The organism is Alkalicoccus urumqiensis, from assembly GCF_002993335.1.
In the GTDB taxonomy this organism is placed as follows: domain Bacteria; phylum Bacillota; class Bacilli; order Bacillales; family Salisediminibacteriaceae; genus Alkalicoccus; species Alkalicoccus urumqiensis.
This window is the reverse complement of sequence record NZ_PVNS01000004.1, coordinates 1-57,671: the sequence shown is the minus strand read 5'-3', so window position 1 is coordinate 57,671 and position 57,671 is coordinate 1. Positions and strand designations below refer to the sequence as shown.

Here is a 57,671-nt window from a genome sequence, read left to right as displayed (position 1 = left end):
TCAATAGATCTCTCTTTTCTTTTAAGACCAGGCGGTTTCTGCCTGGTTTATTTTATTTCAAAACTTATGCGTAGAACATGTTTAATCTACTCAGTGAAATCACGCATTTATCCTTAGAAAGTGGCTTTCCCTCCTGAAGAAAAAGTTTACCTGCCTCAGAAAATAACTCAATTTATTTTCCAAGGAAGCGGCGAATTTTACATAGTTTATTAAATCTCCGATGGCCGGATGAATCATCCCGAAAAAAAGCATCAGAAGCAGTAATAAGAAGAATTGTTTCCCGTTAAAATGGAATTTAAATTCTTTTATGGGTTATATATCTATGTTTTCGCAATGTTTAAAAGCATATGAAGAGACACCGGCTGCTGCCTGTATAGAAAATGTACAGGTCCTCTTTTTATAATTTATATCAATCAAGGTGCTTTAGGCTTATGAATCGTGAAAGGAGGCCTTCGGGAATGGGAACTGTGGAGGGTTCAGCCTCAGGGAAGAAACGGGAGGAATGGCTCGGAAATTTGTTGAGAGAAGGCAGCCGGCTTGAGAGGTCATTGAAAGAGGGAAGCATATACGACGCAGCGGTATTTCCGCTGTTTTACAGAATACAGCAGACGATGGCGGAGCGGTACCGGTATCCCTTTTCCCTGCTGTATCTTGAAGCATCGGATCAAGGAGCGCCTTTGACGTTTCTGGAACGGCTCCGGGAAGTGGATCTATTATTTTACTGCAGTGAAAAGGAACGTTATTTTGTTCTCTTTCCCTGCGCCGGCAGAAAAGAGGCTGCTGCGCTCATTAAACGGCTGGAGATTAAGGATCTTCTCAGATGGAAAGCCTGCTTTATGACGATATGTGACAGCAGTAAAAGCGCCGGGGAAGCGCTGGAAACCGCAGTACAGGAAGCGTGCCGGATGGATGGTATACAGGATGTGTATGAGGTGGTGCTTCCACCGGCGTCTGGTACCCGTGAAACGCTGTTTATCCACTATATTGAACCGGATCGTGCTGCGGCATCGATTATGGCACCGCTTTTAAAGCAGATGAGAACGGATCCGGTGAAAGTACACGTAAACACATATGAGAACGGCAGGGAGTTCGCAGCTTCGCTTGATCGGAACAGCGATGAACTGCAGGTTGTTTTTATTCATGACCGGGCCGCTTCGAGAGCGGAGATGGAGCTGATTCACAATCTTCGTCAGGAACCGAATGCAGACAAATACTATATTATGCTGATTTCCGGTGTCCCGTCCTCCGAAGAAATTGAATATGCCCATCGTCTCGGCGTTGATGATTACGTCATTACACCAGTGTCCTTCGCCCTTCTGGAAGCCAAGTTAAAGCGTCTCGTCCGGGAAAGGGGGCGGTGCAGGTGAGCAGCTGGAGCTATCTGTTGATTATTGGCTGGATGCTTTCATGTGTGGGTATTGTAACTGTCTCTCTGATGCGCAGGCTCCAGTCGGTTTACTGCTGTAAACAAGGAAAGCGGCGGCAGGAGTTGGAACAGAGACTCCAGTATTACCTGTTAGAAGGGGAAGCGCTGGGGGATAAACGGTTGACAGCCCGGGAGCTTGACTGGGCGGCCGACTATTGCATGGATATTATTAACAGTGTCTATACAGAAGCCGTCGTAGAACGAATTAAACGGTTTGCCCATCTATATCTGGCGCTGCACGTTAAGAACAGGCTCGCATCTGCTAAAACACCGCTCCGCCTGCGCGCCGTAACCTGGGCAGGTGAGCTTCGAATTAAGCAGGCCGCGCCGGATCTTGAACAGATGCTTCTTCATCCAAAACTCAGCAGGACTGAAGAACATCCATTTGTGAAGAGGGCGCTGCACCAGCTGAAAGAAAACCGGTGTCACGGCCTGTACTACCATACCTCGCCGCCGGTGGACATTCCGTTTCATCAGTCTGTTCTTCCGGGAGGTGCATAGTATGAACAGCATGCTGCAGATTCTTTTTACAGCGGCTGCCATCTTCATCGGAGTACATGCACTTTTTTTATCCCTGCGGCTGATTCACTTTGCACTTTCCCGGAAGTGGAAACGGGAGACACCGGAGAAAAGAGACGGTGCACATCCGTTCTCCATCATACTGGAAGGTGGGACGCGGACAGCAGAAGATCTGCGTAGTGTGTTTTCTCAGTTAAAAGGAGTAGGCGATATCTGGGTGCTGACGAATGCTGATGAAGAAGAGGCGCTCCGTCCGTTTTCGATGAAACTGGATATGGAAAAATCGGTGGAGCTTCCGGCAGGCCAGGTCGTGCGGCATTCCTGTATCATTCCAGGGCTGTATCAGCTCACAGGAGCGGGGAGCGGGTCACCGGATCTGTGGATAACAGCCAGCCGTTTATCGCGGGGAAACATTCTCTGTCTTATCCCGGAGGGGGCGGCTTTGGCAGGGGATGCCTTTGTACAGATTCCATGGAAGAAGCTGAACAAAGGCATGCTTCTGGCGGGAACTGTGCACTGGAGCAGTGTTACGCCATTTTCCCTCGGCGGATTATCGCGGTTTCGGCTCCTGCATCAGCGGACCTGGCAGGCTTATCGGGAATATCCAATCTTCATGATATCGAAAACAGCCTTTTCCCGGTTTGGTTCCTATGAAATGTGCCTTGCTTATTTTGAAAAACACCCGGGCCGATGCACCGCAGCAGGCGCACCCCGTTATATCCGCACCGCTGAAGCAGAAAAAAATGCTTCGTTTTCTTGGATGGAACGTGGTGGGCTGAGTATGGAACTTCTTTTTGTTCTGCTGGTGTTGACCGCCTGGTTCAGCGGGGGTGCGGAAGGAGCAGCAGGATGGCTTCTGGTATCGTTTCTTTTTTATTACTGTATGATAACTGGAGTTGTTCTGACAGCATGGGTTTTATTTATAGATACCGACATGCTGCCCGGAAACATTCTTCTCACCGGCCTGCTTTCTCTGCACGGTCTGTGGCTCGCACGCTTCTGGTGGCGGGTGAAGCAGAAAAAGCCAAAAGAAAAACCGCTTCGGAAGAAACCGGATATGATCGTTAAAGTGGATTAAAATAAGGTGTGAAAAGGGGCGAGACGAATGAAAGTCATCATTACACAGGATGATTCCAATGGAGCGGAGGGAAAGGGAACGACACTGTTCGAGGCGGAAATCGGGGATTTCCTGACGCATTATCCAGATCAGCCCGATAAAGTGCTTCTCCTTCTGATTTCTTCAGAAAACGGAATGGCAGTCAGAGGATTTAAATTAAATGACATGAAGCAGTCACTGGAAGAAGTGGATCAGGATACGCTGCTAAAAAGCGTCCGCGCCAAACTGGGAAATTCATCTATAGAAAAGAAGCTCGGGATGACGATGTTCCGGCAGGTATCGATTACGAAAAACGGCGATCTTGGAAGGCCTTTCCGCTGGAGAACGTCCAAAGTACAGCAGTTATTTTTATACCTGCTGCAAAAACGGTTCCAGCTTGTGGGAAAAAGAGAGCTGGTAGAGCTTCTCTGGCCGGAATATGAAGAGAAAAAAGCTTATTCACAGCTTTATACAGCGATCTATCATATTCGAAAGATGCTGAAGCCGTATGAACACCACTTTGAGATCCGAAGCGTCTCGGAAGGATACATGCTCGTCCTGCACCATGTGACACTCGATGTCGATGAATTTGAACAGATGGCTTCTTCGTCTATTCCAGTGAGCGAGGAAACGATCCGTGAATACGAGCGTGTTATGCGCATGTATAACGGCGATTACCTGGAGCAGTACGACTATGTCTGGGCAGAGAGAGAAAGAGCGAGGCTCCGTTCCTTATGGATAACGACAGCCTCCGTTATGCTCACATGGTACAAAGAGAACCGGCGGACAGAAGCCGCGCTCCGCATGGCCTCCCAGCTGACAGAAGCTGATCCGTTAAATGAGATGTGGTATCTGGAACTGATGAAGCTTTACAAATCCACCGGACAGTATCCTTACATCCGCTCCGCCTACCGGAAGCTTGAACAGACGCTTTCCGAAGAGCTGGAAACAGAGCCGGGAAAAGAAATTCGAGACTGGTTTGAACAGTTTTTAAAAGAACACCCTCCAGCGAAAAAGAAAGGTCCCAGGAAGGGCTGAGAATCTATAAAAATCTAAAATAAATAGTTTGAATATTCACAAATAAAAAGGTCTTTTGGCGCTTTAAAATGTAAATTTATCCCTTTTTTCGTATACTTTTACGAAAAGAAATCGGTTTATGAACCCGAAATCGGGAATCTGTAAATTGGTCTTCTGAAAATCCGTAGAGAAATTGTGGAGATTTCCTTTATATACTCAGAAATAACGGAATATATAAAAAAGAGGGGGGCTGTATATGCGTGTCCAGCAGTACACAAGACAGGATTTCCGTAACCAGTGGTGGAAAAATCAGGCTGGCTCACCAGCAGGACAGGAAAAGCTGCAGAAGATCCGTTGGGCATTCGAACTTACTTCGGAAACAGCCAGGCGTACAGGACGGGGGTTTTGTATGGTTATGGCCAAAGGAGAGGAAGAAGCACATCTGGAAAATGTGGCACTGCGGGAGGCAAGGCGGGGGGACATTGTGTCCGAAGCCGGGGGGATTGTTTATATGCTGCTTCCCGACAGCGGAGTCAAAGAAACCGAAGTGCTGCTCGGAAGAATGGAAAAAACGATACTCGCTACCTGCCATTCATTTACCGTGCTCACAAAAGCGCTCGTGTTTCCAGTTACCCGCTCTGCTTCGTTTGAAGAAGTACAGAGAGAAGGGCTGCGTGTCCTGCCGCAGCTCCCCTCGTGTCCTGGTATGAAGCCGATGATTTCAGAAGTATTTCAATCGGCGGAAAAAGCGTCAGGGAGATTGTCGGTTATTGAACCCGATCCACTGACTAGAGAAATGTTGAAAGGCTATTCGATGAAAGTCTGTCCCGAAGATATAGAGATGGACGTGCAGGTTTTTCCGGATACAAAATCGTTTCTCTTATCCCAGTCTCTGAAAGAACCAAAACCGCATGCTGTGCTGCTGCACGCCTCAGGAGAAGGGCCGGGGGCATTGGAAGTGATTCATTATCTCCGAAGTCTGCCGGGAGGATCGAGGTACTATATTATTTTGTCTGCTGCACCTCATTCCGAAGAAGAAGTCAGCCGGGCATATGCAGCGGGAGTGGATGATCATATGTTCCGTCCGCTGCATCTGGAGCTTCTGAGCGCCAAAGTCTTCCGCCGCTTTAGAAAAGAGGGAGGGGTAGGCGTATGACCTTCCTTCTGGCTGCGGCCGCACTGCTGTTAAGTACTTTAGGAGTTCTGCTTATCTACGGAGTAGTAAAACGGGCGCGGAGAGCAGAAGCGCAGGCCTATCGCGAGAATGCTTCACCATCACTCGCTGCCTTTTTTCTTTACGGAACGCATCCGGGAACACGAGCTGTTCCGGAAACGAAAGAGGAGGCAAGAGAAGCCTGCAGGATGCTGCGGGAACTCTCCTGGAGTGTTGACGATCCTGTCATGCTGCGCAGGATGGCTGTATTTGCAGAGCTTACGCTGACTCATTTCCTGGAGAAAGAAAAGCGGTCCCGTATCCGGCAGAGAAGAGAAAACGCAGAATCATTTGAGCATCTCATCCAGACCGAGCGCAGCAGGGGGAGCGGCGCCCCCGAGAGAAAGAAGTATAGAGCTGTTTACACTGCATAAAACAATGAAAAAACGTGGAGGAATATGAGTCGTAGGACCCCAATGATAAGGGTTGCTGAAATAATATTTGTGATATGTAATACTAAATAACTATTATAAGATAAACAAATGGGGAGTAAATCCCGTATTTTATCGTAATAAACCTCAATAAACAGGTCTTTTGGATAAAACGATGAGCAAATATTCAGAAATTGTGGTACTTTTTAACATTGACTTTCCAGGGAATGGTGCTATTCTACAATTAATAGGAAGAAAAAACTACTCGTGCAGCAGTGGCAGGCCAGCTTCATTTTTAATTAAAGAGGGGGATAAACCATGTGCGCGTATGCAGCGGTTCCCGACTGGCAGCGTGAGCCACGCACGGGGAACGAACAGATGTATGTAATGGTGCCGGTCCGGCAGGAAGACCTGCGGCTGGGATATGCCAGGATTGATGATTCGGCCGTAGTGGTGCCGGAGGAAATGAGGGAGCAGCTGATCGAACTGATTGCGGAGAATCAAACCCGCAGTGAGCCGAAGCGGAAACTGCAGATGACCCTGTTCCATCAAGTGTCGCTTGCCAAAGAAGCGGAGATCGGCAAGCCGTTTACGTGGAGAACGTCCAAAGTACAGCAGTTGTTCCTCTACCTCGTACAGCACCGGGGTAAAATTGTCGATAAAAGTACACTGATTGATATGCTCTGGCCGGAATATGACCCGCAGAAAGCGTATTCCCAGCTGTACACAGCCGTGTATCATATCCGGCGCACGCTCCGTCCGTACGAAGAGCACTTCAGTATCCGCAGCATTTCAGAAGGATATATGCTGGAGCTTTCCCACGTGGAGCTGGACGTCGAACAATTTGAGCAGACGGTGATGGAGTGCCGGAACCTGACAGTGGAAAATGTCGGGCGGCTGGAAGCGGTAATGGAGCTTTACAAAGGGGAATACTTAAGTACATTTGATTATATCTGGGCAGAGGAAGAGCGGCGCCGGCTGTTTTATCTCTGGTACCGGACGGCGGATCAGCTGATCAAATGGTATGAATCCAAACGGGAATGGGGCCAGGCTCTGAGGCTGGCACTTCAGCTCTGCGACAGCAGTCCTCTGGATGAAACAGCCTATCTGAAAGTGATGCAGTTATACGATAAAATCGGCCAGCGGGCTTTCGTCCGGGCTACGTATAAACGCTTGGTTCAGGTGCTTGATTTCGAGCTGCAGATGACGCCGGGAGAGGAAGTGGAAGTCTGGTACCGCACGTGGGAAATGATGAATCAGTAATGAACTGCACGTTGAAATGTCAGACGTCTGCTCTGCAAATATGATTATTCCTCCTGTTCAAAGCTGCAGGAGGAATTTTTATGAAAAGGGAGGTGCCGGCGGGGCACCTCCCTTTTCTATTTCTATCTATTATATTCAGGATACGGCTCTCGAGCCGGAACGGATTGTCACGTTGGTACACGTATGTTCAATCGTTTGTACAGCGCCACCAGCGTGGATGATAACTCCCGGATGAACAAGGTCGAGGCGGACGGTGCCTTGATCCGTACGGATAATCGTTTTTGCTCCGGCCGGGGAACCTGCTTCCATGATTGTCACATCCCCGGAAGCTGTATACGTCCCACCTGCAGCTCTCCCCTCAATCGTAATGCTGTCATCGGAATTAATGCTGCAGTTAAGCGCGCCACGTCCGTTAACAGTGACAGGGCCGGAGGCAGTGAGCGATGATCCTGCAGCCGATGCGATCGTCATAGCAGAAGGTGTATCAAGTTCCAACAGCTTGGTCCGAAGAACAGGCACCTGCTTTTCCAACTCCCTTAAATGATCCAGGGTGAGGCCGGGGGACGGATCAATGAGACAGTGCTTAAGAGAAGAATCAAAGGTCATCCAGGTCTGCTGCCCTTCGGCTTTTAGTTGAATGACCTGCCGCATTTTTTCGGTGCGGTTTTTTAATTCCGGGAACTGCGTTTCCATTAGCCGGCGGAGAAGCGGCGGGAGCTCACTCGAAGCATAGCGGTCGCGGAACGTCTGTGACTGAAAGATCTGGACAGCAGATTGAAAAAGAGGCTCGAAAAGCGAGTCAAACGATTCCAGTGCATCGAGCAGCGCTTTACGCCGGTTGGAGGATAAACCGGCATTCAGGTGGGAGGACGTAATGTTTCCACATACTTCCATGTCACCGCCGCTCTGCAGAAAACAGTAGGCAGCATGTTTTTTAACGGAGAGTGGTCCCCCGGCCTCGACAATCATTTTTTCTTCCACCGCTCCATGAATAATGACTTCCCCGTTAAAATGGACATTACCGTCACGAAACGTGAGAGCACCGCTATGTTCCCAGACTGGGAGTATTTCCAGAGAAACAGCCTCGTCTGCCTGTTTGAGAACAGGTCTTCCTTCCATATCTGCAGTGAAGATTCCCCCGGTGGAATCTATGCGGACTCCTTGTCCTGTTTTAACATTCAGCGGCCTGCCCCTCATCGCCGGAATGGAGTCTCCGAAAACAGTGACTCCATCCGTACCGCAGGTTTCGGGTGTAAGTCGTGCAATTTCTTCTCCCTGCTTTACAAAAGGAAGACGCTCGCGGTCCCGGTAAGACGCGCGCCCGCTCCACGTAAATACCGGTTTACTCTCCTCCCGTTCCGAAAAATTCGGCGTGAAGGCGGCATCCCGGCCATGAACAGCGGCCGTCCCCTCTGCAACAGTGATCATCTCCTGCAGAAGCGTCGAGCAGGCTCTGGCCAATCCTGCCTGCAGAATGCCGTGCGTAATTTTATTCTCTCTTAAAAGAGCTTCTGCTTCTTCCGCTGTTTTCTCATTTCGAGTGATTTTTTCCAGTGTATAATCGAGCACAAGAGATGCAGACGGCTCCATATCTTTCAGCCGGATGGACATATCACCCCCGGGCGTTACCGTAAGTGATGCCGAAAGACCATCTGCAGCAGTTTTGAGCGACCACGTCGTTTCGATAGACGGCACTGCTGCATAAGCTTCCAGTGTATCGCCTTCGTGTAGATAGATTGTCCCCTTCGCAGGGGCGCCGTTTTTTAAAACAGTCAGACCGGATGGAACCACGACCGACGGTGGGTTTTCACTGCAGGGTGTAAAGGCAATAACGCCGTTGGCAGTCCAGACAGTACCCCGTTCGGGTGACGAATTTTCTTTCGGAGCAGCAAACAGACGGGACAAAAGACGAAATTTTCTCATGGTGATATCCCCCTATCTGTATTTAGATAAAAGTCCTATAACTATCATATTACATATTTGATTAAATTGAAAGACAATTCAGAAAAAATAACAAAATAGTCGAGGAGAAGGAAAGAGAAAAACCGGAACCAATTCCGGTTCCGGCATGGGTGGTTCAGGACAGCACGCGGAGAAGCTTCTGCTCTTCTTTTTGGTCCCGGTGCTTATAGCTGCGCATTTTGTCTGCCTGCTTATCGATCCGCTCTTCCAGTGGCCCGTTCCGGCTGACATCCATCTGCTGGTATTCCTGTTTCATCAATGATTCATTTTTGATGAGCTGCCGCAGAAACACCTGCTGGGACTTCGTCAATTTCTCCCAGTGCCCGTGCTTTTCCGCCGCGCGGATATACCCTCCTAAGTCCTCGGTGTTATCCGCAATGGTGCGCACGAGATCATACTGAAGAACCTCCAGTTCGCCGGCTGTATATTCTGCCTGCTCCATTTCTTGTTTCGTTATCGGCTCCTGCGACTGTTCCAGCTGCTGGAGCGTTTCCTGAAACCGGTCGTAGGCCCGGCGGTAGCGGAGCTGCAGCTGAAGCATTTTGGAGAGCTGCTTTCTGCCTGCCTGCAGGTCCGGATGCGGATTATCTTCTGTAAGATCAAGTGGCTTTTTGAAAAAATCGATCTGAACCGCTGCTCTCATGCGTCCATCGGTCTGAATTTTTTCCGACAGTGCATAAAAGTGGAACAATATTTCATGCGCACGCGGTACATCAGCAGCGAGTGTCTGAGGATCACCGATGACGGCGCGCCCCTGAGGCTGTCGGAATTTAATGTATTCCACTAAATAATACGGAGTACCCTGCACCTGGACAGGATACGGATATACTTTGACTTTTTCGATCATTCTGCGTGCGCCGCGGGCACGCCATTTCAGTTTCATCGAGGGCATGAGTGACGTCCTTTCCTGTTCGGTTGTATGCTTTCAGTTTATCATACATACTCAGGAAAACGTATCTGCGGCAGGAACAGGACTATTATCTTTTTTACGAAAAATTATAGAAAAAACCTACACAAAAAGACTATATCTATTATACTAAGTATAATGAATTTGAGATAGGTTGGTGGGAAAAATGAAATGGTTTCAACGAAATAGGCAGGAGAGCACAGCCGTGATGGAAAACGAAACGTCTGTAAAGCTTGATCTGGACGGTCATCCAGATGTAAAAAAGCAGATGACGATGACGAAATTTGATGAAGCAGCACTTCGTGAGCTTGTAAAGCTGCAGCCCCTTATAGAAGAAAACATCGTTCATCTCATTGATTTCTTTTATGCGAATCTGGAAGAGAAGCCTCATTTAATGGAGATCATCGAAACGAACAGTTCAGTGGAGCGGCTGAAAAAAACGCTGCGGCGCCACATTGTCGAAATGTTTGATGGCACAATTGACAGTACGTTTCTGCAGAAGCGGATCCGGATTGCAGAAATTCACGTAAAAATCGGCCTGGAGCCCAAGTGGTATCTATGCTCGTATCAGGCGCTTCAGCAGGAGATATTCCGTATTGTCTACGACGCCATACCGGAAAAAGAAGAACTCTTCCGTGCGGTGGATGCGGTGTCTAAAATGCTGAGCCTGGAGCAGCAGCTTGTTCTGGAAGCATTCGATGCGGAAGTGGAGAATATCCGGAATAGAGAAGCGGCGATGCGGGAGGAACTGCACACGTACATATCCGGGAAATCCGAAGAACTTGGAGCGGTAGCCGAGGAAACGAACGCCTCTATTCAGGAAATGTCAGCTCAGGCTCAGGAAATCACAGCAAAAGCGCAGGAAGGAACAGAAATTTCAACGGCGTCGAAAGATTCTGCAATGGATGGCGGGAAAAAAGTAGAGCGCCTCTCGGACATGCTTGATGAAACGACAAAGCAGATTCATCAGATTGATAAGCAGATGGAGGAACTTGCCTCCTTTTCCAAAGAGATTCAGGATATCGTCGGGATTGTCCAGGGCATTGCAGATGAAACAAACCTTCTCGCATTAAATGCAGCAATCGAAGCAGCCAGAGCCGGCGAACATGGCAAAGGCTTTGCGATCGTTGCAGATGAAGTCCGGAAATTATCCGAACAGACGAAAGACTCCGTTGTAAAAGTCCGGACGCTGACCGACCAGACAGAAGCCGGAGTACAAAAAAATGCATCCATGTCGAGAGCGATTACAGCGCGGATGGAAGAAGGAAACGAACATGCTGCTTCCGTAGAGGAAGCCTTTCAGCACATTTTAGCCAACATGGACCGGGCACTCGGCAAAAATGAAGAGATTGAAAAGGATCTCGTTTCCTTCACCGGAGTCGTTCAGGAAGTGTCAAAGGCATCGAATCAAATTTCAGAAACTGCGGAAGAACTGCTCGATCATTCCACGGGGATGAACGGGGACACCTCATCCGGGCAGGGCAATAAAGCCTTTCAGACAGGATAATAAAGAAAACCCCGATGATTTTTCGGGGCCACTGAAAATCTCTCGATTTTAATTGAACGAAAGTAAACTCACAGAAAAAAGACGACCAATTTCCAATTTTTTTGGATCTGGTCGTCTTTTTTTCATGAAACTTTTTTGACCATTTTCATGCTTTTTATCCCAGGCTCAATCAGACGAAACGAAAGACGGGGACGCCTGCGGGAAAAGCATGAGGTGAAGGCCCCGCAGAACATCCAAAGGATGTTCGAGGAGGCTGAGGCCATGCCCGCGGCAAGCTTCCGTCTGTAGTGCAGTCTGATTTCACTAATTGAAAAGGTTAAAGATTCTTTTCGTAAATCAGATTGTGTAATAAAAAAGAAACTCTCCATGTAGAGAGTTTCTTTAATAGAGACTTTTCCAGTGGCCTGGAATTTTCTCATCGGGGTTTTTTACTGCTGTCCGGGTATTAAATATCTCTTCCCGCTGATGGATCGGGGAGCGATTCGGCAATGTATTCTCCCCGGAGACGGTCGATTCGTTTCCGGTTGACCCCCATATCTGAATAACCCATTCTCGCGGCAGAACGAACGTCGATATGACCTGCATCTTTATTAATTAAAAACTCCACATCATCTTTATACCTCATCGTTTTGGAATGAAATACCGCATGGATATACCAGTCTGTAACGGTCATTAACCGGCATTCCGGCATCCGGCGGAGTACGCGCCGCAGCGTGCGGATGCTTTCCTGCTCATCTCCCTGCATTGGAAATGGTTCAATGTAGTGATCATCATCAGCGAGTGAAGATACGGCATTCGGCGTCGAAGGAACCGGTGCAAGCGGGCCTCCCGGACGGCCGACGTCCGCCGGCATCTGCTGGTTTTTGACAACCGCGTATGCGGCAGTGCCCCCTGCTGCTATAAGTGTACCTGCTATCCATCGTTTCACAAAGCATTCCTCCTTCAATTGTTCTTCTTTCTCTACCCTCTTTTTCCGCCTGCTATGCATGCTATACTATAGCAGAAAATGAAAGATCGGGAGGCGGAGTGAATGAACTGGTATTGTAAAACCTATGAGGAACTGACGAAAGAAGAATTGTATGCGCTTTTAGAACTGCGCGTCGCCGTTTTTATTGTGGAACAGCAGTGCGCCTACCCGGAGGTGGACGGTGTCGATCGGCACAGTTGGCACCTCTTTGCTGAAACGGATGGTGCGTATGCTGCTTATGCACGGCTCATCCCTGCGGGTGTTGTATATCCCGAAGCCTCGATCGGCCGGGTGCTGACTGCCCAGATGTTCCGCGGACAGGGCCTTGGCAGAGAGCTGATGCGCCGGGCGCTGGAGGAACTGGAGAAAACAGGTGAGACAGATATAAAGATACAGGCTCAGGAATATGCAGAGAAATTTTATGCACAGGATGGATTTTTACCTATTTCCGACCCATATTTAGATGATGGCATTCTCCATGTGGACATGATTCGAAAAAGGTAGTAGGAATTTTGTCTCTGTCATAGTATACTCATTGTTAGAATATTGAAACGGCTGGAAGGGGGAAGGCACATGAAGGAGCAGGACTACCGGGAAATCGTGTGTGGACTGCCTGTCGCCTACGCCTATCAGAAGATGCTTTTTCACAATGGGCGGGCAGTGGATTATCTGCTTCTGGATGTAAATGAAAAAATGGCGTCTATGATCGGCAGAAAAGAAGATGATATCGTCGGTCAGCGGATGCAGGATGTTCTCGATACCGGCAGCCAGCATTACGGATGGGTAAAAGAATACGAAAAAATTATAAAAAAAGGTATTCCTGCCTCGTTTGAGCGTTATTCTGTCCCTTTCAGAAAATGGTTCAGAGTACAGGTGACACCGCATGACGAGGCAGCCTTTTCGGTCGTTTTTGTGGATGTAACAAAAGAAAAGAAACAGATTGAATCACTGGATACATTTTTTACAGGTAATTTAGGTCTTTTGTCGCGCATGGATAAGCGGAGCCGTATCCTCGAAGTAAACCCGGAATGGACTGCAGTCAGCGGTTATGAAGAGCACGAGCTGATCGGCAGGCCGATGGTGACACTGCTCCACCCGGATGATAAAAAGGAAACGCTTAAGAAATTTTTGAATGTGAGTCAGGGGCGTCCGGTGCGCAGCCATGTAGCGCGTCTTCGGACCAGATCCGGCAGTTACCGGTACATTGAATGGCATGCATACGAAAATGACGGCAGCATTTATACAACGTCACATGACATTACAGACCGCTGGCGAAAAGAGTACGAAATCCACCGGCGGGAGGCCCTTCTGGAAAATTTAACAGATCAGGTGCCGGGAGGCATCTATCAGCTTCGTATTGATGCAGAGGAAACGTTCTCGTTCCCGCACTATTCCGCAGAGTTTCTCGAGATTTTTCATGTGAAAGAAGAAGAGATGCTGGAAGACGCAATGCATATTTTTGACAAAATCCATCCCGAAGATTATGAGCACACGATGGCTTCCATTTTCCTCTCTAAAAAAAGAGGAGCGATCTGGAAACTGGAGTTCCGTCTCGAATTGGAAGGCGGTCATGAACGATGGGTGCGCGGGCGCTCCAAACCGACGTTTTTTGAAGATGGGAGCGTTGTTTGGCACGGCCATGTGGCAGATGTTACGGAGGAAAAAAGGCAGGAGATGCTGCTGAAAGACAGCGAAGAGCGGATGCGCCGCCTGTTTTCTCAGGTGCCGGGAATGCTCTATCAGTTCGATGTGCACGAGAATGGTACATATGAGTTTTCTGTGACATCAAAAGGCATTTGGGACTTGATCGAAGTGACACCGTGGGAAGCCTACTATCAGGTCGAAAAAGTTTTCAACCGGATTCATCCGGACGATAAAGAACGTGTCATGACGACTGTGCAGGCCTGCGCGGAAAAGGAGCTTGTCTGGGCGGAGGATTACCGTGTGATTCATCCGGTGAAAGGAATGCGCTGGGTGCGGGGAAATGCGAATCCGAAGCGGATCGGGAAAGGGACCGTCCGGTTTTACGGATACATTTACGATATTACTGAGCTCCGTGAAAAAGAAGAAGCGCTGCACGCCCGGGAGGAACTGCTGTCAGAGCTCACCTCAAGAGTGCCGGGGATGATCTATCAGCTGTTCAGCCCGGCAGCCGGGGAGTACCGGTTCACGGCTGCTGCAGGGGGAATATCAGATATACTGGAATCAGATGTGAAAGCGGGAGAGATTACGGAAGTCGATGTGATGTCCCTCATCTATGAAGAAGACAGACAGCACATGCTTGAGGCAATGGAGAAGTCCCGTCATGAGCTGTCACAGTTTGATGAAATCTTCCGAATTACGCTTCCAGGATCCGGAAGAAAGAAATGGGTCCGTGCGACGTCCACACCGGAACGAATTTCCGGCGGCACACGATGGAGCGGCTACTTGAATGATGTGGACGAGCAGAAGCAGAATGAAATGGCGCTGATGGAGAGTGAGCAGCGCTACCGGGAACTGGCTGAAAAAATGGAGGAGATGGCCTACCATGATCCATTGACCGGCCTGCCGAACCGCAGGCTTTTGTTCGACCGGCTGGACCAGCAGATGCTGCAGTGCCAGCGGACCGGCAAAAAGCTCGGCCTTCTGTTTATCGATCTCGACAACTTTAAGCGGATTAACGACCGGCACGGACATGATACCGGAGACAGTCTTCTCGTGCATGTTGCCGCCCACCTCAAGCAGGCGGTGCGCCGCACAGATACCGTTGCAAGGATGGCCGGCGATGAATTCCTTGTCGTGTTTACCAATCTGGAAGAAGAGGCCCAGCTGAAGGCAGCCGTTGCCAATCTGATGAATGTGTTCCAGAGCTTTACCGATGCGGACGGGAGCCGGATTCACGTTGCTGCATCTGTCGGAGCGGTGCTTTATCCGGATCACGGCTCGAATGTCGAAGAGCTGTTAAGCCGGGCGGATAAGGCGATGTATAACATTAAACGCCGGGAGAAAAACAACTTCACGATCTATGAGCCGGGCATGGAATTCAGCGAATGAAACGTCGATATGAAAAACAGGCAGTCCGGATACCCGGGCTGCCTGTTCTTTACGTGTTTATTCAGCTTCGTCAACCAGAAGGTAGACACGTGCTTCAAACGGCCTCAGAGGAATCTCCTCTGTGTCCTCATGGGAAGCGGTGTCCTCGTAATTGTAAAGTACGAGCGCATCGCTTTGTACCGCAGGAACGTCCTCCCCGGCTGTCCAGACTGCAGGCTTGTTCGTCAGATTCGTAATGACGACAGCACTCCGCCCTTCCAGTTCACGGATATAGGAAAATACCTGTGGGTCTTCTTCCATCAGAAGATCATAGCTGCCGTAGACGAACAGCGGCTCCAGGCGGCGCAGTTGAATCATCTGCTTATAGAAGGAGAGAATCGACCAGTCATCCTGACGCTGTGCTTCCACGTTGATCTTCTTATGATTCGGGTTGACTTTAAGCCATGGGGAACCGGTCGAGAAACCGGCATTTTGTGAATCATCCCACTGCATCGGAGTCCGGCTGTTGTCCCGGGAGCTGACAGCAAGGTTGTCGAGTGCTTCCTGCTCTTTCCCGAGCGCTTCTTTCTCTGCATACAGATTTTTTGCAGCGACATCATCGTACTCCGTGATCGAGTCAAAGTAAATATTCGTCATGCCGATTTCCTGGCCTTGATAAATGTACGGCGTTCCGCGCATAAGAAAATACATGGCACCTAGTGCTGTGGCACTTTCGCGCCAGTATTCTTCATCGTTGCCCCATGTGGAGACGACGCGGGCTTTGTCGTGATTTTCAATAAACAAGGCATTCCATCCGTCTGCCTCAAGCCCTTTCTGCCAGCGGCTGAGTGTCCGTTTGAGCTCCACGATATCAAGCCCTTCGTCACCGCCGTCCTGATCCCACAGGTCCAGATGCTCAAATTGAAACACCATGTCCATTTTGCCGGTTTCACCGACCCATTGATGGGCTTCATCGACGGAGACGCCGTTCGCTTCACCAACGGTCATGGCATGTGGGTATTTGCTGTATGTTTTCTCTTTAAATGCCTGTAAAAAGGAGTGGATGCCCTCCTGATTCATGTGCATATCGAAGGAGGAAACATACGGGAGCTCTTCCGGGTTTGGCATATCAGGGTACCCGTCCCGCTTCTTGATGTGGCTGATCGCATCGATTCGGAAGCCGTCAACCCCTTTATCCAGCCACCAGTTGACCATATCGAACAGCGCATCCTGAACTTCGGGATTTTCCCAGTTCAAATCCGGCTGCCGGCGGCTGAACACGTGAAGGTAATACTGATCCGTCTGTTCATCATATTCCCAGGCTGAGCCGCCGAATATGCTTTCCCAGTTATTCGGTTCTGCTCCATTTTTTCCATCACGCCAGATATACCAGTCCCGCTTTGGGTTCTCCCGGCTGGACCGGGATTCGATAAACCAGGGATGTTCGTCGGATGTGTGATTCAATACGAGGTCGATAATCAGCTTCAGGCCGCGGTCGTGGCACTCTTTTAAAAGCTGATCAAAGTCGTCCATCGTACCGAAGTCCTCCAGTATATCCTGATAATCAGAAATGTCGTAGCCGTTATCATCGAGCGGAGATTTGTACATCGGGCAGATCCAGATAAAGTCAATGCCCAGCTCCTGAAAGTAATCAAGCCGGCTGATCAATCCTTGCAGATCGCCGAACCCATCGCCGTTACTATCCTGAAAACTGCGCGGATACACTTGATAGCCGACAGCTTCTTTCCACCAAACCTTTTCCATTGTCAGTCACCTCATTTATACGATGTGTGCTTCATTCATGCAATTTTGTGCAAGCGGTTTAACAAACCGAAAAAGAAAAAGAGCCGCAGGCTCACTACTCCTTATGATAACGAATTCACAAGTGAAATACAATGCTTGCACAAAAAAAGTCACGTGTTTCAGACACAGCTCAAAAGGGAAAAATGCAGTATCCAAAAATTAGAAGTAACCTACATAATACGAAGCACGCAAAAGGAGGAAATGTTATGAAATGGCTGTTGTTTTTCGTCATCTGGCTCGTTCCGGCCGGCGCTTTCGCTCACGTGAAATGGTTTACGGATGAATCACCGGAGAAGGCAGCGATCGATGATATTATGGATACCCCTTTTTTTATTACTGCATTTATCGCTGCGCTTGCCGTCGGAAGTCTCCCGAAGCTGATCTCCATCATGAGACCGCTTCCCTGGCTGGAGCGGAGTGAAGAATATATGGAAGGGTGGCGGAATTACACGTTCCGCATTCTTCAGTATGGAACGGCGGCAGCGTTTATCATTCAACAGTTTCAGGGTGGACTGTTCGCACCGGAATTAATGGAACTGAACGGGCTGCTTTCCGCTGTCGTCTGGGTAATGATTGCGCTTTTTCTCATACCTAACCGGTGGTTCGTCCGGGCGGGAGCCCTGCTGTTAACTGCGCTTTACGGCCTTTCTGTCTGGGAATACGGCTGGCTTCACATGCTCGATTATGTATTTTACCTCGGGATTGCCTATGTCTTTTTCGTGTATTATACACGGGCTGTGCTGTGGAAAGTGCCCGTCCTGTATGTGCTGACCGGTTTTTCTCTCTGCTGGGTTGCTGCGGAGAAATGGGTGTTTCCGGTGATGTCCCGGGACGTCATTATTGACCACAATATCTTTACGTTCGGTTTTCCGCCGGATACGTTTGCAATGCTGACCGGCTTTGTTGAATTTACCGTCGGCTATCTGCTCATTGTCGGACTGCTGAGCCGGTTTCTGGGGCTTATATTGACGCTCATTTTTCTCTCTACGACAATTTTGTTCGGCTGGCTGGAGCTGATCGGACATTTTCCGATTCACATTATTCTGCTCACGTTTATTCTGGAAGGAACATCGTTTTACCGGCTTCCGGTTTCCCTTCATGATACGGTGAAAGGAAAAATGGCGTCGGTGATGATTCATTTTCTCTTTGCGCTCGCTGTCGTGCTGCTTCTCTATTATCGGGCAGCGTGACGTGGTAAGCTGAGAAGAGACAGGAAAGTACACGAAAGCAGGGTAAACGATTATGGAAATGATCTGGTCTTACTTAAAAAAGTATAAAATTGCTGTTGCAGCAGCGCTTCTGCTGACGCTCCTGGAGCTTGGTGTGGAGCTGGTGCAGCCGCTGTTAATTGCACGCATTATTGATGATGGTATTCTTCAGGAGGATCTTGGCACCGTACTTTTCTGGGGAGGCTGGCTTCTCGTTTTCTCTCTGGCTGCGTTTGCTGCCGGGATTATCAATTCGTTTTATGCAGCCCACGCCAGTATGTCCACCGGCCACGATCTACGGAGTGCCGTTTTTCGAAAAGTACAGACGCTTGCAGCGGGGAGTTTTCAGCGTTTTGCGGTTTCGTCGCTGTTAACGAGGGTGACGAATGATGTCATTCAAATACAAAACACCATTTTTATGAGTCTGCGCATTATGCTGCGGGCGCCGCTTCTTGTGGCGGGTTCTGTCATTATGGCTTTTTTCGTTCAGTGGCAGCTCGCGCTCATCTTATTTACAACGGTTCCGCTGTTAAGCATCGTCCTGATTATCATTGTCCGTCGGGCGGCGGGGATGTTCTCACGCGTTCAGCAGGCAGTCGATCAAGTGAATCATACGGCGGAGGAAAACTTAACAGCAGTCCGTCTCGTGAAAACATTCGTGCGGAGAAAGCACGAATCGAAAAAGTTTCATTCTGCTGCGGGGCAGCTGCAGGATAGAACCGTCCGGACGATGCGGATGGTGGAAATTACGATGCCGCTCATCCTTCTTGTGATGAATGGAAGTATTATGGCGGTTCTCTGGTTCGGCACGGCAGGCGTTACCGGTGGTGCCATGAGCGTCGGTGAAGTAGTTGCAGTGATTAACTACGTGACAAGAATGACCGGAGCGCTCTCCATTTTCTCTATGATTATTATTATCTTTTCCCGGGCGAAAGCATCGGCCGCGCGGATCAGCAGTGTGCTGGAGGAAGAAAGTACGGAACTTCCGCGCGGATCCGGAAGGCAGAATGATATTCCTGGAGAGGTCGTTTTCCGGGATGTGACGTTTACGTATCCCGAAATGCCGGAGCCCGTTCTTTCCCGCGTTTCCTTTTCTGTGTCTCCGGGATCCAGGACCGCGGTGCTCGGAGCGGCCGGATCCGGGAAAACGACACTCATCCAGATGATACCGAAGCTGCTTCTCCCGGATGAGGGGGAGGTCGTGATTGACGGAGTACCTGCTTCAGAGTGGAAGACTGAAAGCCTCCGTGCTGCCATCGGATACGTACCGCAGGAAGCGGTGCTGTTTTCCGGCACGATTGCGGACAATCTGCGCTGGGGCAGGGAAGATGCGTCCGAAGAGGAAATGGTCCAGGCATTAAAGGACGCGCAGATCTACGGAGCGGTGCAGGAGCTTCCGGACGGGCTGTATACGCGTGTCGGTCAGCGCGGAATTAATCTATCCGGCGGGCAGAAACAGCGGATCTCCATTGCCCGGGCGCTGATACGAGATCCATCGATTCTGCTTTTAGATGACAGCACGAGTGCGCTGGATACGCATACCGAAAAGAAGCTGCTTGATGTGATCGAGTCCAGACAGTGTACCGTCCTCATGATCACGCAGAAACTCGCTTCTGCCGAAACGGCAGATCAGATTGTACTTCTCGAGGACGGAATGGTGGAAGCGGCAGGTACAGATGATGAACTGGCCCGCTCATCCAGACTGTACCGCGCAGTGAAAGAGTCACAGGAAGGCGGCGGTATGTATGCGTAACAGTCTGAAAGAACCGTTTCAGTATCCAAAAATCGACACAGAACCGCCGGAGCAGGCGAAGCGGCGGGCAGATGACTGGAAGGGCACGCTCCGCCGGCTCGGAGCCTATCTGCTCGTCCATAAAAAGAAACTTGTACTGACGTTGCTGATGGTGGCACTGAGTTCATCGATGGCGCTTCTCGGTCCACTCATCGTCGGTTTATCGATCGATGAACTGCTGGTGAACGAAAATACCGGCATTCTTCTTCCAGCGCTTGCAGGCCTTGCCGCCGTATATGTGCTGCATTCCGTTTCAGTCTACCTCCAGCATTACTGGATGCTCGGAGCGGCACAGAAAACCATCTACACGCTCAGGACCGATTTTTTCGATCATCTTCAGCTGCTGCCGGTCGGCTTTTTTGATAAGCGGCGCCACGGTGAACTGATGAGCCGGATGACAAATGATATGGACAACATCAGCAACACGCTGAACACATCGGTCATCCAGCTTGGACAGAGCCTGCTTACGCTCGGCGGCGTCCTGGTCGTCATGCTCTATTTGAGCCCGATGCTGACCGCCGTAACGCTGTTTATCGTACCCGCGATGTATTTCGGCATGAAGTGGATCACCCGGCGGACCGGGCCATTGTTTAAAGCGCAGCAGAGCCGCCTTGGTGACATGACCGGCTACACACAGGAAACATTGAACGGCCAGCAGCTCATCCAGGCATACTCGCAGGAGGAGCGGGTGATGGCGTCCTTTAACGACTACAGCCGCTCCTACAGGCTCGCAGCATTCTGGGCGCAGACAATTTCCGGCTTTATCCCAAAGCTCATGAATATGCTTAACAACGCCGGGTTTGCCGTGATCGCCGGTGTCGGCGGAATCCTCGCGCTGCAGGGCTACATCACCGTCGGCGTCATCGTCATTTTTGCGGAATATGCCCGGCAGTTCACCCGGCCGCTCAATGACCTGGCAAACCAGTTTAACGTCCTTCTGTCCGCCATCGCAGGTGCCGAGCGCGTTTTCACGATGATGGATGAACCGAAAGAGGAGACCCGTGCCTCAAAACGGATGAAACGACCGGTGCGCGGTGCTGTTTCGTTTGAACATGTTACGTTTGCCTACGAACAGGAAACGATCATAGACGATGTCACATTCCGTGCAGAGCCTGGAGAGATGATCGCTTTTGCCGGACCGACCGGCGCCGGAAAAACGACGCTGATCAGTCTTCTGGCACGGTTTTACGAGCCGGCTTCCGGCAGCATTCTTCTGGACGGAGAGCCGATCTCCGGTTACGGGATGGAGGAGCTCCGGGGAGAGATGGCCTTTGTCCTTCAGGATTCGTATTTATTTGCCGGCTCCATCCGTGAAAACATCCGGTATGGAAGACTGGATGCTTCGGATGAAGAAGTGGAGGCCGCTGCAGAAGCGGCGGATGCCGGCCGCTTTATCCGCAGGCTGCCGGATGGATACGAAACGAAGCTCGGCTCCGGAGGTTCCGGTATCAGCCAGGGGCAGAAGCAGCTTCTTTCAATCGCGAGAGCGCTTCTTGCGGATCCGGCTGTTCTCGTCCTGGATGAAGCAACGAGCAGTATTGATACGATTACCGAACTGCACATCCAGCGGGCTCTGAAGCGGCTGATGAAGGGGAGAACGAGCATCGTGATCGCCCACCGTCTGAACACGATCCGGCGCGCGGATACGATCGTCGTCCTGGAAGAGGGGCGTGTCGTTGAACAGGGAAGCCACGATGAGCTGATACAGCAGTCAGGCTCCTATCAGGCGATGATCCAGAGCCAGCAGGAAGGGAAAGCAGAAATGGCGTAATGATAAAAACACAAAAAACCGAACGATCCTGAGACGCTGAGCAGCGCTTCAACAGATCGTTCGGTTTTTTCGTTTCGCAGAGAGATGGAGCAGTACTTGTTATGCCCTTTTTCTGCTGGATGCCTGTTCCCGCTCATCCCACTCCTCATCCGTCATCGGTGTCGTCTCCTTCAGGAAGAAAGCGAGGATAAGACCGGCGAATGTTAATACGCCCATAACGAACATGGCAGTATTCATACCGATGATGTCCGGTGTGCGCGTGGCGGTTTCCAATTCGACGTTCTGCGCTGTCGTCGTCATCACGGTAACGAGGAGCGCTGTCCCGACGGAAGCGGCGATCTGACGCATCGTATTGTTCATCGCGGAACCGTGCGGAATGAGTTTTCGCGGAAGTTCGTTCAGTGCCGACGTTGTCACCGGCATCATGACCATGGCAAAGCCGAACATCCGGAGCGCAAACATCACGGCGAGTACTGTAAGCGCCGTCATGCTGTCTACGATCAGAAATGCGAACGTACTGATCGTCATAATGGTCAAACCGGTAAAAGCAAGTTTTCGCGCGCCGATTTTATCAAAAATATAGCCGGTCAGCGGCGACATCAGCCCCGAAATCATAGCACCGGGAAGCAGAACAAGCCCCGCCTCAAACGCCGAGAAACTCCGCATTTCCTGCATGTAAAGCGGAATCAGCGTTTCCATACCGATCAGCCCAAGGAAGCCGATCATCCCGATAATCGTCGCAATGGTAAACGTCCGCAGTTTAAATACACGAAACTCCAGCATCGGATGGTGAAGAGACAGCTGCCGGCGGATAAATACGAACAGGATGACGGCGCTGACGGCGAGTGTGCCGAGCGTAACGGCATTCAGCCAGCCATTGTTACCGGCGCTGGTGAAGCCGTAAAGAAGCCCGCCGAAACCGAGCGAAGACAATGTGATGGAAATTGGATCAACGGTCGGATTTTTACGTTCGGTCACGTTTTCCAATACGAACCAGGCGACAAGAGCCAGGACGGCGATAAGCGGAAGCACGAGCCAGAAAACGTAGCGCCAGGCGGATACTTCAATAATCCATCCGGAAATCGACGGACCGAGCGCCGGGGCGAACGAGATAGTCAAACCGACAAAGCCCATCACAGTTCCCCGCTTTTCTACTGGGAAAATAAGTAGAAAGACGGTCTGCATCAGCGGGATCATAATACCCGCTCCCGCGGATTGAATCACACGCCCGGCAATCAGTGATGAAAAATCCCATGAAGCAGCGCAGAGAAGCGTACCGATCGTAAAAGTACCGATGGCACTTAAAAACAACTGCCGTGTTGTGAATTTTTCGATTAAAAATGCACTGATCGGTATCATAATACCGTTTACGAGCATAAATACAGTTGTCAGCCACTGGGCCGTGTTTGCAGTAACGTTCATTTCCTGCATGATCGGCGGCAGCGCCGTAATCATCAGCGTTTGGTTTAAAATCGTGATAAACGTACCGGCCAGAAGGATCCCGGCCATGACGACATTTCTTGGTATTTTCGGCATACCCTTTCCTCCTATAGTAAGACAAGCCAAAAAGATGCTGGATAATTTCTTTCGGTTCCCTCATTAATATACACGTTTTTCAGTGTATCACGAAACCGAGTTCGCTCCCAGTAGAAAAAAAGAACCTATTCTCCGCCGTAGACGTCAGACCTCTAAATACGTATAATATAGAGCAAAGAAAAGAGGTGCTGACATGAACGAACTGACACGCAGAATCCGGATTGCTGCAGGGGAGGAGAAAGCGCCCCTTGTGCTGAAAGGCGCCCGGATCGTAAATGTATTTACAAAAGAAGTGGAAACAGGAGATATTGCTATAGCAGACGGCCGGATTGCCGGCATCGGTCAGTTCTCCGGCGTTGAAGAGATCGATGCTTCCGGAAAGACAGCGGTGCCTGGATTCATCGACGGTCATGTTCATATTGAATCATCAATGGTTTCTCCGAGCCGGTTTTCCGATGTGGTGGTGCCGCACGGCGTAACGTCGATCGTGACCGATCCACACGAAATAGCTAATGTCAGCGGCACAGAAGGCATCCGTTACATGCTGGACGATTCAGAAGACGTTCCGCTGCATGCCTATTTTATGCTGCCGTCCTGTGTGCCGGCGACTCCATTTGAAAACAGCGGATCGATACTGACGTCCCAAGATCTGCTGCCGTTTTACGACCATCCCCGGGTCATTGGACTTGCAGAGGTCATGGATTATCCGTCTGTAGCAGGCGCTTCGCCGGACATGACAAAAAAGCTTGCGGATGCGGAAGAAGCGGGTAAAAATATCGACGGTCACGCTGCCGGTTTTACAAAGGAACAGCTGATGATTTACCGGGCTGCCGGGATTACGACTGATCATGAGTGTACGACAGCGGAACAGGCACTGGAGCGGGTGCAGAGCGGTATGTATGTCATTATCCGCGAAGGTTCTGCTGCAAAGGATCTGCGGAGCGTCCTGCCTGCCGTATCAGAGAAAAACGCAAGGCGGTTTCTTTTCTGCACAGATGACAAGCATCTGGATGAACTGATGGAGCAGGGAAGCATCGATGACAGCATCCGCATAGCTGTAGAAGAGGGTCTCGATGCGGTGACAGCCATTCAAATGGCGACGCTGAACGCAGCAGAATGTTTCGGGCTGAAACAAAAAGGAGCCGTTGCACCGGGGTATGATGCAGATATTGTCCTGCTGGACGACTTGGAATCCCTTCAGGTCACGGACGTATTTACATCAGGTGAGCATACAGCCTCCAACGGAAAAATGATCCACGGACCTTCCAGTCAAAAACCGCTTCCGGCGTCCCTTTCCCGGACGGTAAATCTTGAGGAATTGAGCCGGGATACATTTCATGTCGATAGTGAAGGAACGAAAGAAGCGCTGACGATCGACTATATACCGAACAGCATCGTGACAGAGAAATCGGTGCTTCAGCTTCCGGAGAAGAACCGTCTGCTGCTTCCTTCGAAAGAGCTGGACGTCATGAAGCTTGCTGTATTGGAAAGACATCATCAGACAGGAAATGTCGGACGGGGATTTATCCGCGGACTGACATTTGAGACAGGTGCCTTTGCCCTTACCGTCGCCCACGATTCTCATAACATCGTTACGGCCGGTTTTGAAGATGAAGACATGAAAATCGCCGCAGAACGTGTCAAAGAAATGCAGGGGGGACTCGTCCTCGTCAAGCACGGGAAAGTACTTGCGGATCTTCCGCTCGATATCAGCGGACTCATGTCGAGCGCGCCTGCCGGTGAAGCCGTGGAAGGTCTGCTTTCAGTCGAGAGAGGCTTCCAGAACCTCGGATTCAAAGGCGGATTTAATCCAATTTCAGCACTTTCCTTCATGTGCCTGCCGGTGATTCCGCTGTTGAAGCTGACGGATATGGGCTACTTTGACAGCAGCCGTGGAGAACATGTTTCTGTAAAACCGTAATTGCTTTTCTAAAGAGCAGGGAGTAGAAATGGAGCTTCCAGCATCTGATGATAAAAGCTTCCGATGACATCATTACATCGGAAGCTTTTATTATTAACGTGCGGCCTTGTGCTCTGGTATACTACGGACAGACGATACGCGTGCGGGGAGGAAGCAGCTGATGGAACGATATTCAAGACAAATCCGCTTCTCCGGTATTCAGAAAAGCGGACAGGAAACGATTCAAAAGGCAGATGTACTCATTATCGGTGCCGGCGCGCTCGGAAGTGCGGCGGCAGAAACGCTTGTCCGCGCAGGTGCGGGGAGCGTAACGATCGTGGACCGGGACTATGTAGAATCCTCCAATCTGCAGCGCCAGCAGCTTTATACGGAAAAGGACGCTGCAGATGGCGTACCGAAAGCAGCAGCGGCTGCACTCCGGCTGAAGGAAATTAACAGCAGTGTGGAGGTGACGGGACTGGTGGAAGAAATCACTCCGGCTTCGGAATCCTTATTTCAGGGAAGAGATGTCATTATCGACGCACTGGATAATTTTGAAACACGACTCGTCATCAACGATTTTGCCTGCCGGTTCAACATCCCATGGATATATGCAGCCGTCGTTTCCTCCTATGGAATGAGCTTTACCATTCTCCCTGGAGAGACACCATGTCTGCGCTGCCTTCTGCCGGTTCTGCCGCAGGGAGGAGAAACATGTGATACAGCAGGAGTCATCGCTCCAGCAGTTCAGATGGTATCAGCAGTTCAGTCGACCGAAGCGCTGAAGCTTTTAAGTGGAAACAATGAAGCACTCAGAAAGACATTTCTGCATATGGACATCTGGCACGGAACGCAGCAGGAGATCGGTGTCGGCAGAATGCGCAGGCTGGACTGTCCGTCATGCGGCAGCACCCCGGAGTATCCGGCGCTCAAGCACGAATCAGTCACGAAAACAGCAGTTCTCTGCGGGAGGGATACGGTCCAGGTGCGGCCGGCAGGGCAGGTTGTGTTTAATGAAATTCTGGAGCGTTTGTCGCCGTTTGCTCCAAAGGCCAACAACCATCTCCTGCAGGTCACGCTGGAAGGAAAGAAGGTCGTCGTATTCCGCGACGGCCGCGCGCTTATTCATGAAACGAGCGATAAGGTGCAGGCGCTGTCCCTCTATCAGCGCTACATTGTCAGCTGATCCCAGGTGTGTAAAAGTGCCCGAGCTTCTGCTTCAGGCGAATCAGCCCGGCTGATTGCGGAAATAATCGATACACCATCTGCACCTGCCTGTTGAATCGAAGGCAGGTGCGCTTTGGTGATGCCTCCGATCGCCGTAATTGGCAGGTGGATGCCCTCCTGTCTCATCATTCGGATCCGCTCCGGGCCGACAGCCTCTTTGGCGTCTGCTTTCGATGATGTCTGAAACATCGGCCCGACGCCGATATAGTCGGCGCCGTCTGATGCGGCCCGTCCGGCTTCAGAAAGTGTATAGGCAGAGACGCCTAAAAGCATCGGTCCGATTTTGCTGCGCACGATGGATGCCGCCTCATCCTCCTGACCGATATGAAGACCGTCGGCTTCTGAAGCAAGTGCCAGCTCCACATCATCATTGATGAAGAAAGGAACGTTATGATGGTGGCAGATACGTTTCAGTATCAGTGCCATCTCTACTTTCTCTTTATCAGTCTGCAGACTGCCGGCGCCTTTTTCACGGAACTGAAAACAGGTAATACCACCGCGGCAGGCTGCTTCAACGATTGAGGGGAGCGCTTCTGCACCGGTATCCTGCGTACCGGCAATAAAGTAAACCTTCATCATTTCATTTACATTCCATGTGTCCATGGCTCCACCTCCAGTTCCACGTCTTCGGCTGTCCGCCAGGCGCTGTGCTTTACAGGACCGGGTCCCTGCCCGACAGCTTCCGCCTTTAGAAGCGCCGCATGGAGAAAACGACGTGCGTCACAGACAGCATCTTTCATCGGCTTTCCGGAGGCAACGCCGGCAGTAACAGCGGCTGCGTAAGTGCATCCCGTTCCGTGGGTGTGTTCCGTTTCCACTCTCGGCGAACGGATGAATAAGGTTTGGGAGCTGTCCTGATAAATGTCGGTCATGATATTCGTAGAGGAATCATGCCCGCCTTTTAAAAGCACAGCTTCTGCGCCGGCACTTCGGAGTTCGCTGCAGGCTTTTACTCTGGATTCGAGCGAGTTCAGATCCATGCCGGTGAGTGTTTCTGCTTCCGGTAGGTTCGGCGTTATCAGTGCAGCGTGGGGAAGCAGGTACTCCATAATGGCTTTTTCTGCATCCTGCTCCAGCAGGTGATGCCCCGAAGTGGAAATCATAACAGGATCAACGATAAAAGGGGGTGCTCCGGGGGCTTTTGCATATTCTGCGGCAAGCTCAATCCGGTCCGCATCGAAAAGCATGCCTGTTTTCACGGCATCGGGTACCATGTCGCTGAAAATGGATGTGAGCTGGGATTCCACCGCTCCTGCCGGAATAGGATAGACACCCTGCACGCCGAGAGAATTTTGAGCGGTTACAGCGGTAATGACCGACATGCCGAAAACATTCATTTCCTGGAACGTTTTCAGGTCCGCCTGAATTCCGGCTCCGCCGCCGGAATCAGAACCTGCTATGGTGAGTGCTTTTTTCATTAGTATGACGCCTCCTCTACCGTAATTCTGCTTTCTCCGACTGCCTCATCCGGCAGCTGCTGAAGCATGTCTAAAAAGCGCTGCTGAAACGAACCAGGACCGGAAAACGGCTGAGTGCGCTCCGCTTCTTTTGCACAGGCGCTGTAATACGCGCACGCTGCAGCTGCCTGAGCTGCATTTTCGCCATCTGCTGAGATAAATGCAGCGATACACGACGTAAGCAGGCAGCCGGTTCCGGTCACGTCGGTAAGAGCGGGCGTGCCGCCATGAACGTGGTAAAGGACACTGCCATCCGATACTTGATCGATTCTGCCGGTTACACAGACGACCGTTTTCAGGCTGCGCGCTGCTTCAGCTGCGGAAATTTCTCTTCCTTCGCTGCCGTCGACACCTTTAACGTCTGTGTCTTCAGAAAGCAGGCTGCTGATTTCGCCGGCGTTGCCCCGGATCAGTGCAATATCGAGCTCCCGGAGCAGCCGGTGCGTCACCTCAGTGCGGTAGGTCGTTGCCCCGGCGCCGACAGGATCCAGGATAACAGGAGTGCCGGCTTTGTTCGCCGCCCTCCCGGCAGTCAGCATAACCTCCACCTGAGGAGCCGTCAGCGTACCGATGTTTAAAACCAGCGCATCAGCTGCTGAAGCCAGCTCTTCCGCTTCTTCTGCTGCATACCCCATGACAGGACTGGCTCCGAGAGCATAGAGGCCGTTTGCTGTAAAGTTGGTCACGACGACGTTTGTAATGTTATAAATGAGCGGCTTCCGGCTGCGGAGACGCTCCACCTGCTGTTTGACTGTTGCCATTTTTCATTCCTCCTCTGAATGTATAGGTAATCATTCGTATCAAAAAAAGCCGCTCCTGCTTTGAGGGCAGGAAGCGGCTGAAAAAACTCCGGCTCCACTTCCCTCCGCTGGTATCACCCAGATCAGGTTCAAAGGGATCAGGCCACCGCCTGTCTCAGCATTACGCACCCCTAGTGGTTCAAATCGATATAATGTTCAATAGTTCGTCATTCTTCACCAGTCTAACACATACCTGGAACCGCCTGCATCTGCTAAGCTGAAAAGACACAAGTATACATAATGAAGGAGGCAGAAAAATGGGTACGCTGCCACTCGTAGAAAAAGCCGGCCACTTTTTAAAAACGGCAGGAGTCACTGATAAAAGGTATATGGTGCGGATGGCGGAGATCCAGCAGGAGATTCAGGAAACCGGCACGTATACACATACGAAAGCAGAACTGGAGGAAGGAGCTCGACTTGCCTGGAGAAACGCCGGCCGCTGTATCGGACGGCTCTTCTGGGATACCCTGACGGTCGTGGACCGCAGGCATGCAGCAACAGCAGAAGAAGTACTGGAAGAAGCAGTCGAGCATCTTCATGAAGCCGATCAGCAGGGGAAAATACAGCCGAGAATAACGATCTTTCCACCGGAACAGCCGGACGGCACGGTTCCGTTCCGATTTCTTAACCATCAGCTGATCCGCTACGCCGGCTGGGAAACGGCGGGAGACCCGGCATCACGAAAACTGACAAAAGAAGCAGAAATGCTCGGATGGAAAAAAGAGCCGGGCCCGTTTGTGCCGCTTCCGCTGATCGTGGAAGAAGCCGGAGGCAGGAGGATCTTCCGTGAACTGAACCCCGGGCTAGATTTTCACGAGGTTTCCCTCCGCCATCCGGAGGAACCTGCTTTTCAAGAGCTTGGACTGAAGTGGTACCGCCTTCCTGTAATTTCGGATATGATTCTGGAAATCGGCGGCATAAGGTATCCGGCTGCCCCGTTTAACGGCTGGTACATGGGAACGGAAATCGGAGCGAGAAACTTTGCAGATTCATTCCGGTACGACAAACTGAAAGCCTGTGCGGACGTGTTCTCGCTAAATACAAAAAGCACTCCGTCCCTTTGGAAGGACAGAGCGCTGGTGGAGCTGAACAGAGCGGTGCTCTATTCATTTTTAGAAGACGGCGTTTCGATCGTCGACCATCATACAGCCGCAGCCCAGTTCGATTTGTTCGAGAAGCAGGAGAGAAAAGCCGGGCGGCAGGTAACCGGAGACTGGAGCTGGCTGATTCCTCCTGTCTCGCCGGCAGCAGTTTCTATTTTCCACAAACAGTATGAAGATCTGCCCGCTTCTCCTGCGTTTCTATATCCGGACAGCGTGCAGGGGTGCCCGGTATTTTCATCATTCTGAAAAGGGCTTTCCATTTTACCACAGCTGCAGAAAATCCGGTCTAGACACGGACATAGTCGTTGGCAACGAGCTGGATAGTAAAATAGGAAATGGATTCATCCACGGTTTCTTTTATCGCTTTCAGTCCGTTGTCGAGACCGATGCGGTCGATCGCTTCTGCGACTTCTTCGATTTCCCCGGGATCCGTCAATTCTTCCAGGTCGATCTCCCAGCCTTCGTCCAGCGCTTCAAGAAGATGCTGCAGCACAGTCGTTTCTTTTAAGCCCCGCTCCGAGCAGATATCCTCAACGGTGCGGCCGTCCTGATACATAGATGCTGTCTGAACGAAGCTTTTCACTTTCGACGCTGACTCCGTAATCGAAAATTCATGAATCTTTTTTAAGAAGGCTTCGCCATGGGCATCCCACTTACTCTGGCCGACTCCCCGGACCTGAAGCATTTCTTCTTGTGTCCGCGGCATTTCTCTGCACATATCCTGAAGGGTTTTATCCGAAAATACCATATACGGTGCAACGCCGTGTTCTTTGGCAAGCTCCCGGCGTAATGTCCGGAGCTCCTGAAATAATGGATCTTCCACCGGCTGCGCAGCGGGCGAGGTGCGCACGGTTTTCCGCTCGACGCGCGTCTCTCCTTTTAACACCGGAATGACTGCCTCTCCGAGCTTCAGCACCGGATAGGCACCTCCGCTTAAATAAAGATACTGGGAGGCCGCCAGAAAATCGATCAGCTGGGCACAGTCCTTCTGCGTTTTTCCTTTCATGAGCCCGTAAGTGGTAAGCCGGTGAAAGCCAAGGTCACGGAGCTTTTGATTGGACGAGCCGGTGAGGACCTGCACGACCATCGTTTTGCCGAAGCGCTCGCCCATTCTCCGGATACAGGAAAACACCATCTGTGCTTCCTTCGTGATATCTTCAAGGGAGCGGTCATCGACACATGTGGAGCACCTGCCGCACGGCTGATCGGGATGATCTCCGAAGTAGCGGATCATGTAATTCTGCAGGCAGTCTTCCGTGTGGCAGTAGTGAAGCATCTGCTGCAGCTTGGAGTATTCCTGCTGCTTGCGCTCGTCGGCCATCTGGGACTGATCGATCAAAAACTGCTGAATCTGAACGTCCTGCGGGGAGAAGAGCAGTATACAGCGGCTCGGCGATCCATCGCGTCCAGCGCGCCCTGCTTCCTGATAATAATTTTCCACCGTCCGGGGCATATTCCGGTGAATAACAAACCGTACGTTGGATTTATTAATTCCCATCCCGAACGCATTCGTTGCAGCGATAACTTTCGTATCGTCATAAACGAAGGATTCCTGCATGCTGCGCCGCTCTTCCTGATCCATTCCGCCGTGGTATCTTCCGCAGGAAACACCGTTTTTTACGAGGTGTCCGTGAATCCGGTCGACTTCTTTTCGTGTTGCGCAGTAAATGATCCCCGAGGCTTCCGGATCCCGGCGGATGTAATCAAGAATATAGGCGTCCCGGTCCACGCCCTTTTCTACGGCAAACGATAAATTTTCACGCGAAAAGCCCGTCTGTACGACGGCGCCGGGATCAATCGAAAGCTCCCGGCAGATATCGCTTGTCACCTGAGGTGTCGCTGTGGCTGTCAGCGCCAGTACGACCGGCGATGACTCCAGTGAGCTGATCAGCTCGGGTATTCTCCGGTAGCTCGGGCGGAAATCGTGTCCCCACTGCGACAGACAGTGGGCTTCATCCACCGCTATCATGGACACGGGCAGACGCTGGAGCATCCGGAGAAAGCTCGGTGCTTCGAGACGTTCCGGTGCAATGTATACGAGCGTTTCCAGACCCATATGAATATTGTCCATCCGCGAGCGTACCTCTTCCTGAGAGAGGCTGCTGTTAATATACGTCGCGGAAATACCTGCCTCTCTCAGCTCATCCACCTGATCCTTCATGAGGGAGATGAGTGGAGAAATGACGAGTGTAACGCCGGACAGAAGAAGCGACGGGATCTGGTAGCACACAGATTTCCCGCCGCCTGTCGGCATGACGCCCATGGAGTTCTGATTGGCAAAAACCCGTTCCAGTACCGCCCGCTGACCCGGACGGAAATCGGGATGTCCGAAATAATACGTAAGATGTTTCTGAGCTTCCTCCAGCATGCCGGCCACCTGACTTTCGTTGTTGAATTCTTTCTCCAGTCTACAACGAAACCCGTTCAGCGGCAATGCTTCATTCGATGGATGACTGGTACTGGCTGCGTGCAAGCTCCAGAAGCCGCTCATTCGGGAACAGCGTTTCCGGAACGAGAAATGTTACTGTGACAACGCCCGGATGTCTGCCGATTTCAATGGAGCCGGTGATCGTCGCACGGTTCATGACTTCCGGTACGGTGACGCCGAGAAACGCTGCAGCCCGCTCCATTCCGTTGGTGGTCGCTGTATTTAAATCAGCCCCTGTTCCGACAAACGAAAGCGGAAGTGATTTTTCCAGTGGGGCTTCCATACCCCAGCTGCTGCGCAGTTCCTCTGCTTCTTTGAGTTCTTTTTGACTGAACGGTTTCGCCAGATACGGCAGATCTTCCGTTACAGGGAGCATCAGCGGGCCTCCGGGGTGTTTCTGCTTGATCACATCCACGCGGAGCGTGACAATGCCTGACACGTCCGTAGTATGTCCGGCGATTTCACCGTCCCCCTGCATCGCATGCATATCGCCGAGGTAAATGCCGCCGCCCGGAACTTTTACCGGACACAGAACCACGGCACCTTCCCGGGCACGATTGATGTCCATATGACCATCCGTGCGGTCTTCCAGCTCTTCTTCGGTAAGTGCGTATTCGTGGGGAGCCCCTAATAGAAACGAACCGAAGTCCCCTGCGTTGTGAGAATCCGGAATCGCGCGTGATGGCGTTGTGCCGAGCTGTCCTAAAAAGGGACGCAGTCTGCCGATCGTTCCTGCAAGGTCGTGCGGCGCGAAAGTGACGACAGGGTTTTGAATGGAATTTTCCGGTGTTGCCATCCATGAACGGCCGTCTTCGGCAATTTTCTCTGCGCGCTCTTTATCCATCGTCACACCGATGGTTTTCTGATCGTTGAAAGCGATGGTATAGGCATTTGTGAACTGGAAAGGCGTCACATCGGCACCACATTTTCTGCAGCGGATGGCTGTCTGGCCGGTGCCTTGAATGTCTGTTTCCGGATGCATCGTGCCGCATTCCGGGCATTGGACTGCAACGAAAGGGTCCCCGAGAAACCGTCCTTCCACCGGGGCATCGTTTCCGGAAGCCGTTGCCATCGAAGTAACACGGAGAGACGTAATATGAACGGCGATCATATCACCGACCTCCGCTCCTTCCACATAGATCGGAGTAGTTACTTCATGTCCGCCTTTTAAAGCAGGCGTAATCATCGGCCCCCAGCATCCCGGCGCTGTATTGGCCACAATGTGACCGCCGTTTTTAACCGGCCCGAGCATCGGCTTCTGCGGGTCGAGGACGCCATCGGTGAATTCATTGACGTACACCGTCTGCTGCGCTTTCTGGTTCATGAGAAAAACCTCCCCTTTTGTAATCGCTTACACATTGTCAGTGTATACAAATAAGAAAGTTGGAACAAGTATAGTGCCTCCGGGCATTTTTTCCACTAAAGATTTAGACGTTTGCAGAAGGAGAAGGGAAGGGGATATACTAGAGGGAGCTTACTTTTTTAAAGTATATAGAATGGAAGGAGCAGATAGGAAATGAACCATATTTATCAGGAACCTAAAAATGGAAACACTACGACACTTCTTCTGCTGCACGGCACCGGCGGGGATGAGAACGACCTTCTTCCGCTCGCAGAAATGATCGATCCGGAAGCGGGAATCCTCAGTGTGCGTGGAAACGTGGATGAGAATGGTATGAACCGTTATTTCCGCAGACTTGCGGAGGGTGTATTCGATGAAGAGGATTTAATTTTTCGGACGAAAGAATTAAACGACTTTCTCGGAGAGGCGGCAGAAAAATACGGATTTGACCGGAATCAGCTCGCAGCTGTCGGCTATTCCAACGGCGCAAATATTGCTGCAAGCTTGCTGTATCACTACGATAAACCGCTCCAGGAAGCGTATTTGTTTCACCCGATGGTGCCGAGAAAAGGGCTGGATCTCCCTGATATGAGCGGCATCCCTGTCTTTATCGGAGCGGGATCAAACGACCCGATCTGCCCGCCGGAAGAGACAAAGGAACTGTTCAGTGATTTGGAGCGTGCCGGTGCATCTGTAGAATTGTACTGGGCGGAAATGGGGCACCAGCTGACGAGAGAGGAAGTTGATCAGGCACACGCGTATTATAAACGCCATCGGGAGAACGGCTGATGGTATCGATCTCTTCAAAAGAACTTGCTAAAAAAGATCATTACCGTCTGTTGACATCGATCGTGACTCCGAGACCGATTGCACTCGTTACCTCAGTTTCAAAAGCAGGTTATGTCAACGCTGCACCGTTCAGCTACTTTTCTGTCATCTCTGCTGATCCTCCTCTCGTATCAATCGCTGTGGGAAGACGGGATGGCAGGAAAAAAGATACGGCAGCAAACATCCTGGAAACCGGTGAATTCGTCATTCACGCAGCTACAAAAGGGAATGTAAAAAAAATGAACGAGACCTCGGCGGAACTTGCACCGGAAGAAAGCGAAATTGACCGGGCAGGGTTCCATCCGCTCGTCTCGTCAGAAGTTTCGGTGCCTTCCCTGAAGGAATCGCCGGTTAAAATGGAATGCCGCCTGGAAAAACACCTTGAGTTTGAGGGGGACGATGGCGCAGTCGATCTTCTTATCGGCCGCATACTCCACTATGAAATTGAGGATAAACTGTATGAAAACGGCAGAGTCGACACAAAGAAAATGAAGCCGGTTGCCCGTCTCGGCGGACGGGAATATGCCGAGCTCGGAAACATTTTTGAACTGCCCCGTCCAGGAGAGTAACGCAGGCGCAGAGCCTTCCTCTGCGCCTGTTTCTTTCCGGAAAGAGATATTTGTATAAAGAATGTATAGGACTTATATACCTTTGTGTGCATTTTTCTGGTTAGAAAGATGTGCATATGGGAAAGGTACTTAGAAGGAAAGGAGGGGTGGTATGCTATCCAGTGAAGATGGCCGGCTGCTGTTTGAGCAGGCTTTTTATTATTCAGCTGTCGGAGTGGCACTTGTGAATACGGAAGGGTACGTACTTATGTCGAATCCAGCACTGCAGCAGATGCTCGGCTATACAAAAGAAGATCTCGAAAAGAATCCGTTCGACGTCTTTTCCCACCCGGAAGATAACAAACATGACCGAGAAAATCTGGAAAGTTTAATCCGCGGTGAAATACACTTTTACCAGATGGAGAAGCGGTATATTAAAAAAAATGGAGCGATTCTCTGGACGCTTCTAAATGTCACAATGGTAAAAGACGAAGCAGGCCTGCCGCAGTATTTTATCGGGCAGATTCAGGATATTACCGAAAGAAAGCAGTACGAGCGGTCGACAATGGAAACGCAGCAGTATCTTGCTAAAATCATCGAGACCGTTCCGGCTGGTATCACCCTTCTTGATGAGGAAGGGAATATCGTTTTTGCAAATAAAATGGCCGAGCAGATATTAGGCATCCATAAATCCGCCCTCGCTTCGATGAAGTATAACGATCCCGGCTTTTCCATCACATCGATCGATGGGAATGCTATTCCGGAAAAAGAGCTTCCGTTCAGCAGGGTCATGGAAACAGAGGAGCCGGTCGAAGATGTCACACATGTGCTGGCCGATGAGCAGGGAGGCCGAAGGATCGTTTCCATCAATGCCGCTCCGCTTACTGATGAACATGGCGGAATCAATGCAGTGCTCTGCGCGATTACGGATTTAACATCGACCGTCCGGACGGAAGAGAAACTCCGCCGAGTCAATAAAAAACTGAAGCGCCTCTCTGAGCGCGACGGTCTTACAGGTGTAGCCAACAGACGGCTGTTTGATGTCCAGCTGCAGAAATACTGGGAAACAGAAGAAGCGTTCAGTCTCATTTTGTTTGATCTGGATTACTTTAAACCGTACAACGATCACTTTGGTCATCAGGCAGGGGACGACGCCTTAAAAATGACGGCGCAGACGCTCGAAAATATTATGCAGTCCAGCGGCACACTGTTCCGGTACGGCGGCGAGGAATTCGCTGTATTAATGAATGGAGTGGAGGAAGAGGGGGCTGCATTAGCAGAGCAGCTTCGAACAGAGCTTCAGCAGCTCTGCATCCCGCATCATCAAGGAGCAGCGGGTCCGTGCCTGACAGCGAGCTTCGGCGTAAGCAGTTCGCTGGATGCTGGCACCATTGATGAACTCGTCGATAATACCGATCAGGCTCTGTACAAAGCAAAAGCGATGGGAAGAAATACAGTGGCTTCCTCCCGCATGTTAAAGAGCGGGGACAGCGGTGCTGTATCAGGCGGAAAAGCATAAAATTAAGAAATCAGCGGAGGCTCCGGGCAGGGCCTCTTTTTCATGTTGAAAATAAGATCCCGCTTCCTGCCGGGAAGGCAGCAGGCAGTCCGGTTTGTTATTCTTTTTCCTTAAGAACGGATATGCGCTTTCTTTTTCTAAAGGATACAAGGAGCAGGAAGTGCCGGAGAAAGAAAAATTTGATATGATGAAGAGTAGTCAAAATTCAGGAGGGCTCCGCATGTTTCGAATTGATCAATTAACAGAAGAACAACTCGTTCAACACATTGAAAATCCTTCAGCCCTTTCTGTTGCACGCGTGTATCAGTCAGAAGGAAGTGTGCGGGACATTTTCTGGGATCATAAAAATAAGCAGCTTCTCGTTTACGTCGTCCGCTACCAGACAAAATTCCGTGTTCGTTTTCAAATCGACGTGAAAGGACGTATCGAGCCGCTCTCCTGTACGTGTGAGAGAGGAACACTTCCATGCTCGCACGCACTCGCAGCGCTTCTGGAACTCAGTCGTAAAGATTTCCGCTCCTGGCTTGAGCAGCGCGGCATGGATTTTGATATGGAGCCCGTCGGCCTGCTGCCCGGGGAGCAGCGGATGATGCAGCAGTTTCTGCATAAAATTGAATCTCTGTATCTTCCCGAAGAAAACGAAGAGGACGAGCCGGCCGGACAAATGATTGTGGAATTTTATATCCGTCTGCTTCCCGCATCGTATTCCTGGTCGGCAGGTTCTGTCCAGCTGGAGATGAAGGCTGGCAGGGACCGGATGTATATCGTAAAAAACATGCATGAATTCCTGCGGGCCGTCAGAGAAAAAGAGAGCTACCGGTTCACGGATAAATTCACTTATTATCCCGGCGAATATACGATTGACCCGGACACAGAAGCCATGCTTCATAAGCTTTACAGGCTGATGGAAACACAGCAGATGTATCAGCCGGATTACCTGCGCTATCAGAGGAAAGACACTCGGTATATTGAACTGCCGCCTTCGGAAGCCCCGGCCTACCTGAAGGAAATGGAGCATCTCCGGGTATACTTTGAAGATGGGACGCCGTTTGTGCTCAGGGAGATGGAAAAGCCGTTTCAGTTTTTTGTCCGGCTGGAGGACAATGTTCTGACGCTCGACTGGGCTGAATTTGAGGACGTGTATTATTTCGGAGAGAAACTGCCGATTCTCGTACTCGATGCGGAAGCCTATACACTTTCTGACGACAAACACCGAATTGTGGATTCGCTTTATGATGCCTTTGCCGGGGCCCGCGGGAGGGTGATGCGCTTCGACCAGGCAGCGCTCGGCCGGATGGCATCGGTCCTATTCCCACAGCTGAACGAAATCGGCACCGTTCACGTCGAAGAAGGACTGGAAGAGAAAATCACAATGGAACCGCTCCGGCCGGAACTCCATTTAACCTATCCAGGGAAAGACCGGATGACGGCAGAGGTGAATTTCCGCTACGGGGAAAAGAAGATCAACCCTTTTGTCGAAACTGCCGGAGAAGATGATACTGTTCTGGTCCGGGATGTAAAAGAAGAATACCGGCTCGTTCATCTGATTGAAACGGCGCCGTTTAAATTTAATGGAAGCGAGCTTTTTCTGGATTCCTTCCGGGATATTCTGCAGTTTGTCCATTCATGGCTGCCTTACCTCAGCAGAGCGTTTGACGTATTTGCGCCAGACGACCTGCTGGCCATGGTGCACCACGTAGAAGAAGAGCCGGATATCAACGTGGAGCTCGCGGAAGCATCCGGCTGGATGGAAATGTCGTTTTCCATCGAGGGAATTTCAGAGAGAGATGTGGAAGCGGTGCTCGAGGCACTGATGAAGAAAGAGGAATATATCCAGCTGGAAGACGGAGCATATCTGCCGCTTACCTCTTCTGTCTTTGACGGGATCCGGAGCCTCGCGGATCAATGGGGGAAAAATAAAGGGGAGGGGGCCGTCATGACGGCTCCGCTTTATCAGGCGTTCGAGCTGGATGAGATGGAGCATGTGCGGCTGAAGCACAGCAGAGAGCTCAGACAGCTGTTTACGCGTCTTCTGGAGCCGGAGGAACTCGATTTTGCCCTGCCGGACATGGTGGATGCTGACCTGCGTGATTACCAGAAGAAAGGATACCAGTGGATGACATCGCTCGCGTATTACGGTATGGGCGGTATTCTCGCAGATGATATGGGACTCGGGAAAACGCTGCAGACGATTACCTTTCTAGCCGGCAGAAAGGAACGGGGAGAGCAGTATGCCCCGGCACTCATCCTCTGTCCGGCGAGTGTCGTGTACAACTGGATGCGTGAAGTCGAAAAGTTTGCTCCTTCTCTTCAGGCGGTTGTCGTTTCAGGAAGCCGCGCGGAACGGGAAAAGCAGCGCAGTGATCATCCGGATGCGGATATATTTATCACATCGTATCCATCGATGCGCCGGGATGAGGAAATATACGCCGGACAGCAGTTCGGGGCCCTGATTCTGGATGAGGCGCAGAATGTAAAAAACGCCCAGACAAAAACAGCCGCGGCAGTCAGGAAGATGAACAGCGGCGTGACGTTTGCATTAAGCGGTACGCCGATCGAAAATTCGCTGGAAGAACTGTACTCCATTTTTTCCATTGCTCTTCCCGGACTTCTGCCTGGTAAAAAGGCGTTTTCGCGGTGGAAGGAAGAAAAGATCAAATCAAGGATCCGCCCGTTTGTTATGCGGCGGCGGAAAGTGGATGTATTAAAAGAACTTCCGGACAAACTGGAGGCGGTCGAATATACGGATTTGACGAGAGACCAGAAGACGTTGTATATGGGTCAGCTGAAGCTGCTTCAGACGGAAGCGAAGGATGCAATTGCCCGGAATGCCTGGCAGGAGCAGCGGATGCAGATTCTGGCCGGCCTGACGCGGCTCCGGCAGATCTGCTGTCATCCGGGGATGTTTATCGAAGACTACAGCGGCGGTTCCGAAAAGCTGGAGCGGCTGATGGATTATATTCATACACTGCTTGAGGATAACCACCGGATCGTCATTTTCAGTCAGTTTACGAAAATGCTGTCGATTATCCGCAGCCGTCTGGATGAAGAAAAGCGGAACTATTTTTACCTCGATGGAAACACCCCTTCCAAAGACCGGGTCGTGATGGCTGATGCTTTCAATCATGGAGAAAAAGAATTGTTTCTCGTTTCTTTAAAGGCCGGAGGTACAGGACTTAACTTAACCGGCGGCGATACGGTCATTCTATTTGATTCCTGGTGGAACCCTGCTGTCGAGGATCAGGCGGCGGACCGTGTGTACCGGTACGGTCAGAAGCGGGTTGTGACAGTAACGAAAATGGTTACTGCAGGTACCATTGAAGAAAAAATTCATCAGATGCAGGAACAGAAGCGGGACCTTCTGGACCGTGTCGTCCAGCCCGGCGAAACAATGCTTAATTCGCTTGGCAGAGAAGAGATTGAAGCACTGCTTGAACTTTAACCGTGTATTGTCTCCGGACAAAGAACAACACCACCGCGGCGGAAGCTGCGGTGGTGTTTCACTGCGGGTGTTCTGATTATTCGTCTGTATCGTTTTCTGTTCCGGTGCTGCCTCTCTCCTGAGCAGGATCGAATTCCATTTCTTCGATCGGCTGAATCGTTTCATTGTTTTCCAGGAAAGACAGCTGGATCGTGTCGCCGGGCTCAATGAAGACCGCAGTCGGGTTGGATGCCGCATTGATTGTAAAGATACGGTTTTCTCCTTCGAGCCAGAGACGGACGGTGACATTATCTTCCCGGTCCCAGTGATAGACTCTTTCCACGACAGCATCGATTTCCTGCATGTCGGTAAATTCACCTGGATCGACATTCCCATCCGTTTCTGAAGCAAGTTCCAGCTGATACGCGTTGAACGCTTCCTGCTTTGATTCGCCATAGCCGTAAATATTCTCATCTGAAGCACTGACGAGCATGATCTGACGGAGGACGGAGTTTCTATCCATCAGCGGCACTACCCACGTATAGTCTCCGTAGATGTTATAGAGGGAAGGTGTGCCAGCTACATAATCATCTCTTCTGAACGTACGCTCGGCCAGGTTCATTGCCGTTCTGCCGTTCAGTGAACCGCTGGCATCCCGGAAGTAGCGAAGTTCTCCAGTGCGTGCATCAAACATGGTAAAACCGACCATGGAGCGTGACGCTTCCTCCCCTTCATTCTGCAGGCGCATGTGGTCAGTAAACCAGCTGAGCTGCAGATTTTCATCAACGACGCCGGTTACGTTATCAATCGAGCCCCACTGCGTCGGCTGTGTTAATCCTTCCCGGCCGAAATACCGGTTAATCAGTCCCTGTTTGTAAATACCAAACCAGTCATTGCGCTCTGCAGCAATGGACGGTGGATACACCCGGTTCACCCATTCAGGGGCCTCTTCTGCCGAGTACTGTTCCATTTCGCCTGTAGCCGGGTCCACAGCAATCACGCCTCCGACATCCGGAACCCGGCGGAACTCCGTAAAGTGTCCGTAGTTGACGAGGTAGTAAGGGTTACCTTCGCTGTCCACTTCAAATGTCGTGTCCAGCATGACAACGTCCGGATAGGCGAGCCGTACATGCCTCTCCAGATTTTCGTGAAAGAATGCCGAAGGCACATACGAGAGCTCCGACTCCACAAGTTCCGGATCGGCGCGGTGGTTTTCCGCACTCACACGTATGTAGCCGGGAGTTGAATCCGCACGGAACCAGCGGAAAAATCCGTCGTATTCGATCGGTGTCACCCAGAAGAGTTCTTCGTCAATACGCTGAATCCGCGTGTTACCCAGTGTGTAAAAGGCCGGGTTTTCAAGCTGCCCCATGACAATATCCGACCGGTATTCTGCATAATCCCTAGGTACGACAGGAATGTTCTGTTCGTTTACCGGACTGAGGTCGTCTACAGTGACTTCCTCTCCGTCCGCCATATTGAATTTGGTATCGGCGAGAAAAAGGGGCTGGAGCAGCACGAAGCCGAAGAAAGCTGCAAGCAGTGCGATCCCCACTCCTGCACCGACCGCCGCCTGACGCCGTTTAAAGGAACGGACGAGCATGTAGACGAGCGAGAAATCAATAATGAGAAAAATCGCGACGACTGGTAGATAGGCGGATACGAGAAGTGTCCATGTGATGTCCAGCAGTCCGAGATAAAATAAAAATAGACCATAACCAAAGCCCAGTGCGACCCGCAGCGGAATCCAAATCCGGAATTCATTCCGCTTCCACCAGGCAGGATGAAGCGGAAGAAACAGCAGCGCACCGGCCGCTGCAGTAAGTAATAGTACAAGCATACAAAAGCCCCCTCTTATTCTATCTATAGTTCTTTTACGAAAGTCCCGGGAAAATGTTTCGATCATTTTCCATGCACGGAAGACGTATTTATCGTATCACATACAAAGACCCGGCAGACGGCGGCTTTTCATTCCGAACAAAAATCCGATAGAATAAAGACATGGAAGGATGATTGGAATGAGTTTACTGCGAGTAGAAAATTTAGTGAAAACATTTGGAGATAAAACGTTATTTGACCGCATTTCGTTTACGATCGAAGCAGGAGAGCGTATCGGTATTATCGGTGTGAACGGCACCGGGAAATCGTCGCTGCTCCGTGCACTTTCGGGAGTCGAGGCGCCGGATCAGGGGGAGCTTATTCATGCCAATGAATTCCGCGTAGAGTTTGTCGCCCAGGATCCGGAAGTGGACGAGAATGCCACCGTTCTGGAAACGGTCTTCTACGGCGATGCTCCGGTAATGAAAGCGATAAGGACCTACGAAGAAGCGCTGGAAAAGCTTCAGAAGGCGGACAGCGCGGAAAATCAGGCTGCATTTGAACGCGCCCAGTCGCTGATGGAAAAGGAAAATGCTTGGGAAGCAGGCACTCAGGCAAAAACGATTTTAACGAAGCTGGGCATTACGACGTTTTCCAAACCGATGGGGGAACTGTCCGGCGGTCAGCGACGGAGGACAGCTCTGGCGAAAGCGCTGATCCAGCCTGCCGACCTGCTGCTTCTCGATGAGCCGACGAACCATCTGGACAACCAGACGATCGAGTGGCTGGAGACGTATTTAAATCAGTACAGCGGAGCACTTATGATTATCACGCACGACCGCTATTTCCTGCAGCGCGTGACGAACCGAATGATGGAGCTGCATGAAGGAACGATTTCCATGTATGAAGGAAATTATGAAACGTATTTGGAGAAAAAAGCAGAGCGGGAGCGGATGGCTTCCGAGCAGGAGGCGAAGCGCCAGAATCTGCTGCGCCGGGAAATGGCCTGGCTGAAGCGAGGGGCCAAAGCGCGCTCTACAAAGCAGAAAGCACGGAAACAGCGTGTCGAAGCGCTTCAGGAAGAAGAAGGACCGACGGAAAAGCAGGAGCTTGATTTTGCTGTCGGCTCCAGACGGCTCGGGAAAAACGTCATTGAACTGGATAACGTCGGTGTTGCGCGGGGAAGTGAAGCGCTTGTCGACCACTTATCCTACCTGATCAACCGGGGGGAGAGACTCGGTATTATCGGCCCGAACGGTGCAGGGAAAACGACGCTCCTTGAAGTTATTGCAGGCAGAGAAAAGCCTTCTTCCGGCCGCGTCGAATTCGGAGAAACGGTGCGCATCGGTTACTACCGGCAGGAGCACGAGCCGCTGGATGGATCTCTCCGGATGATTGACTACATTAAAGAAACCGCTGAGGCTGTTCAGACGATCGATGGAAACTGGATTACTGCAGAGCAGATGCTGGAGCGGTTTATGTTCTCGCGGGCACATCAATTCACGCATATTAAACGTCTGTCGGGAGGGGAAAAAAGGCGGCTGTATCTTCTGAAAGTATTAATGGAGGAGCCGAACGTGCTTCTTCTCGATGAGCCGACCAACGACCTTGATACCGAAACACTCACGGTACTGGAGGATTATCTGGATCAGTTTCCAGGCGTCGTTATTACCGTCTCCCACGACCGGTATTTCCTGGACCGGACGATGGAAAAACTTCTTGTGCTGAGAAACGGCACCGTAGAAGCAGAAACGTTTTACGGCAGTTACAGTGAGTGGCTCGAACAGGAAAAAGAAGCTGCGCGCCAGGAGAAAAAGCCTGCTGCTGAGCGGCCTGCAGCCAGACCGAAAAAGAAGAAGCTCTCCTACCATGAACAGCAGGAATGGAAAACGATTGAAGAGGACATTACATCCCTTGAAGAAAAACTGGAATCACTGGAAGCGGGGATAAATGAAGCGGGAGCAGACTTTGACCGCGCCCGGGACCTATTCCAGGAGAAGCAGGAAACAGAAGACGCTCTGGAACAGAAGATGGAGCGGTGGGAGGAACTGTCTGTCAAAGTAGAAGAAGCAGAACAGCAGTAAGGAGAGGTGCCGGATGAACGAATTATACGAAATAGCCCAGCAGCTGGATTTAGAAGATCCGCTCAAGCACGTGAAATCTGAATTTTATTTTCCAGAGGAAAAGCCCTACTATCTGGACGGCAATTCGCTGGGATTGATGAGCAGACAGGCAGAAAGCGCAGTCCACAATGTACTGGACAGCTGGAAGAGGTTCGGTATCGATGGGTGGGAGAAAGGGGAGTCTCCCTGGTTTACGTATACGCACGACCTGCGGAAAATGAGCGCAGAGCTGATCGGTGCATCGTTTCACGAAACTGCGGTCACCGGATCGATCACATCCAACCTGCATCAGCTGCTGACAACGTTTTACCGCCCATCCGGAAAGCGGCGGAAAATCGTCATGGACGAACTCGCTTTTCCTACCGATGCCTATGCAGTGAAAAGCCAGCTCCTTCTCCACGGCGCGTCAGAAGATGATTTAGTCATGATCCCGTCTGCAGACGGCCGGCTGCTGGAAATGGCGCAGATTGAATCAGCTATAGACGAAGAAACAGCGCTCGTCCTGCTGCCGACCGTTCTCTACCGGAGCGGGCAGCTGCTGCCGTGGAAGCAGATTACAGACTGCGCCCATAATCATGGTGCGGTTATTGGATGGGATCTCGCCCATTCATTCGGGGCCATGCCCCACGACCTTCATGAGAGCGGGGTCGATTTCGCCGTATGGTGCACGTACAAATATGCAAATGGCGGGCCTGGAGCCTGCGGCGGGCTGTTTGTCCATGAAAAGCATGCAGACCGGACGCCGGCACTTGCAGGCTGGTTCGGCTCCAACCCGGAGGTACAGTTTGACATGGACCTTCAGTTTGAGCCGGCGCCGGACGCTTCCGCGTACCAGCAGGGAACTCCGCATCTATTAAGCCTGGCGCCGCTGAAAGGCTCGCTGCAGATCATTCAGGAGGCAGGTATAGACGCTGTGCGCAGCCGTTCGCTTCAATTGACCGGGTTTCTGCTGAAGGGTATCCAGGAACTGCAGGAAGTGGATCCGTCGCTTGAGGTGGTGACCCCGGAACAGGGGAGAGGCGGCCATCTCGCAGTCTGTCATCCGGACGCGGCAAGAATCTCCCGGTCGTTAAAGGATCACGGAGTTGTTCCGGATTTCCGTATGCCGGACGTGATACGCCTTGCTCCATCGCCTTTGTATACCAGCTTTATGGATTTGGCAGAGGTCATAGAAATTTTAAAAAACATTCTCCGGAACAAGCCGTACCTTGCTTATCCGAATGAACGTGGAACGATCGCCTGATATTTTTGTCAGCGAAGGATTCAGATCGAAGGTTCAACCAGCCTTTCTCCGGGAAAAGAACAAGTAGAGAAGAGAGGCTGGTGATAGATCATGTGGAGATGGATTAATTTTGCTGTGGTTATCGTCGTCATTGCGATGAATGGTCTGGCTAATGCACTTCCTTTGAACGGCAACACGACCGGGGATTTATCGGACCGGGTAAATGTCCTGTTTACACCGGCAGGCTACGTTTTCAGCATCTGGGGATTGATTTATACGTCGTTATTTCTCTGGACGCTGTGGGGGCTGCTGTCGAAACGCTCCACCGTGCAGCTTATGGCAGCGAAGGCTGGACCGTGGATTGTGGCTTCCAGTGTGTTTAATATCAGCTGGCTGTTCAGCTTTCACTACGAACAATTTGCGTGGAGTCTGCTTCCGATGACACTGCTTCTGGGAGCCGTTATCTTTCAGTACCGTGCAGTGAAGGAAGGTAACTTTCTGGAAAAGTTCCCATTTGCCGTTTACATGGGCTGGGTTTCCGTCGCATTCATCGTAAACATCGGTATTTTCTTTAATATGACCGGCTTCTCCGAAGGGCTGTTTTTCTCCAATGTCATCTGGACCGTCGTGACGCTTCCCGCTGCAGCGGTGATTGCACTGCTCGTGCAGAGACTTATCTGTAATATTGTTTATCCGCTCGTATTTTTGTGGGCATTTATTGGAATTGCTGTGGAAAGATGGGTGGAATACCCATCGATCGCTGTCAGTGCCGTTGTATCTTCTGCATTTCTCTCTGCGGGAATACTTGCAGTCTGGTGGAAGTGTGTGAAAAAATCAAAGAAGTGATGATTAAACTGGCTGCCGGACGGGTATAAATACTGTAGGAGACAGCAGAAGGAGGGAACACCGATGGATGTGAGCAGACAGGATATTCTTCGTTTACTGGATGGAATGACAGAAGATGATCTGCGTATTGTTTTCACGATGGTAGAAGAATACCGGATTGCAGAAAAAAAAGACCATCCGGACATCCGCCACTTCTTTCTGGAGCATTCCAACTAACGTCTCTGCAGTCGGCTGTTCAGCCGGACGCCGGGGCAGAAGAGGATCCGCCGGCTGGAAGCGGTAAATAATCAATTGTATTTAAGGACACTGTTCCTTTTAAGAAAGCCCCTGCCTGGATGAAAAGAGGCAAGGGGCTTATTTCTGCTCACTTTACTTCGGAGGCTGACTGTCATCCGAGCGGTCTTCCACAAACCCTTCTTTAATAAACTCCCAGAGAATGCCGATGATACCGATGTCCTTTAAAATAACGATGATGACAAGTAGCAGGGGACCGGTAAATAAGCCGATAACGCCGAACAGCTGAAATCCGGTGAACAGTGCAATCAGGACAGCGAGAGCATTTAAATTCATGCTGGTGGAAAGGACTTTTGGTTCAATGGCCTGGCGGACAAACATTGCAATACCGTAGAGCACCGCCAGCCCGATCCCGAGGTAAAGATTTCCGGTTAAAAGCATGTATAGACTCCATGGAATTAAAATCGTACCTGAGCCGAGGTATGGAAGTATTTCAGCAACGCCGACGATGAGGGCGATGACGAAAGCGTTGTCCACCTGAAGAATCAGGAGACCGCTGAAGACGATCGCAGATGCAATCATCATTAAAATAACCTGGGCCCGGATAAAGCCGAGGACACGGAACTGGAACATCCGCTTAAATTCACGTGATTTCGTCAGCAGGAAGGGTGGTATGTGTTTATAGAAGTAGGAAAAAATTCTTTCCCATTCCTTGCCGATAAAATAGAAACCGAGAAAAACGAAAAATAAAACAACCACGGCACTTGGTATAAAAAAGACGATCTGGCGGAGAAGATCCGTCAGTCCACTCCCGTTTTCCGTAATCGATTCGGCGGCACTGGAACCAAGGTTGGTAATCCATTCATTGACTGTAGTCTGCTGTTCTGGTGTGAGTGAATCGACGGCACCGGTGAGTTCCTGCCAGAGGGGAAAGATCTGTTCATTAAAAAAGCGCTGGGCATTCTCCGAGGTGCTTCGTATCCAGCCGGGCACAAAATTGGAGATACGCCGCACACCGATGATAATACCGAATATGACACCGGTGATGATGCCGCCGAGAAGGCTCAGGCTGATCAAAAGAGCCAGCACAACGGCAAGCGTGTTTGGAAAACGGATCCTGCGGCGCATCCAGCGTATAAAAGGGTAGGACATCCATACGAGGAGAGCAGCAATCCAGAATGGATAGGAAATTTTAAAAATCCACACTAGCAGATAGGAAACAATTCCAATAAGAAGCACTGTTACGATAAGCCTGAGAAGCATCCAGGCATGTTGTTTTGTCATCATTATCCCCCCGCCGTCCAATCGTTATACATAGTTTACCAGATATATTCACCGGCGTTCTACTTTCTTTGCGTACGTTTGTTTTTCTTCTGGTGGCTGCGGAGTTCACTCAATGAATAATGGGTGCCGCGCCAGGTGACGCCGTTATGGCGGAGTGTGATAAACATGGATCGGTTCAGGCAGTATAAAAACAACGCTGCTGATACCGGCATCAGCACAGCGAATAAAGCACTTTCTCCGGAAAGGCGCTGGTTGTACATATACATTCCGGCATAAATCAGCACGATTGCTGCACCGAGCCAAGCCGAAGCACCGGGGTAAAGCCAGAAGAAGAACGGGAGAATATGCAGCCACCCGACAGCGGCAGTTGCAGCGAGCGCCCGTGGGATCGAATAGCCGGTAAATGCGAACAAGTTTTTCTCAAGTCCCGCAGTCATTTCCGGAAGGGACTCATACCACTGTACAGAAAAGAGACCGCGGCCGAATCCAAGCTGCTGACGAAATCCCTGGTTTTTTATCATTCTTCCAAGCTTCAAATCGTCATCGGTATCCATAGCGGTGGACTGATGGCCGCCGATCTCGTCATATACGTTTTTCCGGAGAAGCTGAAACGCTCCGATTCCGGCGTAGCCGAGCTGAATGAAGTTCCACAGCCCGAGAATGGTCCAGTACGTATAAAACATGCGGTAGGCAGCGGTTCCTCCTGGATTGTCCGGTGTCAGTGTCAGGTGATCAAGTTTTTCTTTCTCAGCATACGTGAGAGCTTTTTGAAGCGATGAAGGCTCCATCAGCACATCGGCATCTGTGAAAAGCAGCCATTCACCGCCCGCCAGCCGGGCTCCTGTATGAAGCGCGTGATTTTTGCCGAGCCACCCTTCAGGAAGCTCGGAAACCGTCTTTACCGTCAGCCGGCTGGAGTTGGGATGATCGTTTTTCAGCTGTTGAAGAAGCCGGCCGGTGGCATCCGTGGAGCGGTCGTTTACGACGATGATTTCCACATCCGGATAGCGGAGATTTAAGAGTGACTGTACACTGTGATAAATATTTTTTTCTTCATTTCGTGCGGCAGTAATGACAGAGACTTTAGGGGAGTGGGCAGGGACGGAATGCTCTTTCGCCGGCATCGGCATGTTACGGGCTCCGTAAAACCATTGAATAGAAATAAACAATGCGGCAGCAAAGGCTGGGACAAGGAGCCAGAGCATGGACAGGCCTCCATTCAAGTGGAATAATTATATCGCAGAAACGGCACACGTGTGCCTGCAGGCATAATCGTACCACGAAATAGTGGAGGGAAACGATTTTCGGAAATCAAAGAACATGATTGAAGCCAGTAGTTGTGTGGAATAGAAGGAAAAAGAAGGATTCAGGGAAGTGGGGGAAATAGTGTGTTTGGAAAAGGTGTGGTGATCCATAATCAACAGGCAGGTGCTGCCGGTACAGAACGGATGATGAATCAGGTAAAAGAGGCGCTGGAGCCTCTGACCGATTCGCTTCATTTTCATTCGGAAGATACGCCCGGTGACGCCATTGCCTGGCTTGCAGATGAACAGAATGAAATGGATACCGTATGGATTCTTGGAGGAGACGGTACCGTTCACACGTGTATGGATGGAATCCGGCAGAGACGTTCAATTCCGACCGTGGGAATTCTCCCGGCAGGAACCTGCAATGATTTTGCCAGAATGCTCGGAATCCCTCTGCAGCCGGTTCAGGCTGCGCAGGCAGCATCTGAATGCCGGATAGAGAAGAAAGATATCGGCCTGTACAACGATCAGGCTTTTACAAATTTTGTCGGTGTCGGATTAATAGCAGATGCTTCAGAAAACATTAACGAACAGCTGAAAGGTGCCGTAGGACGACTGAGCTACTTTTTAAGCGCCTGGCAGTCGATACGGCGCCAGGAACCGTTTACGTATGAACTGACCATGGACAGCGAAACAATCCGCGGAGAAGCAGTTATGATTCTTGTCTGCAACGGCCGTTTTCTCGGAACAGCGGAATTTCCATCACCGCAGATCTCGATTGATGACGGTATTCTGGATATTCTGGTTGTGGAAGAAGCAGGACTTCAGCTTTTCCGTGACTGGATGCAGCGGGCGGGAGAACAGTCGATTATGCATACGGAATCCGTCCGGCATTACCGGTCTTCCGCTGTGAACCTGGTCACCACACCTTCTAAGGAAATGGACGCAGATGGTGAAATAGAAGGGTATACGCCGGTCAAGCTGTCGCTTATGCATCAGACCATCCCGTTTCTGACAGCTGGTGCTTCAGAATAAGAGAGCAGGAGGCTGGGAAGGGAGGTGAAAGGCATGCTGTGGACTATTATTGTTATTTTACTACTTATATGGATTGTCGGGATCGCCATCGATATCGCAGGCGGTCTGATCCATCTCATTCTTATTGCTGTACTCGTTGTCATCGTTCTGCGGCTGATCCGCGGAAGGTAGCTTTCGCCTTGATTTGCCGGGCTTTCCATGCGAAACTAACATAGTAACATTTATGCAGGGAGGCGATTTTTATGGCAGAAATGTATCAGGAAGGAAACCGCTCATTCCGGGAAAGCCGCAGCGGATCGTACTTTGAAGAGCTGGCAGCCGGTCAGGCTCCGGATGCCTACGTACTTTCATGCTGCGATTCAAGAACAGACCCGGCCCTCATTTTAAACAGAGACCTGGGCGATCTTTTCGTTCACCGCAATGTGGCGAACCAGGCAGTCGAGGCGGATGAGAGCTTTACAGCAGGCCTTTACTACGCATTGGAAGTATTGAAAGTAAACCAGATTATCATTCTCGGCCATACGACGTGCGGCGGAGTCCAGGCAGCAGCCGGCGGAGATACATTTCCGGACGCGCTGGAACCATGGGTAAAACATATCCGCTCGGCCGTTCCGGATGGCGAAAATGATGGGAAACATCTGGAAAGAGAAAATACAGCGGCACAGGTAAAGCGCGTTCTGGAATCCGCTGTGTACCGAAACAGCACACGCCGGGTGCCGGTCCACGGCGCGCTGTTTCACCTGGATACCGGCGAAGTGGAATGGCTTCAGGACTGATGATATAAACTACAAAAAAGAAGCGGGCATTGCACCGCTTCTTTTTTGTGTCTTGTTCTGTTGTAAAAAAGCGAACTGCAGAAAAAATAATTACTGCGCCTTCTGCAGCCGTTTCAGCATGCTGAGGGAACGGCCTGTTCCAACAGCCACCGATTCAAGCGGATTCGGAGCTAGGTGCACGGGAACAATAATTTCCGTGGAGAGCCAGTCTTCCATTCCGGAGAGAAGTGCACCCCCGCCGGTAAGGATAACACCCCGGTCTACAATGTCTCCGCTCAGTTCCGGAGGGCAGTCTTCCAGTGTTGTACGGATGGTTTCCAGAATTGCAAGCAGCGCTTCGCGGATCGCTCCCTGAATTTCCAGCGAAGAGATTTCGATCGTCTGCGGGAGGCCGGAAACCAGATCACGGCCACGGATTTCCATTTTTTTCTCAGGGTGTTCCACGAGTGCGTGGCCGATCTCCATCTTTATATTTTCGGCCGTCCTCGCTCCGATCATCAGATGGTACTGTTTACGAACATACTGGATGATATCTTCATCAAGCCTGTCACCGCCGACGCGGAGGGAGTGGCTGGACACGATGCCTCCAAAAGAGATAATGGCTACTTCCGTTGTGCCGCCGCCAATATCCACGATCACATTTGCTACCGGCTCCTCCACCGGCAGGTCCGCTCCGATTGCCGCAGCTACCGGCTCCTCAATTAACTGCACATCTTTGGCGCCGCTCTGACGAACAGCATCCTGAATCGCACGGCGCTCCACCGACGTAGCGCCTGAAGGGGTGCAGACGACGACGTTGGGCTTTCGCAGAGAGGTGCCGAGTTTTTTTGCTGCTTTCTGCATTAAATGTTTAATCAGTTCCGTCGTAACGTCATAGTCTGCGATGACGCCATCTTTCAACGGACGGACAGCTACGATGTTGCCGGGAGTTTTTCCGACCATCTGCTTTGCTTCTTCTCCCACCGCAAGCACCTGACGTGTCTGCACATCAAGAGCTACGACAGAAGGTTCGTTTAATACCATGCCTTTTTCTTTTGTATACACGAGCAGGTTTGCGGTACCTAAATCGATACCTACCTGTGCTGCTGAGAACATAATGATAACCCTCCATACTTAGAATCTTCCTCTCTACCACTATTCATAGATGATAACGTATTTACTACCGTCATTTTTATAAAAAAATCTAAAAAAGTAAAATTGGTTTCGAAAATGTGGGATGTGCTGCTGAAATGGAAAAAGATGTAGGGTAATACGAATGTAATAACAATTTGAAAAGAAATTAAACGACAAAATTAGACATCAACGATAAAGTGGAATAATTTTCAAAACGTTGATATGATGGGGTTTTTATAAAATAAATAGAAATACGTCCTGTGCCCAATGACTTAATAACAGTTGTTAGAAAATAAAACGTCCCTTTTATGACGCCATTTTCATTAGTATGATAAAACTAGTTACTTTATTGATAGTATCATCCGGATACTGGCAGAGAATGCTGGCATTTGTGATGGCAGATGAAAGACGGAGCAGGACAGGGGCGATGGTATGCTGGGAAAATTGCTGAAATATAACAGGATGAAACAGAGAAAAAAGCAGGAGGATGTATGCAGAGGGATCTGTTCGGTTTCTTATTACAGTAAAATTGAGAATAACAAAATTGAACCGGCAGATGATGTCATTGACCAGCTGCTGGAAAGATTAAATCTGAGCAGACAGGAAATGCTCGAGATTGATCCTGCGGAAGTAAAGACGAAACTGCTGAACTGGCATAAAGCGGTTATTCAGGAAGATGACAAAACTGCAGAGCGTGAGAAGCAGTCGGCAGCAGAACAGGTGGAGTTTACAGAAGAGAAGGAGCTGAAGCAGCTTTTCCAGTATTTTCAATTCCGAGAGGCGGCGTGGAAAGAAGAAGAAACGCGCTTTCATGATTTGAAAAAGCGCCTGCAGCAGCCGCTTTATGACGGGGAGTCAGAGGAAGTGCAGTTTTATGCCGCAAAAAGCAGAGCCGTCGGGGCAATGTATGAAGAGAAGTATGAAGAAGCGAGGGAACATCTTCTGCATGCATTCTGCTGTAAAGAAGAGCTGATTATCCCACGTGTCGAGCTGACAGATTTGTATATGCTCTCCGGTGCCTGTGGACTGGAAACAGGGTATTATTCAGCAAGCCTGGATTACCTGCAGCGGGCAGTCAAGGCGTTTGACCAGCAGTATGATCTGCGGCAGAGCGGCAGGGGACGTGTTCTGCTTGCCCGAGCATACCGTCTGGTCGGAAAACACAGCCTTACAGAAGACGAGCTGAATAAGGCGGAATCGGTAAGCAGCCAGACGAGAAATGTCCGGCTGCAGGCAGACGTACTGCAGGAGCGGGGGTTAATGCATGCCGAGCAGGGCCGGTCGATGGATGCAGTGCATTGTTTTCAACAGAGTTACCGTCTTCGGAGCGGGCGCGAACGGCTTGTGACCATTCATGCTATTCTGCAGGAATTTGAAGCGATCTCTTCAACACAGGACATTTTGAGCTGGGTGGCCCACGGGTTTGAAACGATTGGAAAACTGCGTGCTGTCCGTCCGCTTTCTCCATTTGAAACAAAATACGAACGTCGTTTTCATTATTATCTGCTTATGTATGACGAACAGTCCCATGGCCGGTTTCTGCAGGAAATGGAATCTGTGGTTCTGCCGTTCTTCAAAGAAAGGAAAGACTGGGTTTCCCAGGCGTTTTATCTGGGGAAAATGGGGGATTACTGTCTGGAGGAAAAAGCGGATAAAGATTTAGCGGTCAGGTATTACCGTGAGGCGGCGGACTGCCTGTGGAAACGGGTGCGTTAACTGTCAGTAAGCGCAGCATACAGGCTGCTTTTCATCTGAGGTTCAGTTTCATATGAAAAAAAAGAAGAGCTCTCCGGCGCCGGAGAGCTCTTTTCCCTGCTGGTATATTCAGCTTGTAATCCATCCGACACCGAGGACACTTCCAATAGTAACAACGACCGTCCAGATACCGAGGCTTACAGCCATCCACCAGAAGGTAGCGTGTTTTTCGGCACGGAATGACAGGGCGATTACAGCTGCAAGGTGTATGCCGGTGATGGCCGGTCCGAGTAAAGCAAGGCCCGGGAGGCCATACTTCTGGAATACTTTCCGACCGCGTGCACCGCGGTCTTTTTTGGCGTTCTGTTTTTTACGTTCCTGCCTTTTTTTATACCAGGTTGTTTTCTCCATGTATTGAAGCAGGTAAATGATGCCGGCGACGGGAAGGAAGTTCCCGACAAAGGAGACGACAGCTGTCAGCCAAGGGTCCAGACCCATCCCTACAGCAATAGGAATAACAATTAAAATCTCCAGCCAGGGCACGGCGGCCATAACGAATACGACGAAATATTCCCAGATCAGTTCCATCTGCCGCCAACTCCTCTGATGCCGGCTTCAAACATGTTCCATGACGCATCCTGTTTTTGCTTTTTGTCCGTCTCGCCATAGTACAGTGCCTGCACACACCAGCCATCCAGCAGTACATAATACGCATCGAGAACATCTGAGAGCTGTGCAGCGGAAACGCCGTACCTTTCCAGAAAGGATTGCAGCACCGGCTGTAAGATCGTCGTGCAGTCTGCTTCGAACTGCAGGAACTTCCGGTGGACGCTTTCCTCTGCTTCGGGCGGTGGAAATTGTATAAAACGGAAAAAGAACTGCCCGTTCCAGCTCGTTTTTAAATACAGCGCTGTCTGCTCCAGAATCTCTCTTGGCCCATGCCCCTGCGAAACGAGGGAGCGCAGATTTTCGACATACGCTTCATATACCGATTCAACGACACCGAGAAATAATTCCTCTTTACTGGAGAAGTGGTGATAAATAGATGATTTTCGAATGCCTGCATGTTCAGCAATGGCCTGAAGGCCGGCTCCGTTATACCCATGTTCGGAAAACTGCTCCATCGCAGCGTGCAGCAGTATTTCTTTCGTTTTCATGAAAGCACCTCGTTTTTTAGGAGAAAAAATGAAACCGACCGACCGGTCGTTTTGTTTATATGGTATCATGAAGCAGTAAACGCAGCAAGACTGAAAGGAGAGCAACGATGTACCCAACGAAAAGCTGGAGAGAGAAATTAAAACTGCTCTCCATTATTATGTGGCCGATTCTCGTTACGCAGATCGGTATGTATGCGATGAATTTTATTGATACGGTCATGTCAGGAAGAGCCGGGGCGGAAGATCTTGCCGGTGTCGCTATCGGTTCGTCTCTCTGGATACCGGTACTGACAGGCATTACAGGAGTTCTCCTCGCATTGACGCCGATTCTGTCTCATAAACTAGGTGCTGAAGATAAAGAAGGGGTTCCTTTTTATGTGCAGCAGGGCATTTATGTGGCGGTGTTTTTAACGATCGTCGTTTTCGGTGCCGGTGCGTTCCTGGTCAGTCCTATTTTGTCTCTCATGGAGCTGGAGCCGGAGGTACGGTTTGTCGCATTTCATTACTTAATCGGTCTGGCTGCAGGGATGATTCCATTATTTGTTTATACTGTTATTAGGGGATTCATTGATTCACTCGGGCAGACGAGAGTGACGATGATTATTACGCTTGCAGCGCTTCCGGTGAATGCGTTCTTTAACTATGTTCTGATCTTTGGCCGCGCAGGTTTTCCGGAGCTTGGAGGAATCGGTGCAGGCTATGCGACGAGTATTACATATTGGTTCATCCTGTTTCTCTGCATCTATATTACGCACAAAAACCGTCCCTTTTCCTACCACCGGCTGTATCATGCATGGCGGAAGCCGGCTGTCGGAGTGTGGAAGGAAATACTTCTGCTCGGCCTGCCGATTGGGCTGACGATCTTTTTTGAAACGAGCATTTTTTCTGCGGTGACGCTTCTATTGAGCGTATTTTCTACAGAGGTAATTGCGGCCCACCAGGCAGCGATCAACTTTGCGAGTCTTTTATATATGGTTCCGCTCAGCTTTGCTTTCGCGCTGACGATCACCGTCGGTTATGAAATTGGGGGAAGGCGGCATGAGGATGCCGTTTCGTACGCAAAAATCGGGCTGCTTCTTTCTGTCGGTATGGGGCTTGCCGCGTGTGTCATCATCTACGCCCTGCGTGTGCCTGTATCGTACTTGTACACCTCGGATCCGGACGTAGCTGGGCTCATTCAGGCGTTTTTAATCTATTCCATCTTTTTTCAGCTATCCGATGCTGTAAATACGCCGATTCAAGGTATTCTGCGTGGATACAAAGATGTCAATGTTCCATTCATTATGGCATTTATTTCATTCTGGCTTATTGGTCTGCCTTTTGGATGGGCACTTGCTACATGGACAGAACTTGGTCCTTTCGGCTACTGGATCGGTCTCATTACGGCACTGGCTGTCTGTGCCACATTTCTTGCAGTCCGTCTCCGCTGGATGCAGAAAAGAGAATGGCAGTTATCTCCTGAAAAGAGAGAAGAAGAGCAGAATATGCTAGGATAAGAAGAAGAGTATTGAAGCAGAGGAAGTGACAGGATGGAAGAATTGATGAAGGAACTGGTACAGAGACAGCGCGATTATTTTCTCAGCGGTGCTACCCGGAGCATTAGTTTTCGAAAAAAGCAGCTTTATCATTTAAAAGAAGAGGTACAGCGGCGGGAAAAAGACATTCTTGCTGCGGTTCGTGACGATTTGAATAAAGGTGAATTTGAAGGATACATGACAGAAGTAGGCTTCTTTTACAGTGAACTTAAAGACATGATGAAAAACATGGATTACTGGGCTTCCCCGCAGAAGCAGAAAGCACCAATGTCCCATACTGGAAGCAAAAGTTTTGTTTATAAGGATCCTTTCGGGACGGTGCTGATAATCGGGCCTTGGAATTACCCTTTCCAGCTTGTGATGACACCACTTATCGGAGCTATTGCCTCCGGAAACACAGCGGTTATCAAGCCGTCGGAGATGACACCGCAGACGAGTATGATTATCCGTGAGATCATTACAGCCGTCTTTCCAGAAGAGTATGTCGTTGTCGTGGAAGGCGGGGCGGATGCGGCAGAAGCGCTGCTGGAACAGAAATTCGATTATATCTTTTTTACCGGCAGCCGCCGGATCGGCAGGAAAGTAATGATGAAAGCAGCAGAAAGGCTCACGCCTGTGACGCTGGAGCTCGGTGGTAAAAATCCAGCAGTGATCTCAGAAGATGCCAATTTAAAAATGGCTGCCAAGCGTATTGTATGGGGGAAGTTTTTAAATGCTGGTCAGACGTGTGTCGCTCCGGATTACGTACTTATTCATGAATCGTGCCGGCGTCAGTTTCTGAAACTGGTCGTGCAGTACACAAAAAAATACTTCGGTCCGGAAGCAAGAGGGAAGCGGACATACCCGAGAATTATTTCAGAAGCACACGTGGACAGGCTTGCGTCCTATATCAACCCGGACAAAGTAATTCACGGTGGCGGATTCGACCGGGACTTCCGCAAAGTGGAACCGACGATTATGATGGATGTAACGTTGGAAGATGAGGTCATGCAGGAGGAAATTTTCGGTCCGATCCTGCCGATTGTATCTTATCAATACGATCACGAGATCATCGAAACAGTCAGAGAGAGGCCCGATCCGCTTGCACTGTATCTATTTACAGAGTCGGAGGAAATGGAAACGTTTATCCTCCAGAACCTTTCTTTCGGGGGTGGCTGTATTAATGATACGATTATGCATATTACTACACCGTACCTTCCATTCGGCGGCGTCGGCGAAAGCGGCATGGGGGCTTACCACGGCAAAGACAGTTTCGATACATTCACCCACCGGAAAAGTATCTTGAAACAGACGACGAAATTTGATCTGCCGATCCGGTACAATCCCACGAAAAATACGATAAAGACGTTAAAGAAAATGTGGGAGTAACGCTCAGAATTTTCCGGTGACACATTCTTTGTCTCTGGAAGCTGCGAACTCCCGCCGGAAAGCGTACGGCTGCACATGCAGGCAGAGAACAGCCTGCAGTTAGATGGACGACGCTCAATTAATAGACAAAAAAAGCCTCCGGAAATTTCGGGGCCACTGAAAAAGTCCTTGATGAAGACTAGAAACGTCCTTGTGGACGTTTCTAGTCTTCTTTGTCTTTTTTTCTCCCTTTTTCCCGGATGATCGTCTATACTTAGTTTACTACTTGGAAAGCG

At 50.5% G+C, this 57,671-nt stretch carries 46 protein-coding genes and 1 riboswitch; of the genes, 30 read left to right on the top strand and 16 right to left on the bottom strand.

From position 1 onward, the window contains the following. The first annotated feature begins 458 nt into the window (after positions 1-458). The 7 genes from C6I21_RS04975 to C6I21_RS04945 all read left to right on the top strand — a co-directional run bounded on the left by C6I21_RS04975 (position 459) and on the right by C6I21_RS04945 (position 6,905). Positions 459-1,367 (top strand): response regulator, encoded by a 909-nt coding sequence (locus tag C6I21_RS04975; RefSeq protein ID WP_105958351.1) that lies wholly within the window; start codon positions 459-461, stop codon positions 1,365-1,367. Further along, positions 1,364-1,927: a hypothetical protein gene (locus C6I21_RS04970; RefSeq protein ID WP_105958350.1), complete on the top strand. Its 564-nt coding sequence runs from the start codon at positions 1,364-1,366 to the stop codon at positions 1,925-1,927. Before C6I21_RS04975 ends, C6I21_RS04970 begins: the two co-directional genes overlap by 4 nt. Position 1,928: 1 nt before the next feature. Further along, a complete protein-coding gene (locus tag C6I21_RS04965) occupies positions 1,929-3,023 on the top strand; it encodes a hypothetical protein (protein WP_105958349.1) in 1,095 nt (364 codons plus the stop codon). A gap of 27 nt (positions 3,024-3,050) precedes the next feature. Continuing rightward, a complete protein-coding gene (locus C6I21_RS04960) occupies positions 3,051-4,079 on the top strand; it encodes an AfsR/SARP family transcriptional regulator (RefSeq protein WP_105958348.1) in 1,029 nt (342 codons plus the stop codon). A 388-nt stretch (positions 4,080-4,467) separates the two neighbouring features. Beyond that, the gene (locus tag C6I21_RS04955; RefSeq protein ID WP_142393214.1) at positions 4,468-5,214 is read left to right on the top strand and encodes a PleD family two-component system response regulator; all 747 of its coding nucleotides are present in this window, start codon (positions 4,468-4,470) and stop codon (positions 5,212-5,214) included. After that, positions 5,211-5,645, top strand: a complete 435-nt coding sequence (locus C6I21_RS04950; RefSeq protein WP_105958346.1) for a hypothetical protein — start codon at positions 5,211-5,213, stop codon at positions 5,643-5,645. The genes C6I21_RS04955 and C6I21_RS04950 overlap by 4 nt, the downstream gene beginning before the upstream one ends. Positions 5,646-5,960: 315 nt before the next feature. Beyond that, positions 5,961-6,905 (top strand): AfsR/SARP family transcriptional regulator, encoded by a 945-nt coding sequence (locus tag C6I21_RS04945; protein ID WP_105958345.1) that lies wholly within the window; start codon positions 5,961-5,963, stop codon positions 6,903-6,905. Positions 6,906-7,040: 135 nt separating this feature from the next. Here C6I21_RS04945 and C6I21_RS04940 read toward each other — a convergent pair whose 3' ends face one another. Beyond that, complete coding sequence (locus C6I21_RS04940) at positions 7,041-8,828, bottom strand: flagellar assembly protein A (RefSeq protein WP_105958344.1); 1,788 nt, start codon at positions 8,826-8,828, stop codon at positions 7,041-7,043. Positions 8,829-8,982: 154 nt separating this feature from the next. Next, positions 8,983-9,750 (bottom strand): hypothetical protein, encoded by a 768-nt coding sequence (locus C6I21_RS04935; RefSeq protein ID WP_181186107.1) that lies wholly within the window; start codon positions 9,748-9,750, stop codon positions 8,983-8,985. A gap of 232 nt (positions 9,751-9,982) precedes the next feature. Between C6I21_RS04935 and C6I21_RS04930 the strand changes: the two genes are divergently transcribed. Beyond that, positions 9,983-11,281, top strand: coding sequence for a globin-coupled sensor protein (locus C6I21_RS04930; protein ID WP_245411550.1), 1,299 nt, complete (start codon positions 9,983-9,985; stop codon positions 11,279-11,281). Between the two features lie 445 nt (positions 11,282-11,726). Here C6I21_RS04930 and C6I21_RS04925 read toward each other — a convergent pair whose 3' ends face one another. Beyond that, the gene (locus C6I21_RS04925; RefSeq protein WP_181186105.1) at positions 11,727-12,209 is read right to left on the bottom strand and encodes a DUF1499 domain-containing protein; all 483 of its coding nucleotides are present in this window, start codon (positions 12,207-12,209) and stop codon (positions 11,727-11,729) included. 102 nt (positions 12,210-12,311) lie between these two features. On the opposite strand from C6I21_RS04925, the gene C6I21_RS04920 reads away from it, so the two are divergent. Further along, positions 12,312-12,752, top strand: coding sequence for a GNAT family N-acetyltransferase (locus C6I21_RS04920; RefSeq protein WP_105958340.1), 441 nt, complete (start codon positions 12,312-12,314; stop codon positions 12,750-12,752). A gap of 69 nt (positions 12,753-12,821) precedes the next feature. After that, complete coding sequence (locus C6I21_RS04915) at positions 12,822-15,281, top strand: diguanylate cyclase domain-containing protein (protein WP_105958339.1); 2,460 nt, start codon at positions 12,822-12,824, stop codon at positions 15,279-15,281. Between the two features lie 57 nt (positions 15,282-15,338). Here C6I21_RS04915 and C6I21_RS04910 read toward each other — a convergent pair whose 3' ends face one another. Further along, a complete protein-coding gene (locus C6I21_RS04910; protein ID WP_105958338.1) occupies positions 15,339-17,024 on the bottom strand; it encodes a glycoside hydrolase family 13 protein in 1,686 nt (561 codons plus the stop codon). Positions 17,025-17,269: 245 nt separating this feature from the next. Here C6I21_RS04910 and C6I21_RS04905 point away from each other — a divergent pair, with 245 nt between their 5' ends. The 3 genes from C6I21_RS04905 to C6I21_RS04895 are packed head-to-tail and all read left to right on the top strand — an operon-like array spanning position 17,270 to position 21,834. Next, the gene (locus C6I21_RS04905) at positions 17,270-18,253 is read left to right on the top strand and encodes a DoxX family membrane protein (protein ID WP_181186104.1); all 984 of its coding nucleotides are present in this window, start codon (positions 17,270-17,272) and stop codon (positions 18,251-18,253) included. A 52-nt stretch (positions 18,254-18,305) separates the two neighbouring features. Beyond that, complete coding sequence (locus tag C6I21_RS04900) at positions 18,306-20,024, top strand: ABC transporter ATP-binding protein (RefSeq protein ID WP_105958336.1); 1,719 nt, start codon at positions 18,306-18,308, stop codon at positions 20,022-20,024. Next, entirely contained in the window at positions 20,017-21,834 is a 1,818-nt protein-coding gene (locus tag C6I21_RS04895; RefSeq protein WP_105958335.1) for an ABC transporter ATP-binding protein, read from the top strand. The genes C6I21_RS04900 and C6I21_RS04895 overlap by 8 nt, the downstream gene beginning before the upstream one ends. A gap of 99 nt (positions 21,835-21,933) precedes the next feature. Here the strand turns inward: C6I21_RS04895 and C6I21_RS04890 are convergent, their stop codons facing one another. Continuing rightward, positions 21,934-23,370 (bottom strand): MDR family MFS transporter, encoded by a 1,437-nt coding sequence (locus tag C6I21_RS04890; RefSeq protein WP_105958334.1) that lies wholly within the window; start codon positions 23,368-23,370, stop codon positions 21,934-21,936. A 193-nt stretch (positions 23,371-23,563) separates the two neighbouring features. Between C6I21_RS04890 and ade the strand changes: the two genes are divergently transcribed. After that, on the top strand, positions 23,564-25,291 hold the full coding sequence (gene ade / locus C6I21_RS04885) for an adenine deaminase (RefSeq protein WP_105958333.1): 1,728 nt from the start codon (positions 23,564-23,566) through the stop codon (positions 25,289-25,291). Between the two features lie 160 nt (positions 25,292-25,451). Next, positions 25,452-26,456 carry a ThiF family adenylyltransferase gene (locus C6I21_RS04880; RefSeq protein ID WP_342587717.1) on the top strand — a complete coding sequence of 335 codons (1,005 nt, stop codon included), beginning with the start codon at positions 25,452-25,454 and terminating at the stop codon, positions 26,454-26,456. Here C6I21_RS04880 and thiE read toward each other — a convergent pair. The 3 genes from thiE to thiM are packed head-to-tail and all read right to left on the bottom strand — an operon-like array spanning position 26,441 to position 28,715. Continuing rightward, positions 26,441-27,100: a thiamine phosphate synthase gene (thiE, locus tag C6I21_RS04875; protein ID WP_105958332.1), complete on the bottom strand. Its 660-nt coding sequence runs from the start codon at positions 27,098-27,100 to the stop codon at positions 26,441-26,443. The genes C6I21_RS04880 and thiE overlap by 16 nt on opposite strands. Beyond that, positions 27,082-27,915, bottom strand: a complete 834-nt coding sequence (thiD, locus tag C6I21_RS04870) for a bifunctional hydroxymethylpyrimidine kinase/phosphomethylpyrimidine kinase (RefSeq protein WP_105958331.1) — start codon at positions 27,913-27,915, stop codon at positions 27,082-27,084. Before thiD ends, thiE begins: the two co-directional genes overlap by 19 nt. Beyond that, positions 27,915-28,715 carry a hydroxyethylthiazole kinase gene (gene thiM, locus C6I21_RS04865; RefSeq protein WP_105958330.1) on the bottom strand — a complete coding sequence of 267 codons (801 nt, stop codon included), beginning with the start codon at positions 28,713-28,715 and terminating at the stop codon, positions 27,915-27,917. The genes thiD and thiM overlap by 1 nt, the downstream gene beginning before the upstream one ends. Positions 28,716-28,797: 82 nt before the next feature. Further along, positions 28,798-28,897: riboswitch (TPP riboswitch) on the bottom strand. 114 nt (positions 28,898-29,011) lie between these two features. Between thiM and C6I21_RS04860 the strand changes: the two genes are divergently transcribed. Further along, positions 29,012-30,103 carry a nitric oxide synthase oxygenase gene (locus C6I21_RS04860; protein ID WP_105958329.1) on the top strand — a complete coding sequence of 364 codons (1,092 nt, stop codon included), beginning with the start codon at positions 29,012-29,014 and terminating at the stop codon, positions 30,101-30,103. Positions 30,104-30,143: 40 nt separating this feature from the next. Here C6I21_RS04860 and recQ read toward each other — a convergent pair whose 3' ends face one another. Both recQ and C6I21_RS04850 read right to left on the bottom strand, forming a co-directional pair. Then, entirely contained in the window at positions 30,144-32,225 is a 2,082-nt protein-coding gene (recQ, locus tag C6I21_RS04855) for a DNA helicase RecQ (RefSeq protein WP_105958328.1), read from the bottom strand. Positions 32,226-32,295: 70 nt separating this feature from the next. After that, entirely contained in the window at positions 32,296-33,609 is a 1,314-nt protein-coding gene (locus tag C6I21_RS04850; protein ID WP_105958327.1) for an acetamidase/formamidase family protein, read from the bottom strand. A gap of 192 nt (positions 33,610-33,801) precedes the next feature. Between C6I21_RS04850 and C6I21_RS04845 the strand changes: the two genes are divergently transcribed. From C6I21_RS04845 to C6I21_RS04830, 4 genes are all read left to right on the top strand, one after another. Next, positions 33,802-34,416 carry an alpha/beta hydrolase gene (locus C6I21_RS04845; RefSeq protein WP_105958326.1) on the top strand — a complete coding sequence of 205 codons (615 nt, stop codon included), beginning with the start codon at positions 33,802-33,804 and terminating at the stop codon, positions 34,414-34,416. Then, the gene (locus C6I21_RS04840) at positions 34,416-35,024 is read left to right on the top strand and encodes a flavin reductase family protein (RefSeq protein WP_105958325.1); all 609 of its coding nucleotides are present in this window, start codon (positions 34,416-34,418) and stop codon (positions 35,022-35,024) included. Before C6I21_RS04845 ends, C6I21_RS04840 begins: the two co-directional genes overlap by 1 nt. A 151-nt stretch (positions 35,025-35,175) precedes the next feature. Continuing rightward, positions 35,176-36,522: a sensor domain-containing diguanylate cyclase gene (locus tag C6I21_RS04835; RefSeq protein WP_105958324.1), complete on the top strand. Its 1,347-nt coding sequence runs from the start codon at positions 35,176-35,178 to the stop codon at positions 36,520-36,522. 220 nt (positions 36,523-36,742) lie between these two features. Then, positions 36,743-39,964, top strand: coding sequence for a DEAD/DEAH box helicase (locus tag C6I21_RS04830; RefSeq protein WP_181186103.1), 3,222 nt, complete (start codon positions 36,743-36,745; stop codon positions 39,962-39,964). 76 nt (positions 39,965-40,040) lie between these two features. Here C6I21_RS04830 and C6I21_RS04825 read toward each other — a convergent pair whose 3' ends face one another. Beyond that, positions 40,041-41,783 carry a hypothetical protein gene (locus C6I21_RS04825; RefSeq protein ID WP_105958322.1) on the bottom strand — a complete coding sequence of 581 codons (1,743 nt, stop codon included), beginning with the start codon at positions 41,781-41,783 and terminating at the stop codon, positions 40,041-40,043. A gap of 178 nt (positions 41,784-41,961) precedes the next feature. Between C6I21_RS04825 and C6I21_RS04820 the strand changes: the two genes are divergently transcribed. From C6I21_RS04820 to C6I21_RS16380, 4 genes are all read left to right on the top strand, one after another. Beyond that, positions 41,962-43,845, top strand: a complete 1,884-nt coding sequence (locus tag C6I21_RS04820) for an ABC-F family ATP-binding cassette domain-containing protein (RefSeq protein ID WP_105958321.1) — start codon at positions 41,962-41,964, stop codon at positions 43,843-43,845. 13 nt (positions 43,846-43,858) lie between these two features. After that, on the top strand, positions 43,859-45,127 hold the full coding sequence (gene kynU, locus C6I21_RS04815; protein ID WP_105958320.1) for a kynureninase: 1,269 nt from the start codon (positions 43,859-43,861) through the stop codon (positions 45,125-45,127). A gap of 90 nt (positions 45,128-45,217) precedes the next feature. Beyond that, positions 45,218-45,952 carry a tryptophan-rich sensory protein gene (locus C6I21_RS04810; RefSeq protein ID WP_105958319.1) on the top strand — a complete coding sequence of 245 codons (735 nt, stop codon included), beginning with the start codon at positions 45,218-45,220 and terminating at the stop codon, positions 45,950-45,952. Between the two features lie 63 nt (positions 45,953-46,015). After that, on the top strand, positions 46,016-46,168 hold the full coding sequence (locus tag C6I21_RS16380; protein ID WP_181186102.1) for a hypothetical protein: 153 nt from the start codon (positions 46,016-46,018) through the stop codon (positions 46,166-46,168). A 153-nt stretch (positions 46,169-46,321) separates the two neighbouring features. Here the strand turns inward: C6I21_RS16380 and ytvI are convergent, their stop codons facing one another. Together ytvI and C6I21_RS04800 are read right to left on the bottom strand one after the other, a co-directional pair. Continuing rightward, positions 46,322-47,473, bottom strand: coding sequence for a sporulation integral membrane protein YtvI (gene ytvI, locus C6I21_RS04805; protein ID WP_245411542.1), 1,152 nt, complete (start codon positions 47,471-47,473; stop codon positions 46,322-46,324). Between the two features lie 56 nt (positions 47,474-47,529). After that, positions 47,530-48,675: a glycosyltransferase family 2 protein gene (locus C6I21_RS04800; protein ID WP_105958317.1), complete on the bottom strand. Its 1,146-nt coding sequence runs from the start codon at positions 48,673-48,675 to the stop codon at positions 47,530-47,532. Positions 48,676-48,858: 183 nt separating this feature from the next. Here C6I21_RS04800 and C6I21_RS04795 point away from each other — a divergent pair, with 183 nt between their 5' ends. From C6I21_RS04795 to C6I21_RS04785, 3 genes are all read left to right on the top strand, one after another. Then, a complete protein-coding gene (locus C6I21_RS04795) occupies positions 48,859-49,752 on the top strand; it encodes a diacylglycerol/lipid kinase family protein (RefSeq protein WP_181186101.1) in 894 nt (297 codons plus the stop codon). 33 nt (positions 49,753-49,785) lie between these two features. Then, positions 49,786-49,923: a lmo0937 family membrane protein gene (locus C6I21_RS04790; protein WP_105958562.1), complete on the top strand. Its 138-nt coding sequence runs from the start codon at positions 49,786-49,788 to the stop codon at positions 49,921-49,923. A 71-nt stretch (positions 49,924-49,994) separates the two neighbouring features. Further along, the gene (locus tag C6I21_RS04785; RefSeq protein WP_105958315.1) at positions 49,995-50,528 is read left to right on the top strand and encodes a carbonic anhydrase; all 534 of its coding nucleotides are present in this window, start codon (positions 49,995-49,997) and stop codon (positions 50,526-50,528) included. Positions 50,529-50,618: 90 nt separating this feature from the next. On the opposite strand, the gene mreBH is transcribed toward C6I21_RS04785, so the two are convergent. Continuing rightward, a complete protein-coding gene (gene mreBH, locus C6I21_RS04780) occupies positions 50,619-51,623 on the bottom strand; it encodes a rod-share determining protein MreBH (RefSeq protein WP_105958314.1) in 1,005 nt (334 codons plus the stop codon). A gap of 450 nt (positions 51,624-52,073) precedes the next feature. Here mreBH and C6I21_RS04775 point away from each other — a divergent pair, with 450 nt between their 5' ends. After that, the gene (locus tag C6I21_RS04775; RefSeq protein ID WP_105958313.1) at positions 52,074-53,357 is read left to right on the top strand and encodes a helix-turn-helix domain-containing protein; all 1,284 of its coding nucleotides are present in this window, start codon (positions 52,074-52,076) and stop codon (positions 53,355-53,357) included. Positions 53,358-53,465: 108 nt separating this feature from the next. Here C6I21_RS04775 and C6I21_RS04770 read toward each other — a convergent pair whose 3' ends face one another. Both C6I21_RS04770 and C6I21_RS04765 read right to left on the bottom strand, forming a co-directional pair. Beyond that, entirely contained in the window at positions 53,466-53,924 is a 459-nt protein-coding gene (locus C6I21_RS04770; RefSeq protein WP_105958312.1) for a small multi-drug export protein, read from the bottom strand. Continuing rightward, complete coding sequence (locus C6I21_RS04765) at positions 53,915-54,493, bottom strand: TetR/AcrR family transcriptional regulator (RefSeq protein WP_181186099.1); 579 nt, start codon at positions 54,491-54,493, stop codon at positions 53,915-53,917. Before C6I21_RS04765 ends, C6I21_RS04770 begins: the two co-directional genes overlap by 10 nt. Positions 54,494-54,600: 107 nt before the next feature. Between C6I21_RS04765 and C6I21_RS04760 the strand changes: the two genes are divergently transcribed. Together C6I21_RS04760 and C6I21_RS04755 are read left to right on the top strand one after the other, a co-directional pair. Then, entirely contained in the window at positions 54,601-55,989 is a 1,389-nt protein-coding gene (locus C6I21_RS04760) for an MATE family efflux transporter (protein ID WP_105958310.1), read from the top strand. A gap of 45 nt (positions 55,990-56,034) precedes the next feature. After that, entirely contained in the window at positions 56,035-57,396 is a 1,362-nt protein-coding gene (locus tag C6I21_RS04755) for an aldehyde dehydrogenase (RefSeq protein ID WP_181186098.1), read from the top strand. Positions 57,397-57,671 lie beyond the last annotated feature (275 nt).

Bases quoted from the DNA above. Each gene is read 5' to 3' on its own strand.
- C6I21_RS04840 (WP_105958325.1), top strand. From the start codon at position 34,416: ATGGTATCGATCTCTTCAAAAGAACTTGCTAAAAAAGATCATTACCGT.
- ytvI (WP_245411542.1), bottom strand. From the start codon at position 47,473: ATGATGACAAAACAACATGCCTGGATGCTTCTCAGGCTTATCGTAACA.
- C6I21_RS16380 (WP_181186102.1), top strand. From the start codon at position 46,016: ATGGATGTGAGCAGACAGGATATTCTTCGTTTACTGGATGGAATGACA.
- C6I21_RS04775 (WP_105958313.1), top strand. From the start codon at position 52,074: ATGCTGGGAAAATTGCTGAAATATAACAGGATGAAACAGAGAAAAAAG.
- C6I21_RS04950 (WP_105958346.1), top strand. From the start codon at position 5,211: ATGACCTTCCTTCTGGCTGCGGCCGCACTGCTGTTAAGTACTTTAGGA.
- C6I21_RS04915 (WP_105958339.1), top strand. From the start codon at position 12,822: ATGAAGGAGCAGGACTACCGGGAAATCGTGTGTGGACTGCCTGTCGCC.
- thiD (WP_105958331.1), bottom strand. From the start codon at position 27,915: ATGAAAAAAGCACTCACCATAGCAGGTTCTGATTCCGGCGGCGGAGCC.
- C6I21_RS04935 (WP_181186107.1), bottom strand. From the start codon at position 9,750: ATGAAACTGAAATGGCGTGCCCGCGGCGCACGCAGAATGATCGAAAAA.
- C6I21_RS04880 (WP_342587717.1), top strand. From the start codon at position 25,452: ATGGAACGATATTCAAGACAAATCCGCTTCTCCGGTATTCAGAAAAGC.
- C6I21_RS04850 (WP_105958327.1), bottom strand. From the start codon at position 33,609: ATGAACCAGAAAGCGCAGCAGACGGTGTACGTCAATGAATTCACCGAT.
- kynU (WP_105958320.1), top strand. From the start codon at position 43,859: ATGAACGAATTATACGAAATAGCCCAGCAGCTGGATTTAGAAGATCCG.
- C6I21_RS04910 (WP_105958338.1), bottom strand. From the start codon at position 17,024: ATGGAAAAGGTTTGGTGGAAAGAAGCTGTCGGCTATCAAGTGTATCCG.
- recQ (WP_105958328.1), bottom strand. From the start codon at position 32,225: ATGCTGGAGGAAGCTCAGAAACATCTTACGTATTATTTCGGACATCCC.
- C6I21_RS04960 (WP_105958348.1), top strand. From the start codon at position 3,051: ATGAAAGTCATCATTACACAGGATGATTCCAATGGAGCGGAGGGAAAG.
- C6I21_RS04890 (WP_105958334.1), bottom strand. From the start codon at position 23,370: ATGCCGAAAATACCAAGAAATGTCGTCATGGCCGGGATCCTTCTGGCC.
- C6I21_RS04825 (WP_105958322.1), bottom strand. From the start codon at position 41,783: ATGCTTGTACTATTACTTACTGCAGCGGCCGGTGCGCTGCTGTTTCTT.
- thiM (WP_105958330.1), bottom strand. From the start codon at position 28,715: ATGGCAACAGTCAAACAGCAGGTGGAGCGTCTCCGCAGCCGGAAGCCG.
- C6I21_RS04810 (WP_105958319.1), top strand. From the start codon at position 45,218: ATGTGGAGATGGATTAATTTTGCTGTGGTTATCGTCGTCATTGCGATG.
- C6I21_RS04965 (WP_105958349.1), top strand. From the start codon at position 1,929: ATGAACAGCATGCTGCAGATTCTTTTTACAGCGGCTGCCATCTTCATC.
- mreBH (WP_105958314.1), bottom strand. From the start codon at position 51,623: ATGTTCTCAGCAGCACAGGTAGGTATCGATTTAGGTACCGCAAACCTG.
- C6I21_RS04770 (WP_105958312.1), bottom strand. From the start codon at position 53,924: ATGGAACTGATCTGGGAATATTTCGTCGTATTCGTTATGGCCGCCGTG.
- C6I21_RS04930 (WP_245411550.1), top strand. From the start codon at position 9,983: ATGGAAAACGAAACGTCTGTAAAGCTTGATCTGGACGGTCATCCAGAT.
- C6I21_RS04920 (WP_105958340.1), top strand. From the start codon at position 12,312: ATGAACTGGTATTGTAAAACCTATGAGGAACTGACGAAAGAAGAATTG.
- C6I21_RS04940 (WP_105958344.1), bottom strand. From the start codon at position 8,828: ATGAGAAAATTTCGTCTTTTGTCCCGTCTGTTTGCTGCTCCGAAAGAA.
- C6I21_RS04800 (WP_105958317.1), bottom strand. From the start codon at position 48,675: ATGCTCTGGCTCCTTGTCCCAGCCTTTGCTGCCGCATTGTTTATTTCT.
- C6I21_RS04785 (WP_105958315.1), top strand. From the start codon at position 49,995: ATGGCAGAAATGTATCAGGAAGGAAACCGCTCATTCCGGGAAAGCCGC.
- C6I21_RS04790 (WP_105958562.1), top strand. From the start codon at position 49,786: ATGCTGTGGACTATTATTGTTATTTTACTACTTATATGGATTGTCGGG.
- C6I21_RS04905 (WP_181186104.1), top strand. From the start codon at position 17,270: ATGAAATGGCTGTTGTTTTTCGTCATCTGGCTCGTTCCGGCCGGCGCT.
- C6I21_RS04945 (WP_105958345.1), top strand. From the start codon at position 5,961: ATGTGCGCGTATGCAGCGGTTCCCGACTGGCAGCGTGAGCCACGCACG.
- ade (WP_105958333.1), top strand. From the start codon at position 23,564: ATGAACGAACTGACACGCAGAATCCGGATTGCTGCAGGGGAGGAGAAA.
- C6I21_RS04765 (WP_181186099.1), bottom strand. From the start codon at position 54,493: ATGAAAACGAAAGAAATACTGCTGCACGCTGCGATGGAGCAGTTTTCC.
- C6I21_RS04830 (WP_181186103.1), top strand. From the start codon at position 36,743: ATGTTTCGAATTGATCAATTAACAGAAGAACAACTCGTTCAACACATT.
- C6I21_RS04760 (WP_105958310.1), top strand. From the start codon at position 54,601: ATGTACCCAACGAAAAGCTGGAGAGAGAAATTAAAACTGCTCTCCATT.
- C6I21_RS04975 (WP_105958351.1), top strand. From the start codon at position 459: ATGGGAACTGTGGAGGGTTCAGCCTCAGGGAAGAAACGGGAGGAATGG.
- thiE (WP_105958332.1), bottom strand. From the start codon at position 27,100: ATGGACACATGGAATGTAAATGAAATGATGAAGGTTTACTTTATTGCC.
- C6I21_RS04845 (WP_105958326.1), top strand. From the start codon at position 33,802: ATGAACCATATTTATCAGGAACCTAAAAATGGAAACACTACGACACTT.
- C6I21_RS04895 (WP_105958335.1), top strand. From the start codon at position 20,017: ATGCGTAACAGTCTGAAAGAACCGTTTCAGTATCCAAAAATCGACACA.
- C6I21_RS04860 (WP_105958329.1), top strand. From the start codon at position 29,012: ATGGGTACGCTGCCACTCGTAGAAAAAGCCGGCCACTTTTTAAAAACG.
- C6I21_RS04755 (WP_181186098.1), top strand. From the start codon at position 56,035: ATGAAGGAACTGGTACAGAGACAGCGCGATTATTTTCTCAGCGGTGCT.
- C6I21_RS04900 (WP_105958336.1), top strand. From the start codon at position 18,306: ATGGAAATGATCTGGTCTTACTTAAAAAAGTATAAAATTGCTGTTGCA.
- C6I21_RS04955 (WP_142393214.1), top strand. From the start codon at position 4,468: ATGGTTATGGCCAAAGGAGAGGAAGAAGCACATCTGGAAAATGTGGCA.
- C6I21_RS04820 (WP_105958321.1), top strand. From the start codon at position 41,962: ATGAGTTTACTGCGAGTAGAAAATTTAGTGAAAACATTTGGAGATAAA.
- C6I21_RS04835 (WP_105958324.1), top strand. From the start codon at position 35,176: ATGCTATCCAGTGAAGATGGCCGGCTGCTGTTTGAGCAGGCTTTTTAT.